We start from the raw sequence: 56,565 nt of genomic DNA on the forward strand, positions 1-56,565 counted from the left end.
GGGCGGGAGGGCTCTCCGCCGGCATCGGTCGCCGCCAGTTCGCTATGCTGCCTGACGGAAAACTTGTTTGCATCCGGGCCATGGCGCGGAGGAGAACCAAGCTACTGCCACAGTCTCGTTGGCATAGGGCAGACGCGCTGGCTTCGGAAGATGATGGCGAGGTGTGCTGGCCATCATCTTCGGCGAAGCCCGATGGCAGGCTTCACCCGATTGCGAGCATCGAGACCTCTAGTTCATCCCGCCGAGCCAGATCAAACCGTCGCACAATTTCGTGCGGCCCTCGACCTTCTCCTGGCATTCTTTTACCATCATACCGCGCGTGGCCTTCGGGGTGGCCATGAAGGCAGCCCTGAATTCTGGCATTGGCCTCAGCTCTTTCATCGTGCTGTCGGTGTAGAATGGCGCGATGTTGTCGGCCACATCGAGCGCGCCGGCAAATGCGGGAGCGCCGGCAGCGGAAAAGGCGAGTGCGGTAACGCAAATAGCTTTGACATTCATAGCGAGTTCCTTCACTGAAGTTTGAGAAGTCGTTCGGTTGAAGACGCAGAAGTGATTGCTTGATTACTTTGGGGCCGAATTGATTCCGGCCTGATCAGCATCCGGCAGAAGATAGGGTAAATATATTGCACGATGGTATCGGCGATACGTTGGTATAAGTGCCTTAGCAGACGGGGAGTCGCCGCCCTGATGCTCGTCTCCGCGATCTGACGCCATTAGCAGCGCGGTATGGTGGGCATAGCGGTGAGCTTGCTGGCGGCCGTCGCCCCCGACACGCAAATCTAAAATCTCCGGAGAACTACGTCGGCTACAAACGTACCCAAGGCTTTGTATCCCCCGGGCGGCGCAATTCGCAACAAGCCGCATCTCTATGAAGCGCCGGCACAGTTGCACCTGAACGATGGGCGTTGTCGGGTGACTGGACGATGGGAAGCGATGGCGTCTCTGTGAAAAAGGCTCATGGCCGCATCACATATCGATTCCACGCCCGCGATGCTCATCCTGTCATGGGGCCGGCATCGCCAGTAACATCCGTGAGATTCCGCGTCCTCGTCATCCGCCTTCCTCACCTGGCTCGGTGATGCACGCCTCTATCGGATGCTGCGGCTCGCTTTCTCGAGGCGGCACCGGACCGTAAGCATCTGAAAATTCGGTTTGGGCGTTCTAGCCGGCGCCGAGGTGCTTGCAACCTTGCACCCAGGGAGGAACGCTGCGTTTCGCAACATTGACGTGCCAGGGGCTCTGCCGTGATGGTATTGCCAACAAGTGGTCGAAAACATGTGACATTTGATGGCCTCGGTCAGGTGCGCATAGGCGCCTGTGACGAATTCGACCAAATTTGGATAAAACGAAAAATACAAGATCATGCCAAAATCATATGATCATACCCACTGCTTGATCCATCTAGCTGAAAGCTCGATGGAATAGATGCAGCGACCTCGATGAACTAGATTTGCGGGCTCAGAGTGGTGAGGGACCTGGGTTTTCGGGCTTCGCCGCAGCCGAGGGAGAGAGATACGTGTCACTTCTGGAAGTCCATAGAGTGTCGAAGAGTTTCGGGGCGATCCGTGCCTTGACCGATGTGAGCTTGACCGTGGAGCCGGGCGAGGTCGTTGGTCTGATGGGCGACAACGGCGCCGGCAAATCGACAATGGTCAAGCTGATCGCCGGCAATTTTCCGCCCGATGACGGCCGGGTGGTCCTCGACGACCAGGTCTGCCATTTCCAAAAGCCCATTGAAGCGCGGGCTCAGGGGATAGAGGTGGTTTACCAGGATCTTGCACTCGCTGACAATCTGACGGCCGCGCAGAACGTGTTCCTCGGGCGGGAGATCAAGAAGGGCTTCTGGCCATTCCGGATCCTCAACAAGCAGGCGATGATCGACCGATCGGCGGCGCTGTTTGCCGAACTGAAGTCGGAAACCCGTCCGCGCGATCTGGTCCGCAAGATGTCAGGCGGACAGCGCCAGGCGGTTGCGATCGCGCGGACGCGTCTCTCCAAGGCCAAACTTGTGCTGATGGACGAACCCACCGCAGCCATTTCGGTGCGCCAAGTCGTCGAGGTGCTCGGCCTGATCCAGCGCCTCAAAACCCAAGGCGTATCGGTGATGCTGATCAGCCACCGTATGCCTGACGTGTTTGCCGTATGCGACCGCATCATCGTCATGCGCCGCGGCACCAAGGTGGCGGACAAGGCAACAGCGTCAACGTCGCCGGAAGAGATCACCGGATTGATTACGGGAGCGATACGTGCAGCCTGATCTTGCCTCCGTGGTGTCTGAACCTGCCGTCACGGACCATGCCGTCTTTGACCACGTGGCCGTCGCGCGCGAGAAGACGCCGTTGCAGAAGCTGTTGGCGGCACAGTCCTTCTGGGTGGCGGTAGCGCTCTTCGCCCTGATGCTCGTCATGTCCGCACTGGAGCCGACATTTAGCACGGCGGAGAACTTCACCAACATTTCGCGCAATTTTGCCCCGATCGGCATCATGGCGCTCGGCATGACGCTGGTGCTGATCACCGGCGGGATCGACCTTTCGGTTGGCTCGGTGATGGCACTCGTCGCGATCGTAGCCGGCCTGTTCCTGACATGGCATTATCCCTGGTACGTGGCCTTTTCAATGGGGATGGCCACAGGGCTCGCCTGCGGCGCCTTCAATGGCTTCTTCGTCGCCTACGTGGGGATGCCATCCTTTGTGGTGACGCTTGGCATGCTGTCGATCGCGCGGTCGCTGGCTGTGGTATTTTCCGGCAACCAGATGCTCTACCAGTTCGGGCCGGATGCGCCCATCGTCAAGGCGATCGGCCAGGCGAAGTGGCCGCTGCATCCGCCCGCAGGCTGGGCGCCGGCCTGGCTGCCGGAGTTCTCCTCGCATTTCTGGACGATGATCGTTCTGGCGCTAGTGGTTGGATGGATTTTCAACTTCACCGCTTGGGCTCGCCATCTGTTCGCCATCGGCGGAAACGAGCACGCGGCACGGCTGACCGGCGTGCCCGTCGACCGGATCAAGTTTCAAGTCTACGTCTTTTCCGCCTTCACGGCGTCCGTCGCCGCCTTGCTGCTGCTGGGCTACAATGGCTCGGCGCTCAATGCGCTTGGAACAGGCTATGAGCTCCGGGTGATCGCTGCCACGGTGATCGGCGGAGCGAGTCTCATCGGCGGCTACGGCACAGCCTTTGGCGCGCTGATAGGCTCGGCTTTCCTGGAAGTTATCCGCAACGCCCTGCTGATGGCGGGCATCGACTCAAACTGGCAGGGCGCGTTGGTCGGCGCGTTCATCATCCTTGCGGTGCTGCTCGGCATGCAGACCAGCGGCAGGTCGCTGCGCATGCTCTGGCAGCATTGGGTGCCCATCCAGCGCCGTTAGGAAATCTGCGGAAGGAAACCCTGCAACAACGAAGTCAACGTGGTGTGTAAGACCCGTAGGTCCGGGCGGCTGGAGGTCAAATCCTCTAGGCGAGCAGGAATCCGAGTGGTTGACGAAAAAATGGTCAACGGCGCTGTCGAACACGACGACCCTCACCTATTGGCGGAGTGCAATCAGGGTCATCCCGCCGCTTCTTAGCTCGCCGACGCTAGTCAGACTGGGGCGCGATCGGGAGAGAAAAGTAGAAATCTGCGCCACGCGACCGTTTGGTGGCCGCCCAGAGGTGGCCTCCATGTTCTTCAACGATCGAGCGGCTTATCGACAGGCCTATGCCAATACTGTTCGGCTTTGTACTGAAGAAGGCTTTGAAGATCTGATCCGGCGGGACCTGCGGCAGGCCAACGCCAGTGTCGCTCACGGACACGGTGACCTGGCTATCTCCTTCCCATTGCGATCTTATGAGGAGGTCGCGCGCGCCGTCCTTTTCCCTCATCGCGTCAAATGCATTGATCATAAGATGCATCAGCACCTGCTTCAGTTGCGCGCGATCCCCTGTCACCGGACACGACTTTTCCATCGGCTCTGTACGGATCGAGACCCCATACCTTGCAGCCTCGCTACCCAAGAGCACCGCCATCTCGCGGATCACCTCATCGACGTCTACAGCTTCGCGCAATGGTGCCTTCTGGTCGAAAAGCTGCCTTATGCGGCCCACCGTTTTCGAGGCACGACTACCATCTTCCACGATCCGGTCCGCGATCGCGCGGGCCCTCTCCACATTCGGAACCTTGTCCGAAAGCCAGCGTAGGCAGGTCTCGGCATTGATCATGATCGCGCCGATCGGGTGATTGACCTCGTCCGCGAGTGAACTGGTTAGCTCTCCCATCGAACTCATCCTGCTGACGCGCCCCAATTCTGCTTGAGCGCGGCGCAGATCCTCTTCGGTTCGCTGGCGATTGGCGATTTCCCCCTGCAGTGCTTCGTTCGTTTGCAGCAACTCCGTAGCGCGTTCCCTCAAACGGCTCACAGCTACCGCAAGGCGCCGATAAAGGCGCCAGTTCTCAAGCACCAGCACTGCAAGAACGAGGCTTGCCGCCAACGCGCCATAAATCCGGCCGGCGTAGAAACCGAAATCATACCGCCCTCCGTTCAGGTACGAGCTAAGTGTGATGTCGCAGAACCAATAAACCATCACGGCCATTAGCCACAGGTTTAGAAGTGTGCGCGGCGAACGCAAGGACAACAGGATAAACGCGGCAACGACAAGCAGAATGTCGGCTAAATTGACTACCCTCTGCCATGGCGTAAATGCACCGGCATCGAGAAGCGGTGGCAAAAAGCCTGTGCTACCGGTACCCCACGTGGCCCCAAACCAGAACGCCAAGACCGCGACGATCGACCCAATCACGGCCGCAGTTATCGCGAAAAGCGGTGCCGTCGAGATCTTACGGCTGTTCGGGTGAAACAGAGCATAAATCAGCACAACGAGCGGAAAGCCACCATGCCAGAAGATACACAACCACAACGCGGTCTGCGGCCCAGCCCCTAGCAAGCCTGAAGGAGCAAATGCCCCGGGGAAGGTCAAGAGTTGGACGATGCTGATCAGTGAGGCGAAGAGGTAACCGCTGGCCAGCAGCAACAATGCTCGTGTGCGCAGAAGATGGAAGTGCCCGAAAAGGATAATGGATGTCGTGAGGTCATTGCACGTCGATATCGCGTTGTACGCCACAACGAAAGCAGGCGACTCCGGCAACGAGACGCGGACGAAAGGTACGCACGCGAGAAACACCATGGCTGAGAGACCGATTATCGCGAAACAAAGATGTCGATCGCGAGGGCCAGCTCTGATTGTCGATAGATATGGGCCGCCAACATCCGGGAGCGTATGTGTAGAAGACGCGCTCACTCCAACTCTCAGGCGGAAATTTCGCCTCATCTCCCGCCTTTCCCGATAGTCCATTGCCCAGCGTCAAACAGAGCCCCACCACTCTGCAGCCGATACCCCCAGGATCGACCCTGCCCATTGCAAACTTCTCTTCGCGGCTGCATCTTTCGTTGTCCCTTCAAGCGCCACAATTCAACTGTCGGAAAGCACTCTTAACACCAACGTATGATGGTGAATTCGGCATGGTTGAATAGAGCTACAGGATAGTGCGTACGACCCGCCGTGCCTGGAAAGGCCATTGCCTGGCGAGACAGTGGCTCACAATTGTGTGCCCGGGAGGCCACACGCTTGAACGTGTCAGCAAATTACGGAATGGCTTTGCTTGTCGCATGTTCCGGCTGTTGGCACACTGCCAAATGAACTCGTGCGTCGGGGCGCACAGTGATGCTAGTTTTGGCGATCCGATGCCGCGCGCCAATGCGGGAGTTTTAGGTGGAACTGTCTTTTCGGGCGGGCATGAGCAGAGTCAGCGAGCTCCGGGTCCTGTGGGAGGACGGTGGCCTCGCTTTTTGCAGAGGATGGTTTGACAACGTCGAGGGAGAACAAACCAGCGTGCTGGTCGCACTTCCTGCTTCTGAGCACCCGACAAAATCCGTTCTCGACCGGCTTGCCCATGAATATTCCCTGAGGGACGTGCTTGATGGCGAGCGAACTGTGCGTCCGCTGGAACTGGTGCGCGATCAGGACCGAACAATGCTTGTTTTCAAGGACCCGGGCGGCGAATCATTCGGCCCAAGCCTCGGCACTCAGATGGAAATCGCAAGATTTCTCCGAGTCGCCATTGCGATCGTTGAGGCAATCGGAAGTGTGCACAAAGCCGGTCTTATTCATAAAGACATCAAGCCCACCAACTTCTTGTTCGACTCCGCCACCGGGGCAGTCCGATTAACGGGTTTCGGGATCGCATCCCGCCTGCCACGCGAGCGCCAAGCGGCTCCTCCGGAGGTTATTGCAGGCACGCTAGCTTACATGGCACCTGAGCAGACTGGCAGGATGAATCGCTCGATCGATTCGCGCAGCGATCTCTACTCGTGCGGCGTCTCCTTCTATCAGATGCTTACAGGAAAACTGCCGTTCTCGGCGACTGAGCCGGCTGAATGGATTCATTGTCACATTGCACGCCAGCCTGTAGCACCTAGCGCGGTTTTGAATACGATACCGCCGCAGCTCTCCGCAATAGTCATGAGGCTGCTCGCAAAAACCGCCGACGAGCGCTACCAGACAGCCCTCGGCCTTTTGGCAGACCTGCGGCGGTGCGAAGCGGAATGGACGTCTACGGGCACGATCACGCCTTTCGCTTTGGGCACACGAGATATCCCCGATCGACTGATCATTCCGGAACGGTTGTACGGTCGTGAGCCGGAAACTCGTCAATTGCTCGCCGCATTCGATCGGGTGGTTGCGATGGGCACCGCCGAACTTGTTCTACTGTCCGGCTATTCCGGAATTGGCAAGTCTTCGCTTGTGAACGAACTACAGAAAGCGATGGTTCTGCGGCACGGCATGTTCACGTCCGGCAAATTCGACCAGAACAAGCGCAACATCCCATATGCAACCCTTGCCCAGGCATTTCAGAGTCTCGTTCGACCGCTGCTCGGCAAACCCAAGGTCGAACTTGACCAATGGTGTGAAGCTCTGAGTGAAGCTCTTGGTCAGAATGCTCAACTGATCTTGCAGTTGGTTCCCGACCTCAAATTCGTCATTGGCGAGCAGCCACCCGTGCCTGACCTCCCGCCCCGCGAGGCAAGGACGCGATTTCAGGCTGTCATTCAACGATTCATCGCTGTGTTCGCCAGCGACAAACACCCGCTAACATTGTTTCTGGACGATCTGCAATGGATGGACGCAGCGTCGCTCGACCTTCTTGAACACCTTGCCGCGGACTCCGGAACGCGGCACCTCCTGTTGATAGGCGCATATCGTGACAACGAAGTTGGTCCCTCCCATCCGCTTAAACGCATGCTCACCACTCTACGGAGCGCTGGCAAAGCCATCGAGGAGATCCAGCTTGCTCCGCTCGCTCGCAACGATGTCGGTCGTCTGATTGCGGATGCACTCGACTGCGACTTCGCCCGCGCCCAAACGCTGGCCCGCTTGGTTCACAAGAAGACAGGAGGTAATCCGTTTTTCGTGATTCAGTTTCTGTCCGCACTGGCCGACGACGGGTTGCTAGAGTTCGATCGCAACGCGGCGACTTGGCTTTGGAACCTCGACCAAGTTCATGCCCGCAAGTACTCTGACAACATAATAGACCTGATGGTCGAGAAGTTGAGCCGGCTGCCCGTTGATACTCAGACAGCGCTGCAACAACTTGCGTGTTTCGGCGATCGCGCTGAGACCGCAATGCTTTCAATCGCACTCGAAAAATCCGATGAGGATGTTCGCCACCATCTCTGGGACGCCATAAGGTTGGAATTGGTCGAGCACGTCAACGGCGCATACAAATTCGTCCATGACCGCATCCAGGAGGCCGCCTATTCGCTGGTATCGGTGAAGTCGCGCGCAGCTACTCACTTGCGGATTGGGAGATTACTCGTAGCCAATACGCCGGTGGAAACACGCGAACAGGCGATCTTTGATATCGTCAATCAGTTTAATCGCGGTGTCGATCTGGTGTCGTCGTCAGCGGAGCGCGAGCAATTGGCCGAATACAACCTGCTTGCTGGGCGCCGCGCCAAGGCCACGACGGCTTATGCTTCGGCGCTCGGGTATTTGACGGCAGGGGCCGCCTTGTTGCCCGCCGATTGCTGGGACCGGCTGCATGAACTCGCATTCGCTCTGGAAATTAACCGGGCGGAATGCGAGTTTCTGACCGGTCAGACGACGGCCTCCGACATGCGCTTGTCGACACTGGCGTCGAAGGCTGCGAACACGGTCGAAAGAGCAATTGTCGAGTGTTTGCGAATTGACCTCTACACGGTTCTCGACCAAACGGATCGCGTCGTGTCGGTATGTCTCGATTACCTGCTACATCTCGGGATCGAATGGTCGCCTCATCCGACCGATGAAGATGTACGACGTGAGTACGATCGAATATGGTCGCTGCTGGGGGATCGCAAGGTCGAGGATCTCATCGACTTGCCATTGATGAGCGATCCCGAGGCTCTATCCACACTCGACGTTCTGACAAAGAGCTTCCCAACAGTCACACTTATCGACGCGAACTTTCTCGCAATGGCCGTTTGTCGCGTCATCAATCTGAGCCTCGAGCGGGGACACAGCGACGCGTCATGCGTCGCTTATGTCCATTTCGGAACCGTCGGGGGACCACGCTTCGGTAACTATCAAGCGGCCTTCCAATTCGGGCAACTCGCCTACGACCTCGTTGAGCAGCGCGGCCTCACGCGGTTCCAAGCACGCACGTTTCACTGGCTGGCACAGTTCGTTTTACCGTGGGCTCGTCACCCGACAGCTTGTCGAAAGCTAACGCACCGGGCATTCGACGCAGCCATCGCTACCGGCGATCTGAGCGTCGCGGTATACAGTTTTGACATCCTGAATGCGAACCTTATAGCTGCGGGCGAACCGCTCGCGGATGCACAGGTGCAGGCCGAAGTCGGGCTTGAATTCTCCCGGAAGACGCATTTCGCACACCAAATCAGTGTGCAGGAAACGGAACTCGCCTTGGTAAAGACCCTGCGTGGCTTGACTAAAAAGTTCGGTTGTCTTGACGGCGAACACTACAGTGAAGCTTTCATGGAGCAGCAACACACACCCCATCCGGCAGTATACTGGATTCGAAAACTCCAAGCCCGCTTTTTTGCTGGAGACTATAGATCCGCCCTTGATGCCGCGATGAACGCACAGACAAAGCTGTGGACGGTGGCAGGGTTTTTCGAAGAGGCCGAGTATCACTTCTATGTTGCGCTGTCGCTTGCGGCAAGCGCGACCGCAGTTCCGGCCGGGGATGCCGTTTCGCCAACGTTGGGGCGGCCTGTGGCCTCCTCGGCGTACTCTCCACATCTACTTGAGACACTGGAGTTTCACCATCGGAAGCTCGAAGCGTGGGTGGCGAACTGCCGCGAGACCTTCGAAAATCGTGCCGCATTGATAAGCGCGGAGATTGCCCGGTTAAAAGGTTTAGACCTGGATGCTCAACGCCTATACGAGCAATCGATCCACTCGTCGCGCGCAAATGGCTTTCTTCATAACGAGGCGATCGCCTATGAACAGGCTGCGAAATTCTATGCCGACCGTGGCCTTGAGGAGATATCCGATCTCTACCTGAGGAATGCTCGCTATTGCTATCTGCGATGGGGAGCCGACGGCAAGGTTCGGCAACTCGAAGATAAGTTTCCAAAACTGGTCCAAGGAGAGTCACCTGTAAACTCTACGAGCACGATGAGAGCTGCCATCCAGCATCTTGATCTCGCTACGATCGTCAAGCTCTCCGAGGCCGTCTCAAGTGAGATCGTCCCCGAGAAGCTCATTGGCACGCTCATGCGCACTGCAATCGAGCACGCCGGCGCAGTGCGCGGTGTTCTGATTCTCCTGCGAGGAGAAGAGTCAAGAGTTGAGGCAGACGCAACGACCTCCGGCAATGAAATCGCGGTGCGAATGTCGGCGACGGACCTGGTCGGGATCGCGTTGCCTGACACAATAGTCCAATATGTCATACGCACTCGCAATAGCATCATTCTTGATGACGCATCTTCCGAGGACCAATTCTCCTTCGATCAATATGTTCTGCGCCATCGTTCGCGATCGATACTCTGTCTGCCTCTGATCAAGCAGGGCAAGCTAATCGGCGTTCTCTATTTGGAAAACAACCTGTCGCCGCGCGTTTTCACGCCGAGCCGCGTTGCCATCCTCGAATTGTTGGCCTCGCAGGCCGCGATATCTCTCGAGAATATGCAGCTGTACGTCGAAATCGAGGAACGCGAAGCCAAAATTCGACGCTTGGTCGACGCAAACATCGTGGGAATCTTCATCTGGAATTCAGAAGGCAGGATCATTGAAGCAAATGAGGCCTTCCTGCAGATGGTCGGTTATCGCAAGGCAGATCTTCGTCCGGACGGGCTATCTTGGGCGGACTTGACTTTGCGAGAATGGCACGAACACGACGAGCGCGCAGCAGAGGCCTTGCGTACGACCGGAATTGTGCACGCCTACGAGCGGGAATTCCGCACAAATAACGGCAGCCGAGTGCCGGTGCTAATAGGTGAGGCCGCCTTCGGTGGACAAAGAGACGAGGGCGTTGCCTTCGTCGTCGACCTGACCGAGCGCAAACGTGCTGAGGCAGAAGCGCGCGAAAGCGAGCGAAGACGCCGGGAGGCGCAGTACGAGCTAGAGCACGCAAATCGCGTAGCAGCTATAGGGCAATTGTCTGCCTCCATCGCGCACGAGGTCAACCAGCCAGTTGCAGCATCAATTACCAATGCAGAAACGGCTCTACGGTGGCTTGGTGCTGAAAATCCAAATCTTCAAAAAGCCCGCGAAGCACTAGGCCGCATCGCCGACGATGGCCGGCGCGCCGCAGACGTTATCGGCAGAATTCGGGCTCTCATCAAAAAAGAACCACCGAGCATGGTGGGCGTGGAGATCAACGAAACGATACGGGAGGTCATCGTTCTGACTCAGGGCGAAATGACTAAAAACGGAGTCACCTTGCTGACGCGGCTCGCAGATGGTCTGCCTCTTGTCCAAGGAGACAAGGTTCAGCTTCAGCAGGTAATTCTTAACCTGATAATCAATGCAGCTGAAGCGATGGCGAGTTCGGACGAGGAGCCGCGTGAACTGCATATCGCGACGAACAGCACGGATTCACAAAGTGTGCTCGTCCTCGTCGCCGATACAGGACCGGGTTTAGCATCAACCAATTACGAGAGGCTCTTCGACGCTTTCTATACCACAAAGCCGACCGGCTTGGGGATGGGCCTCCCAATTTGCCGCACAATTATCGAAGCACACGGGGGGCAGCTATGGGCGTCAGCAAACCTACCCAGAGGCGCAGTCTTTCAGTTCACGGTCCCACTCCTGCCTGCGGAGTAACTGCTGTTCGGCTGCTACTTTGAGATGCACGTATCCACATTGGCAGGCGTACACACGTCCAAGCTCGTATAGGTCGGATCGGCGGGGGGCGCTTTGCCGTCCTTGATCGTCTTGAGCGCGTACATTGTCTTGTAGCCCATCTCAAAAGGTCGCTGGCCGACCTGCGCTAAGGACAGGCCTTCTTTCATTTGCTCGATTTGGACCGGCAGAGTGTCGACAACCACCAGCGCGAACTCATTCCGAGCGATCCTATCTTTGTAGGGCGCAACTGCCGCACGATTAGCGTCCGGCAGCGATTCTGCAAACCCCGCCGTCGGTAAAAACGCGTCCAGGGCAGGATGCCTCGCCATCACGTCCTGGAATTGCTGGACCGACAATGGGAAGTCATCGTTTGTATAGAGTGGGCAGCCGTCGATCTCTTTCCAGCCGCCCTGGCCCGTTAATCTATCCCCCGGCGGTTGGGCGGAGACTTTGCCGGCCAGCGTGTCACGGATACCCTTCATGCGGTCGTTGTGATTGGCAGCCGCCGCGCCGCCCGATTGAATACACAGCGTTCCACCATCAGGTTTAACAGTCTTGACGATCCGAGCGACAGCGACGCCAATCTCGTAATTGTTCGTGCCGATGTAGGCTAGGCGCAGAGCCTTGTCTTCGGGAAGGACGTCAGAGTCCCAGGTAAGCACCGGAATGCCAGCATTTTTTGCGGCTTGTAGGGCGACAGCCATCGCAGCTGCATTGGCAGGCGCCACGGCAATGCCGTCCACTTTCCTAGCGATAAGGTCCTGCACAATCTGGACCTGTTCATCCCCACCGCCATGCTCGCTTGGTCCAACGTACATGCATTCAAAGGCGCCCTTGGAGTCCGCTTCCGCATTCTTGCAACCGTCCCTCGCCTGATCATAAAATGGGTTGTTCATGCTCTTGGGAACGAGCGCAAAGATTTGCTTCTGTTGAGCGAAAGCCTCTCCGGCCGCCAGCATCCAAAGGGCGGTCACTGCAATTGTTGACAGACCTGTTTTCATGGGATCACCTCATTTTCACCCGGCATTTGCCGCGTTCGAAGCCTGCGTTCTCACCAAATCACCTGCGAAGCGTTGCACGAGCAGAGGATAACTCGCGGCACTTCGAAAAAGCATGGCAACGATAATGAAAAGAACAGCCCGCTGCCCTGAGCTTGTGCAGTAGGCTGCTCATCGAGCGCCATTCCGCTCGTTGGGGGGGCATCTTTCTAACTGACACCACGCTCATCAATCTTTCCGCGCACTAAAGAACACATCGGCCCTACCGCGTTTCCCACAACGCCCGACCATCCGAAGCGATACGAAAGCCACTTTTATCGAGCAAGGCGGCCGCCACCTCCAGCGAATAATCCCACACCAGGCAGCGCGAGCGCAAGTCCGTGCCGCATCGTGAAAATCGAAAGGCATACAGCGCATTGGCGCATTTTGGCCCGGCCGATCCTCGGGCGCGATCGGACCTGGCGTAAAGCTAATTGGTCGATCCTCGCACAGCAGTTTCAATGCAGTTGACCAAGTCGCTAGTCCTGAACGGCTTTCTGAGCAAGCACACGGCCCCAACCGTGGACGCCCTCGCGGCCAGATATGCTTCCGAACGAGCTGTAATCAATATCACTGGCGTGACCAAGCCGAGCACGCCGAGGCGCTGTGCCAGATCAAACCCGCTCATACCCTGCATGTGGATATCGGTCACAATGCAGTCGAACACCTTTTCTCCAACTGAACTTAGGTAGTCTTCTGCCGAACTGTAGCCCCCACAGCGATAGCCGAGAGAAGCCAACGATTCCACGAGTGCAACTCGGAAAGACGGGTCGTCGTCGATAACTGCGATTTCAATGTCCTTGGGCACACTGCATCCTACCCGAATGAAGGCCGAAACGGGAACCCTGTTTTGCATCGGTCCGGCGCGCCTTGAAATCATACAACAGTGTTATAGAAGCGAACCACTGCACGTTGGGAACGCAGTACTAGCTTCGTCCGATCCAGCTTCCATATACGTTCCCGTCTCTAGCGAGGCCCGATCCAATAGCAAGCCGACGGAACACGGCGGCTATGTCTGTCGGCGGCTAACGTTACCAGAGGCAGCAGAGGGCACAGGGAGATGAAGGTTGCAGTCCATCAACGCCCGCTAAGCAGTCAAACGGCTTAGCCCGCTGAGCTATTGCAGAGACCGTGGCAGGCGGATCCTGTTGTCCGATACCTAAGTGTAATCAGCACCCGGTTGTGATCCGTGTTACATATTAGGCACCCTGAGGCGCATAAGCACATCAATGCGAGTCGAGACCCTGCAAAACCCGGTCGTGCACATCGTCGACGACGATATTTCTATGCGCGAAGCGTTGGTCGGTCTGTTCGATTCCGTGGGACTGCAGTCGGAAACGTATTCTACGGCGAACGACTTCCTCTCTGCGAAGCTGACTAGCCGGCCCGGCTGCATCGTACTCGACGTCAGGCTCCCGGATATGAATGGGATCGAATTTCAGAATCACCTCACCCAGATTGGGATAGGCATGCCGGTGGTAATGATGACTGGATTCGGCGACATCACGATGTCCGTAAAAGCGATGAAACTCGGTGCTGTTGACTTCCTTCCGAAGCCGTTCCGCGATCAGGACATGCTTGACGCCGTTATGGCCGCGATCGAACGCGACAAGCAAAAACGAGCCCTCGACGACAATGTGTCGCAAATCCGAAAGCGGTTTGAGACTCTCACCCGACGCGAACGGGAGGTCATGTCTCACGTGGTTGCCGGCAGGATGAACAAACAGGTGGCCGGCGATCTCGGTATCAGCGAAATCACCGTCAAAATCCATCGTGGTGCGGCAATGCACAAGATGGGCGCCCGTACTTACGCGGAGCTGGTTCGAATGGCTGACGCGCTCAATCTAGACCGCGACAAGATCGGCGGGTAGGCGCGTCGCGCGGATCCTCAGCGGAATGCTCTCAATTCGAGAAATGATCATGCCCGCTGACATCCTTTCACGCGCGGCTAGGGGGCGTTCGATGCCCAACACGGTCGATGGTGACGTTGACGTGCAGATGACGCGGGTCATCCTGCAGATCGTGATATTCGAGGCCAAGCGGGCCGATAGCTGTGACCTGCGTGACATATTCTCCTGACTTAGCCCAATGGAAATGCCAGGTGTCGCCCGGGAGAACAATTACGCTTCCTGGCGGATAAGCGTTTACCTTGTCCCCATTGAAGGTATAGCCGAGACCAATGTAAAATACACCGGACAACACGGTGTAGATACGGTCTTCCGGATGCTTGTGCGGCATTAGCTTTGTACCGCCGGACACTTTGACCCTGATGACGTAAGGGCCGGCTTGTGTAGGATGGCCGACAACAACGGCAAGACGAGCTCCGGTTGGAAACGCGGGGAACGGCTCCCACGCGATCTCTTCGGGCAGGATCACCCTGAATTCGGACTGGTCGGGTTGATGAGCCATAGGATTGAACCTTCTATCAAGGCAGTCATGCGAGCAATTTCGCGTCCAGCTTGATGTTGGCGTTGAGAGCCTTCGATTCCGGGCATTCTTCTCGGCTTCGCTGGCGAATCGAGGAACCGATTCGTCCCGGTTTGGTCCTTTGGCTTTCAAAGCCAGAGCCGAACTGCTTATCTTTAACCCCTTGCCTGCTAGTCGAGGGTGACTGCGGCTTCCGTGACAGGCTCGGCGAGCCCATCCACACCGTGATAGGGAACCGAGGCAACCGGCTGAACCAGGATCGGCTGGGACTCACGTCAACGTTTCATTTTGATATCCCACGAGCGGCATTCTCAATCAGCCGTGCTACGGGTTCGGGGTTCGATACCATCACAACGTGCGAAGCGTCCTTGATTGCGACCGTTTCGCGGGCGTGAGCCCGGTTCGCCATGTAAGCAGATGCTTTCGGCGGGATGTTCTTGTCCGCGCCGCCATAGATGAACCAGCTTGGGATGCTCTTCCAGGCAGCCTTGGCCTGCGCTTCGTTGAGGGCGGCTTCGGCGATCGGCCGCTGCGTTGCGGCCATCAGTTTGGCTTGCGTGACGGGGACGTCGGCGGCGAATTGATCGTGGAACTTGTCCTGCTGGATGTAGAGATCCTTTCCACCGCCTGACAAAGTGACAGGAGCCGCGAGTGTCGCGCCCAGCGTGCTGCCTGGAAACTTTCCTGCAAGTTGCGCAGCGGTTTCAGCCACCTCCGGCGCAAATGCGGCGACATAGACCAGCGCCTTCACATTGGCATGGCCATGGGCCGCATCGCTGATCACCGATCCGCCATAGGAATGGCCGACGAGGACCACTGGCGTTGCAATCGAGGAAAGCACGCCGGCGACATAGTCTCCGTCACTCCTGACGCCTCGCAGCGGATTGGCTGCCGCCACGACGGAAAAGCCATCCTTCTCAAGAATCTCGATGACACCGTTCCAACTCGAAGAGTCGGCGAAGGCGCCGTGAACCAGGACGATGGTGGGTTTGTCGGACTGCGCCAGGGCGCTGCCGAACGTGGCCGCAATGATTGCCAGGCTTGCGAGCAAGATTTTCATCTGAACATCCTTTCGTTGTCGGGTGGTGGTCTTCATGGCACCGAGCGCAGGGTGAGCAGCGGGTTACCACAGACTGGATTTGTGGCCACCCGGCGGTTTGATCTTCCTTCTTCTGGGAGGTTCATGGAGCTGCTTGGTTGGGTAGCTCGCCGAGGTGGAATCCGAGTCGGTTTTCGACATCTCCCGGCCTTTGGAAGCCCTTCTCGGTCAACGCCTTGATGCCGGTCTGAGCCGCGGGACGCCCCAGCGAGGCGATACACGCCTCCCATCCGGAGCCGAGCTCGACGTCGGGCGGCAAGCTGGTGTTTACCAGGCGCTTGGTTTGGGCAATGGCCCACTTGTCGAACCTGGAGATGCGAGTCGCGAGCGCACCCACGTAGGCGTCGAGCTCTGCGTCGGGGAGAGCGCGATTGATGTAGCCGTAAGCTTCGGCCTGGTCGGCGGTGATGTCGTGCGAGCTCAGCAACACCTCCATGGCGCGATTTCGGCCGATAAGGTTAGGCAGACGGGCCATCGGGCCACCGCCGGCGACCATGCCCACACCAACTTCCCACTGCGAGATGACCGTATTCGCCTTGCTGGCGAAAGCCATGTCGCAGGCGAGCAGCAGCTCGCTGCCGTTACCCGTCGCGCGGCCGCGGATGAGCGCAATTGATGCAACGGGTGCGCGGGTCAGCCGAACGAGGAAATCCGGCCATGGCGGCAAACCCGTAGGACCGGGCGGCATCGAGGTCAGATCCTCGAGGCGCGCCATGAAGTCGGAATGATTGAGGAAGAAACCGTCAACGGCGCTATCGAAAACGACCACTCTGAGATTTTCATCGGCCTCGATGCTATCTATCAGGTCCTGGAACTGACGGACCATCTCAGGCCCCATAACGTTGAGGGGAGAATTGTTGATGGCAACGCGCCAGTAGGTTGGGGACTGGCGGGTCAGGCGGATTTGCGTAGCTGTGGTCTTCGCGTCCATTTGGAGCCTCCTTTGGAGGGGTATGCGGAATGCCTCCAACGTGCCGCCAGGGCTCCGAGGACTCCAGTAGACGATGGTATCGGCGATACCATGGTATGCCCGCCGAACATGGTTCATGGATCCCCTGATTAAGTGGGGGTTCGGACGCTAGTGTGCTGTCGCAGTTGCCAGATAGCGAGAGGGCGGCTGCGACGGTCTGTTGCAGCCGTTTTGCCAGCGCGACACCGTCGCCCAATCGCAACCGGCGGCCGCTGGGCCAAGTCGGGCGAATATGTGACTCATCATCGCGATCGGCCCGTCAGGACTGGACTACGTTGATCCCTCGGACGACCGTGCGCTCACTATCAAAGAGGCCCCTGCGCCTCTACGCGGCGTTCGACAGGTGCCTGTCGGGCTTGAGGAGGGCAGGGCGCAGAACGGCCGCGCTCTGAGGCCGCAGCATTCTGGCAAGAAACTCATAGTCTGGAGCTCGTAGTGCAAATCCACCCCCGCAATCAATAAATCCCCAACTCAATGAGTTGGCGGCTTTATTGAATCTTGAAGCGTCCTGGTTTCCTACTGCGGCTTCCGCCGCAGCCGCTGAAAGTGGCTCGGAAGCCCCTTCCGAAGAGAAAGCGATCCAAATCCTGTCCATTGCCCCCGCTGTGAATGTTGGACGGCACTGAGGCCTATCTGCACGTCCGAGGGTTGGAGGCTGCCGGAAGCCGCGCTGTTTTTGGAGAAGGCCAACTGTGGGTTTAGCTTTGGCAGAACGGGCCGATGCTGTTACTTGAGGACCGCGATGATCGTTCATGTAGTAGACGGCACATACGAACTGTTTCGCCACTTCTATGGCCAACGCAGGTTCAACAACGGGCAAGACAAGCCGTTTGGCGCAGTCGTGGGCGTGCTCAACACAGTGCTGGAGATGATCGAGAATGGCGCCACACACATTGGGGTGGCTACCGACCATGTAATTGAATCGTTCAGAAATCAGCTCTGGCCCGGTTACAAGACCGGGGATGGCATCGAGCCGGCATTGCTGGCGCAGTTTCACCCCCTTGAGGAGGCGCTGGCGGCAATGGGAGTGGCGGTATGGCCGATGATCGAGCTGGAAGCCGACGACGCGCTGGCCTCCGCGGCACACAGCGCGGCAGCCGATGAGCGCGTGCAGAAGGTTTGCATCTGGACGCCGGACAAAGATCTTGCGCAGTGTGTGCGCGGTGACCATGTGGTCCAGGTAGACCGCAGGACCCAGAAAATTCGCGATGCGGCCGGCGTACGCGAGAAGTTCGGAGTTGAGCCGGCCCTGATTCCCGATTTCCTCGCGCTCGTTGGCGATACCGCCGATGGCTACCCTGGCCTCCAAGGCATCGGCCAGGTCTCGGCCGCCCGGCTGCTTGGCCGCTACGGCCCTCTTGAAAGCTTTCCGCCCGAAGCCCTCGGCAAGCGTAGAGAGCTCGCGCTTTTGTTCAAAAATCTCGCGACGCTGCGCATCGACGCTCAGCTGTTCGACAACGTCGAAGAGCTGCGCTGGCACGGCTCGACCGATGCGTTCGGGACCTACGTGTCCCAGCTAACTGATACCCGGCTCCTCAAATCAAATAGTTATAAGAGCCCGTGTACAATAACTGCACACGAAAGTTCTCCTTCTCTTCCATCTCCGTTTTTGCGATGGGGTGGCCGAGAGGCCTCCTAGACCTGCGACCGTCCGGCACAACGCTAAAGAAGACCTGCACAGCAGCGCGGTCCAGACGGACCTCGCTGCTGTGACGGCGCCGCCGGAGTGATCAGAAGAAGCCGAGTTTCTTCGGGCTGTAGCTGACCAGCATATTCTTGGTCTGCTGATAGTGGTCGAGCATCATCTTGTGGGTCTCGCGGCCAATGCCGGACTGCTTGTAACCGCCGAACGCGGCGTGCGCCGGATAGGCATGATAGCAGTTGGTCCAGACGCGGCCCGCCTGGATGGCGCGGCCGAAGCGGTAGCAGCGATTTGCGTCGCGGCTCCAGATGCCGGCGCCGAGGCCGTAGAGGGTGTCGTTGGCGATCGACAGCGCCTCTTCGTCATCCTTGAAGGTGGTGACCGAGACCACCGGTCCAAAGATTTCCTCCTGGAACACGCGCATCTTGTTGTGGCCCTTGAACACGGTCGGCTGGACGTAATAGCCGCCGGCAAGGTCGCCCGGAAGTTCGGCGCGGCCGCCGCCGGTCAGCACCTCGGCGCCTTCCTGACGGCCGATGTCGAAGTAGCTCAGGATCTTATCGAGCTGCTCCGAGGACGCCTGCGCGCCGAGCATGGTGGCCGGATCGAGCGGATCACCCTGCACAATCGCCTGCACGCGCTTCAGCGCCGTCTCCATGAAGCGGTCATAGATCGACTCGTGGATCAGTGCACGGCTCGGGCAGGTGCAGACCTCACCCTGGTTGAACGCGAACATGACGAAACCCTCGACCGCCTTGTCGAAGAAGTCGTCATCTTCCGCGAGCACATCCTGGAAGAAGATGTTGGGTGACTTGCCGCCGAGTTCGAGGGTTACCGGAATAAGGTTCTGGCCGGCATATTGCATGATCAGCCGGCCGGTACTCGTCTCACCAGTGAAGGCAATCTTGGCGATGCGCGGTGACGACGCCAGCGGCTTGCCGGCTTCAAGGCCGAAGCCGTTGACGATGTTCAAGACCCCTGGCGGCAGAAGATCGCCGATCAGATCGGCCCAGAGCAGGATCGAGGCCGGCGTCTGCTCGGCCGGCTTCAGCACGACGCAGTTGCCGGCGGCAATCGCGGGCGCCAGCTTCCAGCACGCCATCAGCAGCGGGAAGTTCCAGGGAATGATCTGGCCAACCACGCCAAGAGGCTCGTGAAAGTGATAGGCAACGGTGTCGTCGTCGATCTGGGAGAGGCTGCCCTCCTGGCTGCGCAGTGCGCCGGCGAAATAGCGGAAATGATCGACGGCGAGCGGCACGTCAGCGGCGGTCGTTTCGCGGATCGGCTTGCCATTGTCCCAAGTCTCGGCGAGGGCGAGGAGGTCCAGATTGTCCTCCATGCGGTCGGCGATGCGGTTGAGGATCAGCGCACGTTCGGCAACGCTGGTGCGGCCCCAGGCGTCCTTGGCGGCATGCGCGGCATCGAGCGCGGCTTCGACATCGGCCACGTCGGAACGAGCGACCTCGCACAACAGCTGGCCGTTCACCGGCGAATGATTGTCAAAGTACCGGCCGGCGCGAGGCTCGGCCCATTTGCCGCCGATGAAGTTGCCATAGCGCTTGGCAAAGGGGACCTTGACCGCGCGCGAAAATTCTACCTTGTTCATGTCTTCCTCCCGAAGGCGACGCCGCTGGATGCGGACGTTCCGGTTGAAAGCGTTGCGGGATGGATGCCGCAATGTCAGCCCCGTCCGGGCGCCGGACCAGGCCGACCTGTCGCAAAACTGCGACAGGTCGGGGCGCGAACATCAATGTGGGCGGCGGATGCCGAACCGGGCGAGTTTGCGATGCAGTGTGGCGCGAGAGATGCCGAGGTTTTGCGCGGCTGCGGAAACGTTGCCTTCTGACCGGGCAAGCGCGCGCTGGATCGCGGAACGCTCGGCTTCCGTCAAGTCTTCCGATGCCGCCGGCGCGTCGCCCAGGAGGTCGGCGGCGGGCAATGGCTTGGCCAGGCAATCCTGCGTGATGCCAAGCGCCAGCCGCGCTGCGCGGGTCGCCCCGACCACAAGGTCGTCGGCATCGACCGCCACCAACGCGCCCGTGCTCCTGTCGGCGACCGGTGCCAGCAGGATGCGCGCTTTCGGAAACGCCATACGGAAATTGTTGGCTTCGATACGTCGGGCGGCCTCATTGACAGCCATGGCGATGAGATTGACGAAGCCCTCTGTCAGGTCGGCCCGGCAGGACGACACGTCGAGCGCGGCGCAAAGGTTGCCTAAATGATCGTAGACTGGTGCCGTGGTGCAACTGAGCAGCGTGTTGCGGGTGAAGAAATGCTGATCACGGTGGATGGTGAGTGCGCGCTGCTCAACCAGGCACGTTCCGATGCCGTTGGTGCCCTCGCTGTGTTCACTCCACACCGAGCCGGTCCACAGGCCCCAGGAATGAAAGGTCTCGTCGTCGACCGGTGCGCCACGGCGATCGACCGGGACACCATCGCGATCAGCCAGCAACACGCAGCAGCCGACACCGCCGACGGCAAGATAGAGCCTGTCGAGACTGGACTGGGCGGCAGCGAGCAGAGGCTCGACCTTCTGCCGGGCGACGCTCAATTCGATGTCCGTCAACCGCCGGGGTGACTTCTGGCCTGCAGGATCAAGCCTGTGCAACGAGGCCGAGCGCCGCCACGAAGCGACCAGCGCCGATTTTGCAGCGGTATCCGATGCGATCGATGCTTGAACACGGCTCGCATGCAATGTGGCCATGTGCCGGTCCATCCTTCCTCCCGAAGCCTGAACGCCGATAGACTTGCCCGCTGTTTCCTCAGTCTTCCAGCGGCAAAAAATATTGTCCTCCGCGCTGCTATCTTGCTCTTGGTGCCCCGCTGTCAATTGGTCTGAAGTGCTAGAACCATCCAGGAGTCGGAGCGCAGCTCATTCGCTCATCGCATGAAGCGCATCATGCCTGACGATTTCGATGCTGCGCAGGCTGAGCAGGCGGATGACGCCCTTGTCCTTCAGCCGGGTGAAGATCCGCGATACCGTCTCGATGGTGAGGCCGAGATAATCGCCGATGTCCATGCGCGACATTGGTAGTTCCACCTGCCGCAATCCGCCCTGGCGCTCCGCTATGTCGACGAGGAACGCGGCGACGCGTTCTATGGCGCTCTGGCGACCGAGCACCAGAAGGTGTTCCTGCGCTCTGGTCAACCCCTTGAGCGCCAGGGGCAGCAACTGATGGGACATATCCGCTCCAGCCGTCAGGCGGAAGACGCGGACCCCGGTGGAATTGATCGCCTCAGCAAAGAAATGGTGCGTCGTGTCGGCCTCGAAGCCGAACGTCTCTCCGGCGAGGTGAAAGGCACTGATCTGCCGGCGCCCGTCAGCAAGCAGGCGGTAGACGCGGACGGCGCCGAACTCCACCTGGTAGAAGGCTCCGGCCTTCTCGCCCTGGGCGTAGATTTCCGCGCCTGCGGGATAGAAGCTGAGTGGTTGCAACAGTGCGGGCTCGAAAGCCTCCGGCAGGTTGGGCTGGGCAGTCCGTGACGGCAGCGAAATTCTGGAGGCGGTGTAGGCGTGCATGGCTGTTTTCCCGGTTGATCCGTGACACAGCAATCGCGCGAATCCGCGGGTCGCGAAATTCGGTTATGTCCCTACGGGAAACTACCTAGATGCCCGCCCCAGGTGGCACTGGAGCGTTGATCGCGAAGGTGCGCGCCCGGTTACGCCCTCTGCTATTTCCACTTGTCTGCGTCGATTCGGCCGTCGCCGGTCAATGGAGCGGGCGCGTCATAGCCCTCTTTGCGGTTACCTTCCGGGTGGTCTTTCTCGCGAGCAAGCAACAGCCGGACATTGCGGAATTTCGGGGTAATATCCTTCAGATCTGCCATGGCGAACTCCTTTGATGGAGTGTCATAAAGCGCCGGCAGGACTTGGCCTTGGATTGGCATCGAAGAAGGCACGAGGGTCTGTCTCAGAGGCTCGGGCTCGGCAGCAGCAGCATCGCGCAAGCACCGGCGGTCGCGGCGATCAGGGTTGCGCCGGCCAGCGGCAACCAGAACCTGACCGGGCCGGCAAATACTGCCAGCGACAGGCGGCCGACCGCGTTTGCTGCCAGCGCCGCGAGCACCGCCTGGCCCACTGTCTCGACAGGGACCGAATGCTTGACCAGGCGCAAAGCACTGAGCACCGAAACATCGACATCGAATGTGCCTGCGAGCGCCGAGCTCGCGAGCAAGCCGCGTTCGCCGAATTGAGCAGCCAACGCGGCGCTCGAGGTCGCGACAATCGCAAAGAGCACAGCGAAGAGCAGCAACGGGCCTAGTTCGAATGGATTGCGCGCGATCGCCCCGCCCTCGCGGTCTCCGCTATCCCGGGCCATGAGCAATGCTCCGAAAACAGCAAAGGAGAGTGCTGCGGCGATCGCCGGAATGCCGACCGAAACGAACACGCTCGGCTCGATGATCAGAACCACGGCGCAGACGCGTAGCAACGAAACCATCGCCGCCAGCGAAGCTGCGCCTGCAAGCGGCGATGGATTGCTTGCCGGCGCGGCGTTGCGGGCCAGCGCCACGGTTACGGCGGTTGAAGAGACGATGGCGCCGGTGAGCGAGCTGACGAGCAACCCACGCGTGGTCCCAAGTACGCGAATGGCGACATAGCCAGCGAACGATATCGACGCCATCAGCACCGTGAGGAACCAGACCTCCCACGGGTTGAAGCCACCCCACGGGTCGAGCGTCCGGTTTGGCAGCAGGGGTAAAACGATTGCGGTCATCACCGCCAGGATCAGCGCCGAACGAAGCTCGATCCAGGTCAGGCTCTTCAAGAGGCCGTGCAGGATTTCGCGACTGGCAAGGACCGCCGCCAATGCTGCTCCTCCGGCAGAAGCGGCCCGGAAGTCACCAGCGACCGCAAGCGCGCCGAGTGCGAACACGCCAAGGGCCGCTATGACTCCCGTAACGCTGAAAATCCTTGTCATGGGCAGCCTCACGCGCCTTGTACCAGGCAAAGATTGCGGCGAAGGCGACGAGGCCACCTACCAGCACGGAAACCGCGCCGAGCGCCTCGGCCAGTGCCGCGAGAATGCCACCGAGCAGGCCGGATATGCCGAAAGTTCGAATTCCGGCCGTCCGGCTGCGATCCGGCGCATCGCGCTCCCGCCAGCCGCGCTCCAATCCGACGAGCAGGCCTATTGCCAGTGCAAGTCCGAGCCGTGCGATCAGCGAATCCATGGTTTGCTACTTTCAGGCGGTGGCCATCGGCAGGTGGTCGCGAACCCATCTGACGATCTGCCCCGCTGTCATGGCGCCGGATGTGCGCGCGACCTCACGTCCGCCATGGAAGAGGATCATGGTCGGGATGCTGCGGATGCCGAGCCTGGCTGAAACGGCCTGCTCATTGTCGGAATTGAGCTTAATCAGGCGAACATCCGGCTCCAGTTCGTTCGTTGCCGCCTCATATGCCGGCGCCATCATCTTGCACGGGCCGCACCATGGTGCCCAGATATCGACGACAACGGGGATGCTGCTACGCGTGATCTGGTGATCGAAAACCCGACCGTTGACGTCTTCAGGGTGACCTGAGAACAGCCGTTTCCCGCACTTTCCGCATTTCGCGCCCCCGGCATTGCGCCCCGGCGGCAGTCGGTTAACCCCGCCGCACGTGCTGCAAACCACCAGGTTTTCCTGCGCCATGGCCCTTGATAACATCTTATCTGCGCGGGGATCTCCCTCGCCAAGTGCCTCGCACCTCCAATCTTGGCGCGACAGGCAACACGGTTAGGACAGCTCAGCCTGCTGGAGGTCCGTGCTTTGCGAAACCGAGCGAGTGGAAGAGTTCACTCGCTTGCCTTCCGACCTGACACCTGCGTGATCAGGATCCGGAAGAACACGTGCGGCGTGCTTTCCGCAACCGGAGGCACCACCGGCTTGAGGGCACCGGGCTCCCACCAATCAGAATGCTTGCTCAACACCGACCATGCATGGTCGCGCTCGAGCTTGTGGCCGATCCGGTCCGGCAGTTCCTCAAACCGCCCGTCGACAACAACACTTCTCCATCCCCGTCCTTCACCGTGTTCGTCGACCTGGACGGACACCAGCGGATTGGCACGCATCCAGTCGATCTTCTTGCCGGGCATGGAAAACGCGTAGAGATGATTGTCGGCGTGCGCATAGTGCACCGGCACCACGTAGGGCTGCCCATCCTTCGCGCATGCCAGATGACCGACACGATTGGCGGTCAGCAATTTCGTGCATTCCAGAGCGGATAATGTGCGGATCAGCATGTGTGATCTCCTGAGTCTATTGATCGTCCCACAGACTGTTGGCCCAGCCGCCGGGGATGTCATTGATCGCGATCAAGGCAGGCTTGCCGCTCGCCCGCTGCGGCATAAGCGGCAATTTCGGAAAATGATTTAAATCAAGGCGCTGCTTGCCGCTTCCCCCAATCATGGGGAGATGTGGAAGCCGATCCTCAGCGCTCCGTTTGGTCGCGAACTCGAACTCGCCGTCTTCGACGAGGACGGCGAACATGCGCTCGTATTTCCCTGTATAAAAGGCCGGCAGGGTTGGAAGCACGCAGGGACTGGCGTGCGCGTCGATATCCGCCCGACCCATTGGCGGCACTGGCTGTCGAAGACAGTGCCGACAGACGACGGCAAGTCTCTCGGGGACGCTTGCTAGGGTTTGGATTCCACGATCAACGCCATGCGCACGAGATGCGACAGGCTGCCCGCGGCCATCTTGCTCATGACATTGGCACGATGAATCTCGACGGTGCGCGGACTGATACCCAGGTCATAGGCGATCGTCTTATTCGGCAGACCCGACACGAGCCCATCCAGAACCTGGCGCTCCCGCTCCGAAAGTGAGGCCAGGCGCCCGTGGATTTCAACGGATTGCGGATGCGTTGTATTCGCCTGGTTGCGGTTGGCCAACGCGGAGCGGATCGCGTCGATCAAGACCTGGTCGTCGAACGGTTTTTCAATGAAATCGGAAGCGCCTTCCTTCATTGCCTGAACGGCCAGAGCCACATCCGCGTGGCCCGTCATGACGATCACCGGGAGCTTATGGGAGCGCATTCTGAGTTGGCGCAGGAACTCGATGCCGTCTATTCCCGGCATGCGCACGTCGGTGACGATGCAGCCGTCGAGGTCGACCTTTGCCGTCGAGAGAAAAGCTGTGGCCGATTCGTGCAGGCGTACTGCAAAATCTGCGGTCGCCAGAAGAAAACCGAGCGACTTGCGCACGTCCATGTCGTCGTCAACCACGTGCACCAGATCACTGCCGGCCATTTGTGACCTCTTCCTTCTCCACAATGCGCAAGGTGAATCGGAAGGCGGTCCCGCCGCTCGGCATCGCCTCGGCCCATATGTGACCACCGTGCGATTCCACGATGGTGCGGCAAATAGAGAGACCGACACCCATGCCTTGCTTCTTGGTGGTTACAAACGGCTGGAAGAGTTGAGCCGAGACTTCCGGCGCGAGACCCGGGCCGGTATCGATCACGCTTACCTCGGCCATCCCATCATCCCGGGCAATTGTTGTGACTTTCAATTCGCGGCGCGGCGAGTCCTGCATAGCCTCCACCGCATTGCGCATCAGGTTGAGCAAAACCTGCTGAATCTGGATGCGGTCGGTCAAGACCAGTTCGGCGACTGGGTCAAGCTTGTAGCTGACGAGGAGATTTATCTCTCTTGCACCAACCAAGGCTAGGGATGCGGCTTCTTCGATCAGCATTGGCAGTCGTTCGACTTGGCGCTCGCTTTCGCCCCTGGCTACAAAATCCCTCAGGTGACGGATCACGTCGCCTGCCCGCAAGGCCTGCTCAGCTGCCTTTTCCACGGCATCCCGAAGCATGGGCGCATTCTCGTCGCGGCTCTTCTCAAGCAGCCGACGACTGCCTTTGAGGTAATTCGTGATGGCGGTGAGCGGCTGGTTGATCTCATGAGCAAGCGTCGAGGCCATCTCGCCGAGTGCGGTGAACCGCGCCATGTGCAGCAGCTCCTGCTGCTGCTCCTGGATTCTTGCTTCTGCGCGGTGGCGTTCCGTCAAGTCGCGGCAGAAGCCGGTAAAAAAACGTCCGGTCCCCGGATGCATCTCGCCAACGGAAAGCTCCATCGGGAAAGTCGTGCCATCCTTGCGTGCCCCGGTCACGGTGCGGCCGAGCCCGATGATCCGGCGCTCTCCCGTTGTTAGGTAGCGAAGGAGATAGGCGTCATGCTCGTCGCGGTAGGGCGAGGGCATCAGCATTTTCACGTTTTGACCGATGACTTCGCCTGACTGGTAGCCGAACAGCGTTTCGGCAGCGGTGCTGAAGGATTGGATCCGGCCTTGTTCGTCGATGACGACCATTGCATCCGGCACAGTCGCCAGGATCGATCGCAAATGATCTTCGCGCAATTGAAGAGCGGCGTTTGCGAAGGAAAGCTCGCTGACGTCGGTGCCTTCGACAAAGATAGCTGTGATGCGGCCGTCATCGGCCTTGATGGGCTGATAGACGAAATCGAGAATGCGCTCTTCGGCAGGTTCGTCGCCCTTGCGAAGCGCGACTTTCACGGCCCGTCCCCTGTACGGTTCACCCGTTTCATAGACCTGGTCCAGTAGTTCGTAGAAGCCTTGGCCTTCGAGTTCGGGAAGGGCGTCGCGCACCGACTTTCCAATCACTTGCCTGTCGCCGATAAGCCGTTGGTAGGCAGTATTGGTCAGTTCGAAGACATGATTTGGCTCACTCATGAGAGCCATGAAGCTCGGAGCCTGTCCGAACATTTGCGACAAGACTGTCTTAAGCGTCATCCCGCCGGCCGACAAAATAGGCGCTTCGTCTTGGCTCACCTGAGATCCCTGGATTCGATACGCCTACAAGAGAGGCTAACTATCACTTCTCTCCGTACACGCAAAACGGATCGAGGCCGACGTTTTCGCCTCCGGATGCAATTGGCGGGTTCCTTGACGTGCATCAAGGCCTCGTGAGCTGTCGAATGCAATTCATCACGCATTCGACGGTTCCAGCGAAAGGCGCCTGCAATGTCCTACAAGTCGATTATCGTGAACCTCGCGGTAGATGCTTCCCCCATGCCCATAGTGAAGGTGGGGATCGAGCTCGCGGAACGGTTTGGCGCCCGTCTCATCGGTCTGGCGGCTGCAGATGTCCCACCATTGGTCGCGACTGGCGACGGTATGGTCTACGAAGGCGAGATCATGCAGATCCAGCGCACGGAAATCGAAAAGCGGCTTGCCGAACTGCGAGCCGAATTCGAGAGGCTGGTTCCTGCTTCGATCTTTAGCGAATGGGGGCAAGCTGTTTGCAGTCCAACCCGCTTCCTGAGCATTTCGGCTCGATCCGCCGATCTTATTGTCACCGGCAGCGAGAAAGGGGAAAATGTCTTTCGTGCAATGGACGTCGGCAGCCTGGTACTTGGTATTGGCCGGCCGGTCCTGGTCGCTGCGAGCAATGTCGAACATGTCATGGCGAAAACCGTGCTGGTTGCCTGGAAAGACACGAGGGAAGCACGGCGGGCGATAGCAGATGCGTTGCCCCTTCTGGCCAAGGCCAACGAAGTCGTCGTTGCCACAATCGATACGGACCGCGACGAGAGCATCCGCGACAGTCTCGCCGATATCGCGGTTTTTCTGGAACATCACGGCATCATGGCACGAACCGAACTGATTGCCGGCGAGGCTGACGGCGATCAGTTGCTGATATTTGCGCGGTCGATCCATGCGGACCTGATCGTCTCGGGTGCCTATGGGCACAGCCGTCTGCGGGAATGGGCGTTCGGCGGGGTCACGCGCTCGCTGATTGAGGAAAGCGGCATCAACCGCTTCATGTCGTATTGATGGGTCGACGTCTCAGCAGTCGAGTACGCGGCGGTGGGTCCAGGAACTTCACTCTACCCCTTTCGCCGCCTTGGCCTGGCGACGGCTCCGTCTGTTGATCGAGATCAAGTCGTCGGCTGCCTGCATGGCTATGAGTCTCAGAAGGCAGGAGTGACCAAGATGAGCTTTCTCGATTACCTGATTTCAGTCGACGCCAGGGTCGCGTTGATGGGTCGCATGATGCGCAAGCTTGGTGTCGACAGGCAGTTGAAAGTGGTGGCGGACCATGCAGCAGTCACCGATCGTGCGGCGAACCGCTGCCGATCCTGCGGCCATCAGGACGAGTGCTCGACTTGGCTCGATCAACACGAGCAAGCCGATGCTCCGCCAGATTATTGTCGCAACCGCGACCTGATCGCACGACTGCAGCATGCGGCCGGCCAGCGTTAGTCGTCGAGCGGCTACGCACGCAGTTCGCCTTGGGAAAATGGTGGTGGTAGCCCTTGGCTACGAGACCAGGATAACGGACAACGGCTCGGCGCAAAATAGATTGTCCTCAACGCCTTTGACGCCGGCGACGTTTTCGGCCGCGACGATGGCTGCCCGGCGCTCGCGTTCGTCGAAGATGGCGCCGCTCAGTTTTACGATCCCTTTGTCGACACTGACATTGATCAGATCATTTCCAGCCCACTTCTGCGCTGCAAGCTGCGCGACGATGCTCTGGCGTATCCCTTCGTCGTCAATGGCCGTCGGGGTCGAGGCTGGCTGCGTGTGAAGCAGCGCACGAAGAAGATCGGAGCGGGCAATCATTCCAACAATTTTGTCGCCGTCGACGATCGGGACGCGTTTGATGCAGTGATGCGACATCAACTCGACGACCTCGGCAAGCGATGCATTGGGGGATGCCGTGACAACGCTGTCGGTCATCACGTCCTCGACCCGCCGTCCGTTGGCCAGGACATATTCTTCGGCAACTCTTCCCGGGCTGACAAGAACCTCCAGCCAGCGTGGGCGCTTGCGCTGAGTGCCCAGCTCTCCGCGCCGCAGGAAATCACCCTCGCTGATAATGCCCACCAGCGCGCCGTCGCTGCGAATGACGGGAAGCCCGCTGATCTTGCTGGAGAGCATCAATCCGGCCGCTTCGACGATCGAGGCAGACGGATCTATTGCAACGACCGGTGTGGTCATTATGGCTTTGGCTTGCATGCCAACCTCCTCAAATACTTTATCCCGTTGCTTATCGAGATCGCGCACGCCGCGTCTTGATCTGAATCATTTCAGATTGCGAAAGCGCAACGAGAGCGGTCCGAACGCGATTTATGAAGAGGCTTCGCAAAACGCGGAGACCTGATCATGGAACAGCGCAGTTCGATCGACCCAGACATGGTCGTTGACGAAATCATGAGGAAATGGCCGGCAACGGTGGCTGTGGTGCTGAGATACAAGATGCTGTGCGTCGGCTGTCCGATCGGCACATTCCATACCGTGGCTGAAGCCTGCCGGGAACATCGGATCGATGAGGGCGACTTTCTGGGCGAACTCGAAGCGGCCGTTCGAGGAGAACGGTGAGGATCAGCGCTTGTCCCGGTTCTCCGCGAGAACCACAAGGCGATGCGCATCCTTGACCGTGACTTTCTGGCGTCCGCTGACAATTATTCCATCGTCTTCCCACCGGCTCAGCAGCCGGCTGACCGTGTGCAGCGTCGTCCCGGTCATCTCGGCGATGTCCTGTCTCGAGATCGGAAAGTCGATTTCGACGCCGCTATCGGTCTTTCGGCCGGTCTGGTTTGCCAATCGCAGCAGCGCATGCGCAACCCGCTGCTCCACCTGTTCCGTCGACATCTCCACCACGCGCGTCTGGGTCTCCTGCAGCCTGCTTCCAACCGTCCTGTAGGTGGTTGCTCCAAACACCGGGAACCGACGCGCCAACTCCGGCCAAAGAGCGTTGGGCCAGGCCAGCACCACGCAATCCACCGCCGCGACAGCACTGGCGGGGTAGGCCGTCCGGCCAAGTGCCGCGGCGACGCCAAAGATCTCGCCTTCGCTGATGTATCTGGCGATGACCTGCTGTCCATCCGGCGTGGTGCGGACCACCCGGATGTGACCGGCGATCAACACGAAGAAGGAATGGGCCTCGGCCTCCTGCTCGAAGATCGTTGCGTCCTTGGCATAGCGTGACGATCGAGCGCTTGTGAGAATCTCGCTTTGCTCTTCAGGCGCCAGCCCTTGGAAGAGCGGCAGCCGCGATATCAGCGATCGGTCCAGCGCAACCAAGCGAATTTCCTCACAGCCCTTCCGCACCAATCTGCGGGACACCTTTCTTACCCTGAGTTTGCGCCAGCGCAAATTGTCGCCGGCCGCATCAGGCTAAATGGCATGGAACGGCGCAATGCCGCGAAGCCGAAACAAAGGACAAATCGATGAAACTCTCCATCCTCGCCGCCGCAATCTCCATCCTCGCGCTCGCCGGCGGTGCAAGCGCGGAAGAGCATGTGGTGCAGATGCTCAACAAGGGTGAAAAAGGCGCCATGGTTTTCCAGCCGGCCTTCGTCAAGGCAGCCCCTGGCGACACCGTCAAGTTCGTGCCGACCGACAAGAGCCATGACGCGGAGTCGGTCAAGGGCATGCTTCCGGACGGCGCTGAAGCTTTCAAGGGAAAACCCAACGAGGAGATCACTGTCACACTGACCCAGGAAGGTGTGTACGGCGTCAAATGCGCGCCTCACTACGGCATGGGCATGGTCGCCCTGATCGTTGTCGGAAAGCCGGTCAACCTCGACGCAGCCAAGACGGTCAAACATGCAGGGAAGGCAAAGACGGTGTTCGAGGACCTGTTCAGCCAGGTCCCGGCCAACTGACCGGCAATCGATACAGCCATGCCTGCCGCATGAAGGGCAGGCGAGGGCCGGACGGACCGAGGGCGGCGGTTCATCCGGCCCTGTTCATTTTGGAGACGCAAATCATGGGGATTCCACGCCTGCGGGCTTATACCGGGCCCGCATTTCTTTCCTACGGATTCAGGCCCTTCTTCTTCCTCGGGTCGCTGTATGCCGCGCTCTCCATTCTGCTTTGGCTGCCGATGTATGCCGGCGGGCTCGATGCCCACAGTGCGTTCGTTGCCGTCGACTGGCACATTCACGAGATGCTGTTCGGCTATCTGCCGGCGATCGTTACCGGGTTCCTGCTGACCGCCATCCCGAACTGGACCGGCCGGCTGCCCGTGCAAGGCTTGCCGCTGCTGGCGCTGGTGGTCCTGTGGCTTGCCGGGCGCGCGGCTGTTTTCTTCTCGGCGGATATTGGCTGGGAGGCGGCGGCCATGATCGACGGCTTCTTTCTGCTTGCTGTCGCTGCCGCGGCGGCCCGCGAGATCGTCGCGGGACGCAACTGGCGCAATCTCAAGGTGCTGTTGCCGCTTGCCATTCTGGCGTGCGCCAACGGCGCGTTCCATATCGAGGCGCACCTTCAAGGCACATCCGACATCAGCCGCAGGCTCGGTATGGCTGCGGCGATCGTGCTCATCTCGCTGATCGGTGGGCGCATCATTCCGAGTTTCACGCGCAACTGGCTCGTCCGCGAAAATCCTGGCAGGCTGCCTGCGCCGTCCGACCGTTTTGACACCGCATCGATAGCCATCTCAGCCATCGCGCTGGGAGCATGGACGTTCGTCCCCGACAACAGCATCTCAGGCATGCTTATGGCCGTCGCCGCTATCTGCCAGGCGTGGCGTCTGTCGCGCTGGGCTGGCGAGCGCACACTGCGGGATCCGCTGGTACTCATCCTCCATCTTGCATATGCCTTTGTGCCTCTAGGTCTTGCCTTTGTTTCGGCGTCGATCTTCTTTCCTGCCGCCGTGCCAGTCGCTGCAGGGCTCCATACGCTCGGAACGGGTGCGGTCGGTGCCATGACGCTTGCCGTGATGACCCGCGCAACGCTCGGGCACACCGGGCGAGAACTCAAGGCTGGCAGAGGCACCTCTTTTATCTTCGTGGCCGTCCTGCTCGCGGGAGCATTGAGAATCCTGGCCGCCTTCGTGTCCTCAGGCGCGGTGATCGATATGGCCGGCGCCGCATGGATGGCGGCATTCGCCGGCTTCCTCCTGATCCACGGAGCCGCGTTGACGACACCCAAGGCACGGTGAGGCGAGGGAAGGGCGGTGGGCTCGCGACGGTCGAGAAGACGTGGCCCGTCACTCCTGGTTTTCAGATGATGCCAAGCCGGCCAAGGATCCGGCTTGCCCATCCCGGATGGTCCCGGACCAGCCTGAAGCCCAGATTGTCGGGAGGCGTGCCAACGGCACAGCCTCCGCTTTTTCCGTCGCTGACGAAGTTCGACATGTAGGCTCGGTGAAGCCCTTCAAGGACGTGGACGCCGCAATTGTCGACCGAGCTCGCAACACCGCTTCCATTCGCGGCCAACGTGGTGCGGACATAGCAGGTCGAAGTCCACTCCCAGACGTTGCCGGAAAAGTCGGCGAGGCCCAGGGAATTGATACCAAACGAGCCACGGCTCCTCGGCATCGGGTCCGGTTTGCGATTGAGGTCCACCTCGGCCTTGTAGCTGGTGAGCCAACGTCTGGCGGGGTTGCTGGCGTCGTTTTCGACACCCTCGAATTCCCCTGCGAACCGCTCCGCAGCGGCAAAGGCCCACTCTTCGTCGGATGGCAGCCGCCATTGGTCGCCGGTCACTTGCGAATACCACCGGGCGTAGGCATTCGCATCGAGATAGCTTACCCCGGTGACGGGAGCATTGCTCGGGATCGCGCGCGTCTCCTGTGCCGGCTGACAGGCGCCAGCCAACACGCAGTCCGCATAGTCGGCCGCACCAACCTGGTAGGCCATGATTTCGAGAGGTCTGTCGAGTTGCCGCTCGAGGCGGGGATTGCCTTGCGGGCGTCCCTCTTTCAGGAACTCGCCCGGAGTCGGATAGGTGATCGAACCGGAAAGCAAGACAACCGTCATAGCGACGGGGTGGGGTTGTCGATCCCCGAAGACCGCCTGTAGCGAGAGCCCTACCGGAACAGCAGCGGCTGCCAGGGCGACCGGCAGAACCTTCAGGATGAAAAGAGACATGGCTTTTGTCCATGCCCGGACAGCGTCGTTATCCGGGCAAATTGGAATGCCGTCAGTTGGTGGCTATGGGTTTGGGCGCCTCGACCTGCGTCATCAGGTCGTCATCCCACTCGCCTTCGACCATGAAGTGAGCGGTCGCTCCGAGTTCCACAGCCTCAATCAGATTGTGACTGACGTAGGCGTAGACACCTGGCTGCAGGAACGTATAGAGCGCCGAGCCCGCCGAGCCGCCTCGGATGAACCAGGTTTCCAGGTCCTTGGCCGGCGGGTTGGAGAATTTGCCCTGTTCCCAGACATAGTCGCCATGACCGCCGATCAGATGCGGCCGCGTATCGCGATTGGCCTGCGAATGGACGATAAGCACGGTTTCACCGACCTTGGACTTCATGGCGTTGTCGCCGGTCAGGGATCCAGCCTTGCCATTGAACACCACATGGGTCGGGATCAGTCCACGCATGACCTTGACGACGTCATCGTAGCCGTCGCCGGCGGATTCGTAGCCCTTGAAGTTGCCCTTCTCGTCGCGCGGAATGTAGAAGTCGCTCTCGCCGATGTAGAAGATCTTGTCGTACTTGACCGGTTCGCCCTTGTCGTTCCTCAAGCCGTCACGCGGCAGCACCATGATGGCGCCATTCATGCCGGAGACGACATGCCAGGGGATCATCGCGCCGCCAGGAGCGCAGTGATAGACAAACGTTCCGGTCCGCGTCGCCTTGAAGCGCAGGGTCACCTGTTCACCAGGATTGATCAGCGTGAGCTCGCCGCCACCCAAGGCGCCGGTCGCGGCGTGAAAGTCGATGTTGTGGGCAAGCGAATTGGTATCGGGATTGATGAGCGTCAGTTCGAGGTAGTCGTCCTGATGCACGACCATCAGCGGGCCGGGGATCGATCCATTGTAGGTCATTGCATTGAGCTTTGTGCCATTGGCATCGATGACGACAGACTTTTCCTCGATCATCATCGTGAATTCGACGATCTTCGGACCGCCCTTGGCGATCTGGTCATGCGGATGCACGAAAGGCGGTGCCACGAGCGTGATCTTCTCGCGAGGTAGCCCGCTAATCTCTGCCTTTGTAACCGTGGCCGACAATGCGGGCAGTGCCGCAACGGCGGCAGCGCCAAGTGCTGCTCCAAAGAGGGCTTCGCGTCGCGTGATCATGTCAGTCTCCTGTCTTTCTACCGTTGCAGATGAGTAGAAGCTATCTGACCTGACGCAGCGTTTCTTTGCGCTGGCGCAAATTGATAGACGTTAATCGCAGAAACAACAGCCCTTGAAATGCGGCTATTGCGCGCGAATTGAGATGCAGCAGTTTCGTGTCGCAGTTTTCTGCAAGCCTGCGAAGTCACCGGTGGCTTTCTGAAGATCAGCGACCGCTTTTGTTTTTCAAATCGATCGCAATTCGCGCGGCGGCCCCGTCGCGATCTTCGTGCTGGTCACTCTTTCAGAGCTCAAACAAAGCAATCCAGGCCAAGCGCACCAAGAAAGGTTGGTGGTTCCAATGAGGAGATGTCTGTCAGATCGGCTTTTTTAAGACAGGCGGGACGTTATCACAGAGGGCGCATTCGGCGCGGATGGCACGCCAAGCATGACGAGCGCAATATGCCGAAGGAAAGTTGCCAACGGCCTCATGTCGAAGATGTGGGAGGAAAGGAGAACCCAATGGACTCTGCTTTGCGGCCCCCGCTTTTTTGCAGCTACGAAACCATCATCACCGAGAACGGATCTGTACGGAGGTGGAGGCCGTCCTTGACTTGCCCAATGCCGGCAACGTTCTCCGCCGCAACGATCGCTGCCTTGCGTTGACGCTCGTCGACAATCGCCCCTGTGAGTTCGACCACGCCGTCGCTGACCCTCACACCAATCAACTCACCACCGTTCCACGATTGCCGTTGCAGTTCGGCAAGTATGGCCTTACGGATCTGCTCGTCATCGGGCAGCGTGGTGCCCGGTTTCGGCAAAGTGCGGATCAGGACGCGTAGCAAATCAGTTCGCGTGATGATGCCGACGACCCTGTTCCGGTCGACAATCGGCACATTGTTGATGCGGTGTTGCATCATCAAGTTTACAATATCAGCAATCGAGGCGCCTGGAGGCGCCGAAATGACGTTTGTAACCATCACCTGATGGACAATCCGTCCGTTCGATCGCGCATAGCCATCGGCGATTGTGCCAGGGCCAAGGTCAAACTCCAGCCAGCGAGGACGCGTCCGCTGCGTCCCCAGTTCCTCTCGGCGCAAGAAGTCGCTTTTGCTTACAATGCCAACAAGGGCACCGTCGCTGCCCGTTACCGGGAGGCAGCTTATTTTGTTTGAGAGCATGAGCTCGACTGCTTCGGCAATCGTCGCGTTCGCATCCGTCGTGATGACCGGCTTCGTCATTATGGCTTCGGCTTGCATGCTCACCTCCTGATTTTTTGTCAGACGATGATAGGACATCGCCACACACGGCACCTTGATCTGAGTCACTTGGAACGAGGGGCATTCTCCGCGCCGTCGTCGCGTTCGATGAGAATGCGCTCCGCCGCGCCGTCGAGATCCTCGTACTGGCCGCTTCTCAACGCCCACAGGAAGCCGGACAGGCCGAGTGCGCCAAGGAAAAGCGCGACGGGTATGAGGTAGGTGAGAGTGGTCATGACGATCCGACCAGTTCGTTGGCGTTGGATAGTCTTTCGCGGCGAATATTCCTGGCCGGTGAAATTGGCTCTGACGAGCGCAGCCGCAGCGCATTGCCAATGACAAGCAGTGACGAGGCGGACATGGCGATCGCCGCTATCAAAGGCGTGGCGTGTCCGAGGATGGCGATCGGTACCGCGACCGCATTGTAGACGATCGCGATGACGACGTTCTGCCGGATCAAGCGTCCTGCCTGGCGCGAGACGTCCAGCGCCAGTGGGACCGCCAGGAGGCTTTCGCGCAGAAAAACGAAGTCGGCTGCATTGCGGCCAATGTCGGCGGCTGTGGCGGGCGCGATCGAGACATGCGCAGCCCTCAGCGCCGGCGTGTCGTTGAGCCCGTCGCCAACCATCAGAACCTTGTGCCCGTCTCTCGCCAGACTCTCGATGCGTTCGACCTTGCCGGACGGCAGCAGGCAGGGAACGAAGTCATCGACACCCAGAACGTCCGCAACCTCCGAGCAGGCTTTGGCGGTGTCGCCCGACAGCATTTCCACGCACAGACCAGCATTATGCAGCTGGTCGATGGCTGTTCTGGCGCCGACGCGCAGCGCATCCTCGAAAACGAAGGATGCGACAATCATCCCGTTTTCCGTCAGGACTGTTCCGCCGTAGCCATGTTTGCCTTCACCGCCAGTTCGGGCCTTCCAGCCAGCCCATCCGCGTCGGCCCAGCCGCCAGATGCTTCCAGCGGCGGTAGCTTCGATCCCGAATCCCGGGTGCTCGGTGACTTTATCGAATTTGTTCTGGCTGCTGCTGGCGGCAAAGCCGGAAATGGCCTTTGAATATGGATGGCGCGAATGCGCGGCCAGGCCGGCTGCGATTTCCAGCATGGCGGGATCGATCGACGACGCGTTGACGAGCCGCGGCTGGCCAAGCGTGAGCGTGCCGGTCTTGTCGAACACCGCCGTGTCGATTGTCGCCAGGCGCTCCATGGCCGAGCCATCCTTGACCATGATGCCGTTCTCGAACAGGCGCCGTGCGGCGACCACCTGCACGATCGGCACGGCGAGGCCGAGCGCGCAGGGGCATGTGATAATGAGAACAGCGATGGCGATCGTCATCGCCCGGTGCCAGTCGCCCGTCGCCGCCATCCAGCCCAGGAATGTCACGAAGGCGGTGAGATGAACCACCGGGGCGTAAAGCGCTGAAACTCGGTCAGCGATGCGGCGATAGTGCGCGCGACCGCCCTCGGCGGCTTCCATCAGTCGAACCATTTCGGCGAGGAACGAATCCTTTGCGGCTGCGGTCGCCTCGATCGTCAGCGGGCCGGTGAGATTGAGCACGCCGGCCTGCACGGCTGCGCCCGGCGCCACGTTTTTCGGCACGCTTTCGCCTGAGGCCAGCGAGCAGTCGAGATCAGACGCTCCGTGGATGATCTTGCCATCCACGGGGATCCTTTCACCGGCCGCGATCAGCAGCTGCATGCCTGGTTCGATCTCGCCAACCGGCAGATAGTCGCGCGCGCCGTCGCCGCGCAGCACCATGGCGCCACGCGCGGCGAGCTGCGACAGGCCTTTCACCGCGGTGCGGGCACGTTCGCGCATCACGTGATCCAGCGTGCGGCCGATCAAAAGGAAGAACAGCAGTGATACCGACGCGTCGAAATAGGCGTGATCGCCATGGTTGATCGTCTCGTAGAGGCTCATCGCGTAAGCGAGCGACACCCCAACCGCGATCGGCACGTCCATGTTCATGCGGCCGTGGCGCAGTGCCTTCCAGGCCGAGCGGAAGAAGATGCCGCCGGCGAAGGCGAGCGCCGGGATGGCAATCAGCGCCGAGACCCAGTGAAACAGGTCGCGGGTGGCCCCTTCGGCGCCGGACCAGACCGAGACCGAAAGCAGCATGATGTTGCCTGCGGCAAAGCCGGCGACAGCAACGGCGCGGATCAGCTCGGCAAGCGTCTTGTCTTTTTCATCGATCTCGGCGGCGAACAGATGCGCCTCGTATCCCAGTCGTCCCAGCGCAGCGACGAAAGGCGGCACCTTGTCTCCACGCCACCGGATCGCGACCCGCTTCGTCGACAGGTTGACACGCGCGCCTTCGACATTGTCGAGTTTCGCCAGCGCCGTCTCGATCGTCCGGATGCAGGCTGCGCAATGAACCATCGGCACTGACAGATCGGTCTGACGAAGATCGTCGCCAAGCGAGCGGCTCGCGAGCCTGATTTCCTGGCTGGATGGCAGCACCGATGCCGCGCTGCCCAGGTCCAGCGCCATTTCGGCGCCCGGTGCACAACAGCTCATTGCAGCGCTCCATGGGAGATCATGATCCGGCTGACGTCGCGATACGGTTTATCCAGACCGGCATCGGCGTCGATCTCGACGATCCAGACGCCGTCCTTGGGCATATGCTGCGCGGCGAATTCCTGGCCGGAGCCGAGCGCGAGCGTGACAGACTCGTCCTCTTTCTCGTAAGCCGGATGACGAAACAGCATTTTGACACCGTGCAGGGGAACCGGCTTGCCAGCGGCATCGGTGAGGCTGTAGCGGACTTCACCCCATGCGATGGTCAGCTTGCCGGTCCAGCCAAGGGCTGCCTGTGCCCGTCCTTCCGTGGCCTTCTTGTTGAATTGCTGGCTCGCCACATAGGTGTTTTCGACGACGAGGCCAGTCCAGCTTGTGCTGGCGAGCGTCGCCATGGTCAGATTGACCGCGATGACCACGCCGAAAAAGGCGAGGATGATGGCCAGCATGTGCCTGCCGGTAAATTCACGAGGCTTTTGTACATTGGCAGTCATCTGGGGGCCTCCGGCGCGTTGAAGGTGGCGGTGTACTCGTTCGACTCGAAGCTGGCTCTGTCCTCGACGCGGAACTTGAAAGTCTGCGCCGGCGCGCGGATCTGGTCCGCCGGCTGGCGCACGAAGACCTTCAGCATTTTCAGGCGGTCGGGTTCCACCGGAATGGCGAAAGAGCGGCCTGCCGGGATGTCGTCGCCGACGACGACCATGTCAGCGCCTTCAAGGCCCTGCATGGTGACGACGAGCGTCCGCGGCTCGGGGATCATGTTGAGCAGCTTGACGGTATAGCCATTGCGGATGGAGCCGTCGGACAGCGTGACGAACTGAGGATTGCGATCATGCAATACGTTCAGTTCGAGCCGATCGCGCGTCAGCAGCGAAAAGAGCAGGCCCAGGCCGATCAGCGACCAGATGCCCATGTAGACGTAGGTGCGTGGCCGAAAGATCTTGCGGATGTGAAAATGCGCTAACTTGTCGGAGAACAGGCCATCAGCGGTCCTGACCAGCGGCGGGTTGACTGAACTGGAGCCGCCCGCGGTTGCCAGCATCATATTGGTGTTGTAGTCGGAGAGCGTCGCGTAGGAGATCAGCCCGCGCTCCTTGCCGAGCTTGTCCATGACGCCGTCACAGGCGTCGATGCAGAGCGCGCAGGTGATGCATTCGAGCTGCTGGCCATCGCGAATGTCGATCCCCATCGGGCAGACCGCGACGCAGGCATTGCAGTCGACGCAGTCGCCGACGGACTGCCCTGCAGCTTGCACCTTCTTCGCATGACGCGAACGCGGTTCGCCGCGCCAGTCATTGTAGGTGACGGTGAGCGAACTTTCGTCGAGCATGGCCGCCTGGATGCGTGGCCATGGGCACATATAAGTGCAGACCTGCTCGCGCATCAGCCCGCCGAACGTGTAGGTGGTCGCCGTCAGGACGGCGACGGTGATGTAGGCGACGGCCGCCGCAGTGCCGGTGAAGAGCTCGCCGAGCAGTGTCGGTGCATCGGCAAAGTAGAAGATCCAGGCGCCGCCAGTCGCCGCGCCTATGACCAGCCAGATGGTGTGCTTGGACACGCGCAGCATGAGCTTGCGCGCGGTCCAGGGACCTGCATCGAGCGTCATGCGGGCGTTGCGGTCGCCCTCTATCGCACGCTCGACGACAAGGAACAGATCGACCCACACCGTCTGAGGGCATGCATAGCCGCACCAGGCACGGCCGACAGTCGAGGTGATCAGGAAAAGTCCAACGCCGGCCATGACCAGGAGACCAGCCACGTAAAAGAATTCCTGCGGCCATATTTCTATGAAGAAGAAGTAGAAGCGCCGATTGGCGACATCGAGCAGCACGGCCTGGTCGGGCGCAAACGGACCACGGTCCCATCGCAGCCATGGAGTCAGATAGTAGATGCCAAGCGTGATCGCCATCACCAGCCATTTGAAGCGTCGAAAGTTGCCCGAGGCGCGTTTTGGAAAGATCTTCTTGCGCGCAGCATAAAGGGGCTGACGGATCTTGGCGGAATTGACCGCCTCGGCTTCCAGCCGTTCTACCTGCGTCTTGTCCAGCAACGACTTTTCTCCGCTCTACACGCAGACGGTGATTTGACTGCGTCAGGCAACAATGCCGCCGGGTGGACCTGCCCGCGTTGATGCAGGTCAATCTGCGCGCTCCGGAAAAGAGTCGAGGCCCGGCAGGGCCGGGCCTCGTCGCCTGGAAGGTGAAGGGTTGAGAATAGGTCCCCGCTTCCTATTCTCCACCGCCAAGCGAATGGATGTAGACCGCCAGTTCCTTGACCTTGGTTTCGCCAAGACGCGCTCCCCAGGCTGGCATGACGCCCTGCTTGGGTGCTCGAACCTGGTCGGCGATCGCCGTCTCGCCGGAGCCGTAGAGCCAGATAGCGTCGGTGAGGTCGGGTCCGCCGAGCTCTCGGTTGCCTTTCGCGTTGTCGCCATGACAGGCAACGCAGTTGTCGGCAAAGACCTTGGCGCCGGATTGGATCAGACTTGCATCGTGGACCTTGCCTGACAGGCTGGCGACGTAGGCGCTGACCTGTGCAATCTGGTCAGCGGTGATGATGTCGCCAAAGGCCGGCATTTCCGACAGCCGCGTTTCCGCATCAGTCGCAAAGCGGATGCCATGCGTGATCGTCTGCTGGATCTGCTCGGCCGTGCCGCCCCATAGCCAGTCGTCGTCATTGAGGTTGGGAAAGCCAGCTGACCCCTGGGCGCCAGAGCCGTGGCACTGCGTGCAGTTGACCTTGAACGCGGCGCCGCCAGCGGCGACCGCGAATTCGCGCAAGGCATCGTCCGCGGCGATCTCCGAGACCGTCTTCGACTCTACGGCCGCGACATACTTGCCCTTCGACACTTCTGCCGCCGCCAACTCGTTCTTGACGTCCTTGCGGCTCGAATAGCCGAGCACACCGGTTGTCGCGGAGTGCAGCAGCGGCCATGCCGGATAGGCGATCATGTAGCCGATCGCCCAAACGATGGTGACGTAGAAGGTTATGACCCACCAGCGCGGAAGCGGATTGTTCAGCTCCCGGATGCCGTCCCACTCATGGCCAGTGGTTGAGACGCCAGAGATTTCGTCGATGTGCTCGTCGCTCATGATCACTCGTCCTCAAGGGGAATCCGGGCAGCTTCGTCGGCCAGCTTGCGGCTGCCAGGGCGCAGCGCGAAGGCAACCGCGCCGACAAAGAAGAGCGCCATGGCGACCAGACCCCAGCTGTCAGCAAACTCCCGCATCAAATTGTATTCCATGAATAAAGCTCCTCAGCGGTAACCGGCGGCCTCGTCGTAGTTCTTGAAATCCACCAAGGTCCCGAGCATCTGCAGATACGCAACGAGGGCATCCATTTCAGTCACCTGTTGCGGATTGCCGTCGAAGTCTCCGACCTTGGCTTTGGGATAGCGTTTCTCAAGGCCGGAGGTGTCGGCATTGGGGTCGGCCTGCGTCGCCAGATCGGCATTGGCATTGGCGACCATGTCATCCGAATAGGGGACGCCGACGCGCGCGTTTGCAACCAGGTGTGTCGAGAAGTTCTTCACCTCGATGGGCGCGTCCTTCAGGAAGGCATAGCTCGGCATGACCGATTCCGGCACGACCGAGCGCGGGTCGGCAAGATGCGCGACGTGCCAGGCATTCGAATAGCGGTCGCCAACCCTGGCGAGGTCCGGTCCAGTGCGCTTCGATCCCCACTGGAAAGGATGATCGTACATCGACTCGGCCGCCAGACTGTAGTGACCGTAGCGTTCGACTTCGTCGCGGAACGGTCTGATCATCTGGCTATGGCAGAGGTAGCAGCCCTCGCGCACATAGATGTTGCGCCCGACAAGTTCGAGCGGCGAATAGGGGCGCATGCCTTCCACCGTCTCGATCGTGTTGTCGAGATAGAAGAGCGGCGCGATCTCGACGATGCCGCCGACGGTCACCACAAGAAGAGAGCCAACGAGAAGGAGCGTGGCGTTCTTCTCGATGATTGCGTGTCTGTCCATCAAGCCCATTATCTGGCTCCTTATTCGGCAGGCTGAAGGGCGGGAACGGAGCCGGGCATCGGCTGCTCCTCGCGCTGATATCCGAGGATGGTCATGGTGATGTTCCAGGCCATGATCAGGGCGCCCGAGAGGTACATGGCGCCACCGACGGCGCGCATGACGTAGTAGGGGTGCATGGCTGCGACCGTTTCGGCGAAGGAGTAGACCAGGAAGCCCTGCTCGTCGTACTCACGCCACATCAGGCCCTGCATGATGCCGGACACCCACATGACCGCGGCGTAGACAACGATACCAAGTGTCGCCAGCCAGAAGTGCCAGGTGACCAGCCGCAGCGAGTAGAGCCGTTGCCGGTTCCAGAGCTTCGGCACCATGTAGTAGATCGCGCCGAACGAGATCATGCCGACCCAGCCGAGCGCGCCGGAATGGACGTGACCAATGGTCCAGTCGGTATAGTGGGATAGCGAGTTGACGGCCTTGATCGACATCATCGGTCCTTCAAAGGTCGACATGCCGTAAAAGGCGATCGCCATCACCATCATACGGATGATGGGGTCGGTGCGAAGCTTGTCCCACGCGCCGGACAGCGTCATCAGGCCGTTGATCATGCCGCCCCATGATGGCATCCACAGCATGATCGAGAACACCATGCCGAGCGTCTGCGCCCAATCGGGCAGGGCGGTGTAGTGCAGGTGGTGCGGCCCGGCCCAGATGTAGAGGAAGATGATCGCCCAGAAATGGATGATCGACAGCCGATAGGAATAGACCGGCCGGTTTGCCTGCTTGGGCACGAAGTAATACATCATGCCGAGGAAACCGGCAGTCAGGAAGAAGCCGACGGCGTTGTGTCCATACCACCATTGCGTCAAGGCGTCCTGGACCCCGGAAAAGGCGGAATAACTCTTGGAGCCCAGGAACGAGGCCGGCATCGACAGGTTGTTGATCACATGCAGCATCGCGATGGTCACGATGAAGGAGAGGTAAAACCAGTTGGCGACGTAGATGTGCGGTTCCTTGCGCTTGAAGATCGTGCCGAGGAACAGGATGAGATAGGCGACCCAGACGATGGTCAGCCAGATGTCGACATACCATTCGGGTTCGGCGTATTCGCGGCTCTCGGTGATGCCGAGCAGGTAGCCGGTCGCCGCCATGACGATGAAGAGCTGGTAGCCCCAGAACACAAACCAGGCGAGATCGCCACCGAAGAGCCGGGCGCGACAGGTTCGCTGTACGACATACAATGATGTGCACAAGAGCGCGTTGCCGCCGAAGGCGAAGACGACGCCTGAGGTATGCAGCGGCCGCAAGCGGCCGAAATTGAACCAGGGCTGGATGTTCAGATCGGGGTAGGCAAGCTGCAGCGCGATGACGACGCCGACCAGCATGCCGACGACACCCCAGAACATGGTGGCGATGGCGCCGTAGCGGATTGGACCATCCATGTATGCGGATGGGTCAATCGGAGCGGTCACCTCGAAATTCGTGTTGCGGATGAGGATGGCGACAAAACCAAGCAACACAAAAAACAGCACCCACATATGCTGCCGGAAAGGCTCGTCGACACCGAAGCCGGCCGCGACAAGGGCTGCAAATGTGAACAGGCCCAAAGCGAAGATTTGTGTACCAAACTTCATGACATGTCCCCGACGTCGATTCCGATGCGCGGACGCCAATCCGCGTGACACCAATTCAGCAGTCGGCCCATCGCCGCCTTGATCCATGTCAAAGCCACATCCTTTTGGATTGGGCAGCGTTGGTCGCACAAACGATCAGGAGGCTGTCGTTGAACAGGTTGAAGGAGCTGGGATCGTTGCTGAACGAAACAGGCCGTGAAAATACGGCAGCTCGATCTGGCCGGGAGGCGGTTACGGCGGCGGTGATGAAACGTGCCCATCTGGAAAAGCTGCAGCTCTGCGCCGCGCTGGAAAAAATCGCAGACACGCTGCCCCGAGTCGATCCTTTGGCATGCCTGACTTTGGCGAACGCAATCGTTCCGCTTCTGCGCGACAGCCACGAATACGAAGAATCGGTTATCTTCCCTGCCTACGAGACCGCCCTGGCCAACAATCGTGATTCAGCCCGGCGATTGCGCGCCGAGCATGTCGAGGATGAATGCTTTGCCGCCGAGGTGACCGAGATTCTGCTGGCCATCGGCCATGGCAAGACCATCGACAATGCCGAAGCGGTTGGCTTCATGCTGCGCGGCTTCTTCGAAAGCCTGCGCCGGCATATCGCCTTCGAGCGCGAGCACGTCTTGCCGATGATTGGATCCGACTATTGATCCTAAGCGCCGGAGCGGCGCTGTAGCCGGTTCAGGTTATCGACTGTGACATGCCGATTGTTCTCAATCCGGATCACGCCATCTGATCGCAACCTGGTCAACTGGCGGCTAACTGTCTCGATCGTCAGACCGAGAAAATCGGCGATGTCGGCGCGGGTCAATGGCAGGTCGAAACTTGTCGACTGGGCGGAGGGGTCGAGCGCGGGGTCGATGTTCCTGGCGATCATGAGAAGAAAGCTCGCCACCTTTTCCGAAGCACTCTTGCGGCCCAGCGTCACCATCCAGTCGCGGGCATCATCGAGTTCGTTCAGCGTCTGCTTGAACAGGCGATGCTCCAGTCCCGGCGACTCTTTCATCATCCGTTCAATAGCGGCCTTGGGGAATGAGCACAAGGAGACTGCGGTTGCAGCCTCGGCGTTGATGGCGCTTTCCACCTTGAAGGGCCTGCCCAAAAAATCGGGAGCAAATTGAAGCCCGACAATCTGCTGGCGCCCATCCGAAAGGCTCTTTGTGAGCTTGACCACGCCGGAAAGCACATTCGAGTAACTGTCGACTGTCTCGGCGTCGCCAATCAATTCCACGCCGGGCTCAACCGTATGTTTCGATGAAGTTCTGGCGAGACCCACCAGTTGTTCAGGGCCGAGAGCGCCGCAAACGCCATGGTGGCGCGCCTCGCACGATTGGCAAAGCACGGGAATGCCGGCGCTGTGTACATCCTGACGCACTGTCATCGTGGTCTTCCGCGGGTCCAAAGTCCTGTCACGATATAGCATCGACCCAAGCAAAAGCGCTTGCGGCAGTTTGTCCGCAGCCGATGGGCATTGACCGAAATCAAGGCGCTACTGCCTCTTGTGAGCAACATCGCGCGACACAGCCCGGAGCAGATTAGGACATGCGCCCAGATTTAGTTGCCCGACTTGGCGAGAACGTGCCGCGTTACACGAGTTACCCCACGGCGCCGCATTTTCATCCGGGTGTCGATGCTGCTGTGTGTCGTGGTTGGCTGCAGGCGCTTGGCGAGGATGACGAGATCTCGCTCTATCTGCATATCCCTTATTGCGACAAGCTTTGCTGGTTCTGCGCCTGCCATACGAAGCAGACACGCCACTACGAGCCGGTGACCCAATATCTGCACTCGCTGCATGACGAGATCGCGACCGTTGCCTGTCTTGTCGCAGGCAAGGGCCGCTTGCGTGCCGTTCATTTCGGTGGTGGTTCGCCAACCATGCTCAAACCGCAGGATATCGTTGCACTATCGGAAGTCTTGCGCGATGGATTCACATTTCTTCCCGACGCCAGGATCAGCGTTGAAATCGAACCCAACGACATGGACGAAGCCCGGCTCGACGCACTCGCCGAAATCGGCATGACGAGAGCGAGCCTCGGCGTCCAGGATTTCGATCCCAAGGTCCAGAAGGCCATCAATCGCGAGCAGACCTTCTTGCAAACGAAAGCTGTCGTTGACGGCGTTCGTTCGCGCGGCGTCGAATCGGTCAACTTGGACCTGCTCTATGGCTTGCCGCACCAGACCCGGGAGAGCGTTTCCTCGACGGTCGCACAAGCGTTGACCCTGGAGCCGGATCGGATCGCCCTTTTTGGCTACGCGCATGTGCCGTGGTTCAAAAAACATCAGACAATGATCGACGAGGCCTGGTTGCCAGGTCCGGAAGAGCGGTTTGCCCAATCGCAACTGGCAGCGCGCGCCATCCTTAACCAGGGATACGAAGCAATCGGGCTCGACCATTTCGCCAAACCGGACGATGCGCTGGCGGTTGCCGCGCGTTCGGGAACTTTGCATCGGAACTTTCAGGGCTACACCGAAGATCGCTGCGAGACTTTGATTGGCCTTGGCCCTTCATCCATCAGCCAGTTTCGCCAGGGCTACGTCCAGAACATGCCTTCGACCGCTGAATATGGCCGCATGGTGGGTGAGGGTGGGTTGGCTTCGGTCCGCGGGATTGCCTTTTCCAACGACGACCGCGCTCGCGGGTGGATCATCGAGCGGCTGATGTGCGACTTCGCCTTTTCGGCGATCGACCTAGTTGAGCGCTTCGGCGAAGCCGGCCAAAAGCTTCTCAGCAAGGCAAGCTCGACCGCGCTTCTTGACCCCGCACGCATGCTTGAATTGAACGGCGACCACTTCGTCGTGCCGGTGGAAAGCCGCCCCTTTGTCAGGAGCGTCGCCGCGAAGTTCGACAAATATTTCGAAACCGGCAAGGCCAGGCATTCAGTAGCGGTCTGAACATTGGCCCGGTCAGAAATGCTCGCCGGCCTTGAACGGGCCGATACGAGTGCCTGCCGCGATCAGGTAGGCGGTCGACCAGCCGATTAGCAAGAACCCGTTTACGCCCTCCAGCGCCGCCAGCACACGCCACGCATGGGCAGGCACGATGTCGCCATAGCCGACGGTCGAAAAGGTAATGGTCGAAAAGTACAGTGCGGTTTCGAAGTCGGCGAAGATATCAAGCAACCTATATAGGCCGGCCCAGAGCCAGACCTCTACGGTCATGACCGCAAAGAGGCCCATCACCACGCTGATCATCGCCACGATGCGGCTGCGGCGCCCGTGCATGCGAAACCGCGCGACCAGATACCCCATCGCGTGTGTGACGGCGATCAGACCAAATGTGTGGACGAGAACCGTCAGACTTATGACGACAGTGCCGATGAGTAGATTGAGGATCATGCGCGGAACGTAGCCGCCAAGAGCCCTTCGTCCTTGTGCGAGATCAATCTCAATCCCGACGGAGGTCTGAAAGCGCGGAAGCTCTGGCCAAAAACCGACACTCTGCTCTTTAGACTGAATCTCAGATTTCAGCCATTTCAGCCTTGAGGCAGCGTGCCCAAAGTTTGAAGGTCTGTAATATTGGCCGTACTAATTTGGAAAAAACCACCCAAAAAAGTACGGCGACAATTTCGCTAAGTGTTTGAAATGCATGGTGATCCCGACAGGAATCGAACCTGTGACCTACAGATTAGGAATCTGCCGCTCTATCCTACTGAGCTACGGGACCACGCGGCCAGACACATAGCCGCTTCGGATCGTTTCGCCAAGAGGCCGGCCGAAGGCAATCCGGCCGGCTTTGCGCTGCCGCCGTCAGGCGGCCAGCGCGGTTTCCGCCAGTTTCACCCAGTAACTCATGCCGTGCGGGATGACCTCGTCGTTGAAATCGTAGGCAGGGTTGTGGAGACCGGCGGTGTCGCCATTGCCGATGAAGATGAAGGCGCCGGGGCGGGCTTCGAGCATGTAGGAAAAATCCTCGCCACCCATCACCGGCTGGATGCCGCGGTGGACATGGGCGTCGCCGGCGACACTCATCGCGACATCACCGGCAAACACCGTCTCTTCCGCGTGGTTGAAGGTCACGGGGTAATTTGCCTGGTAGTCGACCTCGATCTTTGCCCCGAATGCGGTCGCCAGCCCGTCGCATATGCTGCGGATGCGCTCTTCGGACTTCTTGGCGATCTCCTTGCGCAGGGTGCGCACGGTGCCGGCGATTTCAGCGGTTTCGGGGATGATGTTGTAGGCGTCACCGGCGTGGAACTTGGTCACCGACACCACCACGGCCTCGACCGGATCGGTGCTGCGCGAGGCGATCGTCTGCAAGGCGCCGACCAGTTGGCTGGTGATGACGATCGGGTCGATCGTGCCGTGCGGCATCGCCGCGTGGCCGCCCTTGCCGCGCACGGTGATGGTGAACTCGGCGGTCGCCGCCATGATCGGGCCCGGGCGAATGGCGAACTGCCCGACAGGCAGGCCCGGCATGTTGTGCATGCCGAACACCCTGGAGATGTCGAAACGCTCCATCATGCCGTCCTTGACCATCTCGTTGCCGCCGCCGCCGCCCTCTTCGGCCGGCTGGAAGATCACCGCCACGGAACCGGTGAAGTTGCGCGTCTCGGCGAGGTATTTGGCCGCGCCCAGCAGCATTGCCGTGTGGCCGTCATGGCCGCAGGCGTGCATCTTGCCGGGGATGGTCGAGGCGTAGGACTTGCCTGTGATCTCGTTGAGCGGCAGCGCGTCCATGTCGGCGCGCAGGCCGATGGTGGGGCCTTCGCCCTGCCGGCCGCGGATGATGCCGACGACGCCGGTCTTGCCGAGGCCGGTGACCACATCGTCACAGCCGAAGGCTTTCAGCTTCTCGGTGACGAAGGCAGCGGTCTTGAAGACGTCGAAGTTCAGTTCTGGCGTCTGGTGCAGATGCTGGCGCCAGCCGGCAACTTCGTCCTGCATTTCGGCGGCACGGTTCAGGATTGGCATGATGGTTCCATCTCGCTGTTGGGACAGGCGGGTGTCGTCCGCTGCCTTGCAATTGTGATCGCCAGGCACTTTGCCATCTTGGCGTCACATAGGGTAAATAGCACCGCAACGATGCGGTCCGGTTTTTGAGGGTCGGACCAATCATGCTGGCGATCGCGTAACGAAATCTTACGGAGCCAGGGGCGACTACGGCAAGAGGCGATTTCGGATTTGATCATGCGGTACAGGCATTTCCTCAAACTATTCTCGGTTGGCACAATCGCGCTGTCGGTCGTGGCCGGGCCGGCGCTGGCCAATCCGGTGGTCGTATTCGATCTCGGCAGCGGCAAGATCCTGCAGCATCAGGACGCGTTCAAGCGCTGGTATCCGGCATCGCTGAGCAAGCTGATGACCGCTTATGTCACCTTTCGGGCGATCGCCGCCGGCGAGGTTCAGCTTGATTCGCCGATCAAGGTGACCAAACACTCCGCCGCCGAGCCGCCAAGCAAGATGGGCTTCAAGCCGGGCTCGGTGATGCGGCTCGACAACGCGCTGAAGATGATGCTGGTCAAATCGGCCAACGACATCGCCATGGCGGTGGGCGAAAATGTCGGAGGTTCGCAGGCGGCCTTTGCCGACCGGATGAACGCCGAAGCGACCCGGCTCGGCATGAACGGCACGCATTTCGTCAATCCGAACGGGCTCTATTCGCCGGATCAGTACACGACGGCGCGCGACCTCGCCGTGCTGGTGATGGCGATCCGCCGCGAATTTCCGCAATATGCGCCGTGGTTCTCGATCGAAGGCCTTGCCGTCGGCAAGAAGGCTATCCCCAACTACAATCTCTTGATTGGCCGTTATCCCGGCGCCGATGGCATGAAGACCGGCTTTGTCTGCCCTTCCGGCTTCAACATGATCGGTTCGGCGACCCGCAACGGGCGCACGCTGGTCGCGGTGGTGCTTGGCGAGAAATCGGCGGTCACACGTGCCGAGACCGCGGCAAAACTGCTCGATCAGGGTTTTGACGCGCCTGCCGCCGGCTCGGCCACCGTCACCACGCTGGCGCCCTATGGCGACACGGTCTCGCCCAACGACATGAAGGACGAGGTCTGCAAGAAGAAGACGCCGCAGGAGCAGTCGGAGGCGCCGCCGGTCGTCGCCAAGGACGTGCCGAAATCGCCCTATCAGGAAAAGCTCGACCATGTGCCAACGCTGGTTGCCGTCGGCCTTGGCGGCGCCACCGGTCCGGCGCCGAAGGCCATCCTCGACCGGGGCGGTCAGGAATATGCCGATGTGCCGATCCCGAGCTGGCGGCCCGACAGGCCGGCACCGGCCGGCGCAGGCCCGAAGATTGCCGGCTCCGCCGCGCAGGGCGACCAGCCGGCCAAGGTTGCGAACTAGCCAATGGGCAGCGGCTTCCCGATCCCCGTCTCGGTGCTGACCGGCTTCCTCGGCGCCGGCAAGACGACGCTGCTCAACCGGCTGCTCAAGGATCCGGCGCTGGCCGACACGGCGGTGATCATCAACGAGTTCGGCGAGGTGGCGATCGACCATTTGCTGGTCGAGCAGTCTTCCGACGGCATCATCCAGCTTTCGGACGGCTGCCTGTGCTGCACGGTGCGCGGCGAACTGGTCGATACGCTGGCCGACCTGGTCGACCGGCTGCAGACCGGCCGCATCGCCCGTCTGGCCCGCGTCATCGTCGAGACCACCGGCCTTGCCGACCCGGCGCCGGTGCTGCAGTCGATCATGGCCCATCCGGCGCTGATCCAGGCCTTCCGGCTCGACGGCGTCATCACGCTGGTCGATGCCGTCAACGGCAACGCCACGCTCGACGCCCATGTCGAGGCGGTCAAGCAGGCTGCCGTCGCCGATCGCATCGTGCTCAGCAAAGCCGATCTGGTCGTCGATCCCAATGAGTTGGAAATGCTTCGGGCGCGCCTGCGGCAGATCAATCCGGGCGCCGAACTGCTCGATGCCGGCGACACGGGGACAGGCGTGGCGGCGCTGTTTGATTGCGGCCTCTACAACCCGGCAACCAAATCCGCCGATGTGCGGCGCTGGCTGGGCGAGGAAGCCGATCATGATCATCACCATCATGATCATGATCACCATGATGGGCATGATCACGAACATGGCCATGACCACGGTCATCGCCACGATTCGCGGGTGCGTTCCTATTCGCTGGTGCATGACGGCCCGGTGCCGTTTTCGGCGATCGAGATGTTCCTCGACCTGCTGCGCTCGACACATGGCGAGCGCCTGCTGCGCATGAAGGGCGTCATCGAGCTCAGGGAAGACCCGTCGCGGCCTTTGGTGATCCATGGCGTGCAGAAGATCCTGCATCCGCCGGTGCAATTGCCGTCCTGGCCAGATGGCCAGCGCGGCACGCGGCTGGTGCTGATCACGCTCGATATGCCCGAAGATTATATCCGCAGGCTGTTCGCCGCCTTCACCAACCGGCCGTCGATCGACACGCCCGATCGCGCCGCGCTGGAAAACAACCCGCTGGCGATTGCCGGGCGGTAGCTCCCACGATTACGGCGCGCCGCGCTCGACCAGGAATCGATGGCCGCCGGAGACCGCCGCCGTTTCAATCAACTGGTGGCCGCTCTCCGAACAGAATGCCGGAATGTCGATGACGGCCAGCGGGTCGGTGGTCTCCAGCCAGAGCCGGCTGCCCGGTTGCATCCCCGCCAGGCGCTTCTTGGCCTTGAGCACGGGCAAGGGGCAGTTCAGCCCCTTGAGGTCATAAATAGCGGCGCGATCATCCACGGGCGAAATCAACCGCCGAACATGCCGAGCAGCTTGTTCTTCAGCTTCGTCACGCGGCTCTCGTCGGCACTCGCCGCCTGCGTCTCAGCCATCGGTGCCGCTTCCGAAGGGGCCGCGATGGTCGCGGTGGCGACGGGGGCTTCCTTGGCGGCCTTTTCGGCCTCCTTTTCGGCCAGAGCCTGAGCCTTGGCGGCTTCCTTGGCTTGCTTGGCCGCCTCTATGGCAGCGAGCCTCTGCTCCTCGGCCTTCTGCTTGGCCGCCTTTTCGGCATCGAGGGCCGCCATCTTGCGGCCAGCGGGCGAATCGATGCGACCCATGCGTGCCGTCTCGGTGACCGAGCCGTCATTGTTGAGCGACGGCGGATCGATCGGCACGCGTTCGCCGCGTGCGCGGCGCTTGGACCAGTCGGAGACGATGCTGGCTTCCTTGATACCGGCAATGGTCGGCTTGGGCGCCGGCACGCTGGCCTTGACCGCGCCGCTGAACGCAGCGTCGTAGGTGCTCATGTAGGAGTTGTAGGCACTCTTCAGCGAATCAGGCTGCGTCGTCGCCGGGCAGGCGCCGGCCGGATCGAATGTCTGACCGTCGGCGGCAACCTGGTTGAAGACATAACGCTTCTCGCAGACATCGACCTTCGGCGGCACCTTGGTGATCTCGAAATTGTCGTAGCCGACCTTCAGCATCTTCCAGAAGTCGTAATTCGGGTCGTTGCGGTAGCGCGCCATGTTGGCGGCGGTCATGCGGAACGGAAACGCCTGGATCTGGAACTCGGTCTGGCCGCCCTGGAAGGCGTCGCGGCCAAAGGCATAGATCTGCTCGATCTGCGCATCGGTCATCGAATAGCAGCCCGAAGACGAACAGGCGCCGTGCACCATCAAATTGGAGCCGGTACGGCCATTGGCGCGGTCATAGGCGTTGGGATAGCCGATGTTGAAGGACAAATGGTAGTTCGAGCGCGGATTCATCTGCGCCGGGCGCACCGTGTAGAAGCCTTCCGGCGCCTGGCGGTCGCCTTCGGTGTATTTCGGCCCGAGCTTGCCCGACCATTTGCAGATGTCGTAGCTGGCGACCATGTCGTAGCGGCCGTTGGTCTTGGCCTTCCAGATCTCGAGCTTGCCTTCTTCCTTGAAGATGCGGGCCATCACCGACGAGGTGCGGACCATGCCCTTGGCTCTCATGTCGGCGAGGATCTTGTCGGGCAGCGGCTTGTTGGCCTCCGGGGCAAAATCCTTCATCGACGAATTGTTGCAGCCGGCAACGCCGAGGGCAGCGATCAGGATTCCGGTGCGGGCAAGCTTGACAAACATGGCTACGGATATCGTCTTTTCTCTGGCGCCAGGACGCTTCCTGCCCCGGCTGCTACACTGCGCATCGACGGACCCTAAGCCCGTTAACCCTAATAAATTCCTTACCGCAAGTGCCGACGCATCCCCCTGCGGCAGTCTCATTGAGCCGAATGCAGCGGCATTTTTGTGGCAAAAATGCTCCGCCCCGCCACATTGTTGCGGCCAAGGCTGCCTGTGGTCAGAGACTGCGGCCCATGGCCAGGTATTTTTCGCGGCGCTGCTCGCGGAAATCGGTGTTGGCGCCGGCAAAATCCTTCATCGTCCTGGCGATGAGGTCTCCGGTCGCGGCGATCACCGTTTCGGCGCCGCGATGCGCACCGCCGAGCGGCTCGGGGATGATGGCGTCGATGATCTTTAATTCAAAAAGATCCTGCGCGGTGATCTTCATGTTGGTCGCCGCGTCCTTCGATCGCGTTGTGTCGCGCCACAGGATCGAGGCGGCCCCTTCCGGCGAAATCACCGAATAGATGGCGTGTTCGAGCATGTAGACGCGGTTGGCGGTGGCGATGGCAATGGCGCCGCCCGAACCGCCTTCGCCGATGACCACCGAGATCGACGGCACTTTCAGGCCGAGACAGGTCGAGGTTGAACGGGCGATAGCCTCCGCCTGGCCGCGCTCCTCGGCGTTGACACCGGGATAGGCGCCGGCCGTGTCGACCAGCGTCAGCAGCGGGATCTTGAAGCGGTCGGCCAGTTCCATCAGCCGTACCGCCTTGCGGTAGCCCTCCGGGCGAACCGATCCGAAATTGTGTTTCAGGCGGCTGGCTGTGTCGGAACCTTTTTCCTGGCCGATGATGGCAATGGGTTCGCCGCGGAAACGGGCGAAACCGCCGACGATCGCCTGGTCCTCACCGAAATTGCGGTCGCCGGCCAGCGGCGTGAAATCGGTGAACAGGCCCTTGATATAGTCGACGCAATGCGGCCTGTCTGGATGGCGAGCCACCTGCACCTTCTGCCACGGCGTCAGCGCCTTGTAGGCGTCGCGCAGCGCGTCGCGGGAGCGCTTCTCAAGACGGCTGATCTCGTCGCCGACATCGACCGCCTCGCCATTCTCGGCAAGCTTCTTCAGCTCGAGGATCTTGCCCTCGAGGTCCTGCACCGGCTTTTCGAAATCGAGGTAATTATACATGCGTGAGCGGACCGATACGTCGGAAGGCAGTGGCTGACGGAACCCTTGAATCCAAGGCTCCGGGCGGTGAAATGTCGTCCTCACATAGCGATATGAGGCCTAGTCGGCAAGCGGATGATGATCGTTGACCAGCCGCACCAGCCGCTCTTCCAGCACATGGGTGTAAATCTGTGTCGTCGATATGTCGGCATGGCCAAGCAATTGCTGCACGGCCCGGAGATCGGCGCCGTTCTGCAGGAGATGGCTGGCGAAAGCATGGCGCAGCACGTGCGGCGAGATCTTCGCCGAGGCGATGCCGGCCCTTGCCGCCAGCCCTTTCAGGTCACGCGCGAAGACCTGGCGCGAGAGATAGCCGCTGTCGGAGGCGGCCGGAAACAGGAACGGACTGTCGGCAAAGGCGGGCACCCTGGCGCGGGCGGCAAGCCAGGTCTTCATCGCCGTGCGTGCCTTGGCCGAGAGTGGCACCATGCGCTCCTTGTCGCCCTTGCCGCGCACCATGAAGAAACGGTCGTCGCGCTGCGCCACCGTCACCGGCAGGCCGACCAGCTCGGAAACGCGCAGGCCGGTGGCGTAAAGCACCTCGACCAGCGCATGCAGGCGCAGTGACGCCAGACTGTCCCCATCGTCCGACGAGGCATCGCCGGCCTCAAGCGCCGCACGGTCGATCAGCCGGCCGGTGTCCGCCTCGCTCATCGTCTTGGGCAGCGGGCGGCCCTTTCTTGGACTGTCCAGCGTGCCGGTCGGGTCATCGCCGCGCAGGCCTTCGGCGTAGAGGAATTTGAAGAACTGGCGGATCGCCGACAGTTTGCGCGCCTGCGACGTGGCGGCAAAGCCGCGGGCGGCAATGTCGTCGAGATAGGTGCGGATATCGGCGGCGGCGGCACCAGCCAGCCCGCCATCGATCGCGCCAGAAGCGTCCTCGAGGTCGCGGCGGTAGGAGGAAAGCGTATTTTCAGCCGCGCCCCGCTCGGCGCTCAGCATTTCCAGAAAGGCTTCGATGCGGGCGGCGCTGTTCATTCAACTTTTCTTCGGGTTCAGCTTTTCTTGGGGTTCAGCTTTTCCGGAGGGATGCGCACGCTCATTTCGCCCTTCTTTGGCTCGACGAACATCACCAGTGCGAACATCGCACCATAGGCAATACCTGCCAGAATCGCTGTTACCACGACAAAGCGAAACAGTGTCGGCATCAATTTTCGCCCGTCTTCTTGTTCTGCGTTTCCAAACCCTGTCCCCTTATGGGACGCCAATCCGGCCAATTCAAGGAAGAAGCGGAGGCCTGTTAGCAACTTCTGATGCAGACCCTGCTGGTCCATGTCGGGTTCAAGGCGCTTGCCACGCTTGACGCAAACGGGCTTTTCATGTCGATACGCCGGCAAAGAGGGCCTTCGAAACATCCGATGAACGCGTTGCCAGCAAATCCTCCAGACGAGACCTACGCCGCGTTGCTTGGCCGGCTGGGCAGCCGTTCCGTCGTCTTCGTCGGATTGATGGGTGCCGGCAAGACGGCGATCGGCCGCAAGGTGGCGACGATGCTGGCGCTGCCCTTCATCGACAGCGACCAAGAGATCGAAAGCGTCTCGCGCATGACCGTTCCGGAGCTGTTCGAGCGCTATGGCGAGACCGAATTCCGGGCGCTGGAGCAGCGCGTCATCCTGCGCGTGCTGGAAAACGGCCCGCAGGTGCTGTCGACCGGCGGCGGCGCCTTCATGAATGCGCAGACGCGCGAGGCGATTGCAGCGCAGGGCGTGTCGGTATGGCTGAAGGCCGAGCTCGATCTTCTGATGGACCGCGTCTCCAAGAAACAGAACCGGCCGCTCCTGAAAAGCGACGACCCCCGCGCCGTGCTGGAGCGGCTGATGGGCGAGCGCTATCCGGTCTACGCGACATCCGACGTCACAGTGCCGACCCGCGATGATCGCAAGGAAGTCATCGCGACCGAAGTGGTGGACGCGCTGTGCCGGCATTTCGGCATCGATGAGGCGGCTGCGACGGGCGAGGTGGAATCGTGAGCATCGAGGCACCCGTCGTCGTCGAAGTCGGCCTTGGCGATCGGACCTATGACATTCTGATCGGCTCGGGATTGTTGTCCCGCGCGGGCGCCGAGATATCGGGTCGCCTGCCGGGCACACGCGCCGCGGTCGTCACCGACGCCAATGTCGCGGCAGCGCATCTCGATGCGCTCAAGGCCGGGCTCGACACGGGTGGCATCCAGCCCGCCATCATCACGCTGCCGCCCGGCGAGAAGACCAAGAGTTTTGCCCATCTCGAGGAAGTGGTCGACGGTGTTCTGGCTGCGAAACTGGAGCGCGGCGACATCGTCATCGCCTTCGGTGGCGGCGTTATTGGCGACCTTGCGGGCTTTGCCGCCGGCATCGTGCGGCGCGGCATGAATTTCGTGCAGATCCCGACCTCGCTGCTGGCGCAGGTCGATTCCTCGGTCGGCGGCAAGACCGGCATCAACAGCCCACGCGGCAAGAACCTCGTCGGCGTCTTCCATCAGCCGAAACTGGTGCTGGCCGACACCGGAGTGCTCGACACGCTGCCGATCCGCGAATTCCGCGCCGGCTATGCCGAACTCGCC

At 60.3% G+C, this 56,565-nt stretch carries 53 protein-coding genes, 1 tRNA gene and 2 pseudogenes (1 of these 56 only partly in view); 17 read left to right on the plus strand and 39 right to left on the minus strand.

The features are described 5' to 3' along the window. Window positions 1-228 precede the first annotated feature (228 nt). Entirely contained in the window at window positions 229-513 is a 285-nt protein-coding gene (locus tag AC0L24_RS21465; RefSeq protein WP_473564133.1) for a hypothetical protein, read from the minus strand. Between the two features lie 380 nt (window positions 514-893). On the opposite strand from AC0L24_RS21465, the pseudogene AC0L24_RS21470 reads away from it, so the two are divergent. The 3 genes and pseudogenes from AC0L24_RS21470 to AC0L24_RS21480 all read left to right on the plus strand — a co-directional run. Continuing rightward, a pseudogene (locus tag AC0L24_RS21470) lies at window positions 894-1,079 on the plus strand (hypothetical protein); the annotation flags it as partial. A 437-nt stretch (window positions 1,080-1,516) separates the two neighbouring features. Beyond that, complete coding sequence (locus AC0L24_RS21475) at window positions 1,517-2,257, plus strand: ATP-binding cassette domain-containing protein (RefSeq protein ID WP_127809145.1); 741 nt, start codon at window positions 1,517-1,519, stop codon at window positions 2,255-2,257. Next, window positions 2,247-3,362, plus strand: a complete 1,116-nt coding sequence (locus AC0L24_RS21480; RefSeq protein ID WP_473564134.1) for an ABC transporter permease — start codon at window positions 2,247-2,249, stop codon at window positions 3,360-3,362. Before AC0L24_RS21475 ends, AC0L24_RS21480 begins: the two co-directional genes overlap by 11 nt. A 208-nt stretch (window positions 3,363-3,570) precedes the next feature. On the opposite strand, the gene AC0L24_RS21485 is transcribed toward AC0L24_RS21480, so the two are convergent. Beyond that, a complete protein-coding gene (locus tag AC0L24_RS21485; protein ID WP_473564135.1) occupies window positions 3,571-5,154 on the minus strand; it encodes an MASE4 domain-containing protein in 1,584 nt (527 codons plus the stop codon). A 585-nt stretch (window positions 5,155-5,739) separates the two neighbouring features. Here AC0L24_RS21485 and AC0L24_RS21490 point away from each other — a divergent pair. Beyond that, window positions 5,740-11,298, plus strand: a complete 5,559-nt coding sequence (locus tag AC0L24_RS21490) for an AAA family ATPase (RefSeq protein WP_473564136.1) — start codon at window positions 5,740-5,742, stop codon at window positions 11,296-11,298. A gap of 14 nt (window positions 11,299-11,312) precedes the next feature. Here AC0L24_RS21490 and AC0L24_RS21495 read toward each other — a convergent pair whose 3' ends face one another. Together AC0L24_RS21495 and AC0L24_RS21500 are read right to left on the minus strand one after the other, a co-directional pair. Further along, window positions 11,313-12,320 (minus strand): substrate-binding domain-containing protein, encoded by a 1,008-nt coding sequence (locus AC0L24_RS21495; protein ID WP_127809147.1) that lies wholly within the window; start codon window positions 12,318-12,320, stop codon window positions 11,313-11,315. 466 nt (window positions 12,321-12,786) lie between these two features. Next, window positions 12,787-13,164 (minus strand): response regulator transcription factor, encoded by a 378-nt coding sequence (locus AC0L24_RS21500; protein WP_210214663.1) that lies wholly within the window; start codon window positions 13,162-13,164, stop codon window positions 12,787-12,789. Between the two features lie 421 nt (window positions 13,165-13,585). Between AC0L24_RS21500 and AC0L24_RS21505 the strand changes: the two genes are divergently transcribed. Then, on the plus strand, window positions 13,586-14,227 hold the full coding sequence (locus AC0L24_RS21505) for a response regulator transcription factor (RefSeq protein ID WP_473564137.1): 642 nt from the start codon (window positions 13,586-13,588) through the stop codon (window positions 14,225-14,227). A gap of 67 nt (window positions 14,228-14,294) precedes the next feature. Here the strand turns inward: AC0L24_RS21505 and AC0L24_RS21510 are convergent, their stop codons facing one another. From AC0L24_RS21510 to AC0L24_RS21520, 3 genes are all read right to left on the minus strand, one after another. Beyond that, on the minus strand, window positions 14,295-14,765 hold the full coding sequence (locus tag AC0L24_RS21510) for a cupin domain-containing protein (protein WP_127809150.1): 471 nt from the start codon (window positions 14,763-14,765) through the stop codon (window positions 14,295-14,297). Window positions 14,766-15,066: 301 nt separating this feature from the next. Further along, on the minus strand, window positions 15,067-15,843 hold the full coding sequence (locus AC0L24_RS21515) for an alpha/beta fold hydrolase (RefSeq protein ID WP_127809151.1): 777 nt from the start codon (window positions 15,841-15,843) through the stop codon (window positions 15,067-15,069). Between the two features lie 121 nt (window positions 15,844-15,964). Further along, the gene (locus tag AC0L24_RS21520; RefSeq protein ID WP_127809152.1) at window positions 15,965-16,813 is read right to left on the minus strand and encodes an enoyl-CoA hydratase/isomerase family protein; all 849 of its coding nucleotides are present in this window, start codon (window positions 16,811-16,813) and stop codon (window positions 15,965-15,967) included. Window positions 16,814-17,594: 781 nt separating this feature from the next. Between AC0L24_RS21520 and AC0L24_RS21525 the strand changes: the two genes are divergently transcribed. Next, window positions 17,595-18,491 (plus strand): 5'-3' exonuclease, encoded by an 897-nt coding sequence (locus AC0L24_RS21525; RefSeq protein WP_127809153.1) that lies wholly within the window; start codon window positions 17,595-17,597, stop codon window positions 18,489-18,491. Between the two features lie 91 nt (window positions 18,492-18,582). On the opposite strand, the gene adh is transcribed toward AC0L24_RS21525, so the two are convergent. The 10 genes and pseudogenes from adh to AC0L24_RS21575 form a co-directional block, all read right to left on the minus strand. After that, complete coding sequence (adh, locus tag AC0L24_RS21530; RefSeq protein WP_473564138.1) at window positions 18,583-20,100, minus strand: aldehyde dehydrogenase; 1,518 nt, start codon at window positions 20,098-20,100, stop codon at window positions 18,583-18,585. 141 nt (window positions 20,101-20,241) lie between these two features. Beyond that, a complete protein-coding gene (locus AC0L24_RS21535) occupies window positions 20,242-21,198 on the minus strand; it encodes a helix-turn-helix domain-containing protein (protein ID WP_473564139.1) in 957 nt (318 codons plus the stop codon). Window positions 21,199-21,366: 168 nt separating this feature from the next. Beyond that, window positions 21,367-22,014, minus strand: a complete 648-nt coding sequence (locus tag AC0L24_RS21540; protein WP_127809156.1) for a helix-turn-helix domain-containing protein — start codon at window positions 22,012-22,014, stop codon at window positions 21,367-21,369. 152 nt (window positions 22,015-22,166) lie between these two features. Next, complete coding sequence (locus tag AC0L24_RS21545) at window positions 22,167-22,322, minus strand: hypothetical protein (protein ID WP_164873688.1); 156 nt, start codon at window positions 22,320-22,322, stop codon at window positions 22,167-22,169. 83 nt (window positions 22,323-22,405) lie between these two features. Then, window positions 22,406-23,666: pseudogene (locus AC0L24_RS21550) on the minus strand (MgtC/SapB family protein). A 12-nt stretch (window positions 23,667-23,678) separates the two neighbouring features. Further along, on the minus strand, window positions 23,679-24,128 hold the full coding sequence (gene trxC / locus AC0L24_RS21555; protein ID WP_127397237.1) for a thioredoxin TrxC: 450 nt from the start codon (window positions 24,126-24,128) through the stop codon (window positions 23,679-23,681). 143 nt (window positions 24,129-24,271) lie between these two features. Continuing rightward, entirely contained in the window at window positions 24,272-24,718 is a 447-nt protein-coding gene (locus AC0L24_RS21560; RefSeq protein ID WP_127397235.1) for a pyridoxamine 5'-phosphate oxidase family protein, read from the minus strand. A gap of 16 nt (window positions 24,719-24,734) precedes the next feature. Next, window positions 24,735-24,965, minus strand: coding sequence for a hypothetical protein (locus AC0L24_RS21565; RefSeq protein WP_164873785.1), 231 nt, complete (start codon window positions 24,963-24,965; stop codon window positions 24,735-24,737). A gap of 146 nt (window positions 24,966-25,111) precedes the next feature. Then, entirely contained in the window at window positions 25,112-25,726 is a 615-nt protein-coding gene (fixJ, locus tag AC0L24_RS21570; protein ID WP_127809158.1) for a response regulator FixJ, read from the minus strand. Next, window positions 25,713-27,227: a PAS domain-containing sensor histidine kinase gene (locus AC0L24_RS21575; protein WP_245481896.1), complete on the minus strand. Its 1,515-nt coding sequence runs from the start codon at window positions 27,225-27,227 to the stop codon at window positions 25,713-25,715. The genes fixJ and AC0L24_RS21575 overlap by 14 nt, the downstream gene beginning before the upstream one ends. A 231-nt stretch (window positions 27,228-27,458) precedes the next feature. Here AC0L24_RS21575 and AC0L24_RS21580 point away from each other — a divergent pair, with 231 nt between their 5' ends. Beyond that, the gene (locus tag AC0L24_RS21580) at window positions 27,459-28,271 is read left to right on the plus strand and encodes a universal stress protein (protein WP_127809160.1); all 813 of its coding nucleotides are present in this window, start codon (window positions 27,459-27,461) and stop codon (window positions 28,269-28,271) included. 159 nt (window positions 28,272-28,430) lie between these two features. Then, the gene (locus AC0L24_RS21585; protein ID WP_127809161.1) at window positions 28,431-28,700 is read left to right on the plus strand and encodes a DUF6455 family protein; all 270 of its coding nucleotides are present in this window, start codon (window positions 28,431-28,433) and stop codon (window positions 28,698-28,700) included. Between the two features lie 57 nt (window positions 28,701-28,757). Here AC0L24_RS21585 and AC0L24_RS21590 read toward each other — a convergent pair whose 3' ends face one another. Beyond that, window positions 28,758-29,456 carry a CBS domain-containing protein gene (locus AC0L24_RS21590; RefSeq protein ID WP_127809162.1) on the minus strand — a complete coding sequence of 233 codons (699 nt, stop codon included), beginning with the start codon at window positions 29,454-29,456 and terminating at the stop codon, window positions 28,758-28,760. A 147-nt stretch (window positions 29,457-29,603) separates the two neighbouring features. On the opposite strand from AC0L24_RS21590, the gene AC0L24_RS21595 reads away from it, so the two are divergent. Further along, window positions 29,604-29,819 carry a DUF1858 domain-containing protein gene (locus tag AC0L24_RS21595; RefSeq protein WP_127398770.1) on the plus strand — a complete coding sequence of 72 codons (216 nt, stop codon included), beginning with the start codon at window positions 29,604-29,606 and terminating at the stop codon, window positions 29,817-29,819. Between the two features lie 3 nt (window positions 29,820-29,822). On the opposite strand, the gene AC0L24_RS21600 is transcribed toward AC0L24_RS21595, so the two are convergent. After that, window positions 29,823-30,524, minus strand: coding sequence for a Crp/Fnr family transcriptional regulator (locus AC0L24_RS21600; RefSeq protein WP_127809163.1), 702 nt, complete (start codon window positions 30,522-30,524; stop codon window positions 29,823-29,825). Window positions 30,525-30,670: 146 nt separating this feature from the next. On the opposite strand from AC0L24_RS21600, the gene AC0L24_RS21605 reads away from it, so the two are divergent. Beyond that, on the plus strand, window positions 30,671-31,108 hold the full coding sequence (locus AC0L24_RS21605) for a pseudoazurin (RefSeq protein WP_127809164.1): 438 nt from the start codon (window positions 30,671-30,673) through the stop codon (window positions 31,106-31,108). A 104-nt stretch (window positions 31,109-31,212) separates the two neighbouring features. Beyond that, the gene (locus AC0L24_RS21610) at window positions 31,213-32,388 is read left to right on the plus strand and encodes an NnrS family protein (RefSeq protein ID WP_127809165.1); all 1,176 of its coding nucleotides are present in this window, start codon (window positions 31,213-31,215) and stop codon (window positions 32,386-32,388) included. Window positions 32,389-32,449: 61 nt separating this feature from the next. Here AC0L24_RS21610 and AC0L24_RS21615 read toward each other — a convergent pair whose 3' ends face one another. The 11 genes from AC0L24_RS21615 to ccoN all read right to left on the minus strand — a co-directional run bounded on the left by AC0L24_RS21615 (window position 32,450) and on the right by ccoN (window position 43,847). Beyond that, complete coding sequence (locus AC0L24_RS21615; protein WP_127809166.1) at window positions 32,450-33,319, minus strand: SUMF1/EgtB/PvdO family nonheme iron enzyme; 870 nt, start codon at window positions 33,317-33,319, stop codon at window positions 32,450-32,452. Window positions 33,320-33,371: 52 nt separating this feature from the next. Continuing rightward, window positions 33,372-34,478 (minus strand): copper-containing nitrite reductase, encoded by a 1,107-nt coding sequence (gene nirK, locus AC0L24_RS21620; RefSeq protein ID WP_473564140.1) that lies wholly within the window; start codon window positions 34,476-34,478, stop codon window positions 33,372-33,374. Window positions 34,479-35,014: 536 nt separating this feature from the next. Further along, window positions 35,015-35,716, minus strand: a complete 702-nt coding sequence (locus AC0L24_RS21625) for a CBS domain-containing protein (protein WP_127809168.1) — start codon at window positions 35,714-35,716, stop codon at window positions 35,015-35,017. A gap of 65 nt (window positions 35,717-35,781) precedes the next feature. After that, window positions 35,782-35,952, minus strand: coding sequence for a cbb3-type cytochrome oxidase assembly protein CcoS (ccoS, locus tag AC0L24_RS21630; protein ID WP_127809169.1), 171 nt, complete (start codon window positions 35,950-35,952; stop codon window positions 35,782-35,784). After that, complete coding sequence (locus AC0L24_RS21635; RefSeq protein ID WP_127809170.1) at window positions 35,949-38,237, minus strand: cation-translocating P-type ATPase; 2,289 nt, start codon at window positions 38,235-38,237, stop codon at window positions 35,949-35,951. Before AC0L24_RS21635 ends, ccoS begins: the two co-directional genes overlap by 4 nt. After that, window positions 38,234-38,731, minus strand: a complete 498-nt coding sequence (locus AC0L24_RS21640) for a FixH family protein (protein WP_473564141.1) — start codon at window positions 38,729-38,731, stop codon at window positions 38,234-38,236. Before AC0L24_RS21640 ends, AC0L24_RS21635 begins: the two co-directional genes overlap by 4 nt. After that, window positions 38,728-40,287 (minus strand): cytochrome c oxidase accessory protein CcoG, encoded by a 1,560-nt coding sequence (gene ccoG, locus AC0L24_RS21645; RefSeq protein ID WP_292681812.1) that lies wholly within the window; start codon window positions 40,285-40,287, stop codon window positions 38,728-38,730. Before ccoG ends, AC0L24_RS21640 begins: the two co-directional genes overlap by 4 nt. 178 nt (window positions 40,288-40,465) lie before the next feature. Continuing rightward, the gene (ccoP, locus tag AC0L24_RS21650) at window positions 40,466-41,329 is read right to left on the minus strand and encodes a cytochrome-c oxidase, cbb3-type subunit III (protein WP_127809171.1); all 864 of its coding nucleotides are present in this window, start codon (window positions 41,327-41,329) and stop codon (window positions 40,466-40,468) included. 2 nt (window positions 41,330-41,331) lie between these two features. Continuing rightward, entirely contained in the window at window positions 41,332-41,481 is a 150-nt protein-coding gene (locus AC0L24_RS21655; RefSeq protein ID WP_027035450.1) for a CcoQ/FixQ family Cbb3-type cytochrome c oxidase assembly chaperone, read from the minus strand. A gap of 12 nt (window positions 41,482-41,493) precedes the next feature. Continuing rightward, window positions 41,494-42,225, minus strand: coding sequence for a cytochrome-c oxidase, cbb3-type subunit II (gene ccoO / locus AC0L24_RS21660; RefSeq protein ID WP_127809172.1), 732 nt, complete (start codon window positions 42,223-42,225; stop codon window positions 41,494-41,496). Between the two features lie 11 nt (window positions 42,226-42,236). Further along, window positions 42,237-43,847 carry a cytochrome-c oxidase, cbb3-type subunit I gene (gene ccoN, locus AC0L24_RS21665; protein ID WP_127809173.1) on the minus strand — a complete coding sequence of 537 codons (1,611 nt, stop codon included), beginning with the start codon at window positions 43,845-43,847 and terminating at the stop codon, window positions 42,237-42,239. 245 nt (window positions 43,848-44,092) lie between these two features. On the opposite strand from ccoN, the gene AC0L24_RS21670 reads away from it, so the two are divergent. Next, window positions 44,093-44,494, plus strand: a complete 402-nt coding sequence (locus tag AC0L24_RS21670; RefSeq protein WP_127811337.1) for a hemerythrin domain-containing protein — start codon at window positions 44,093-44,095, stop codon at window positions 44,492-44,494. Window positions 44,495-44,496: 2 nt separating this feature from the next. On the opposite strand, the gene AC0L24_RS21675 is transcribed toward AC0L24_RS21670, so the two are convergent. Further along, window positions 44,497-45,225 (minus strand): Crp/Fnr family transcriptional regulator, encoded by a 729-nt coding sequence (locus tag AC0L24_RS21675; protein WP_127809174.1) that lies wholly within the window; start codon window positions 45,223-45,225, stop codon window positions 44,497-44,499. A 161-nt stretch (window positions 45,226-45,386) separates the two neighbouring features. On the opposite strand from AC0L24_RS21675, the gene hemN reads away from it, so the two are divergent. After that, a complete protein-coding gene (gene hemN, locus AC0L24_RS21680) occupies window positions 45,387-46,736 on the plus strand; it encodes an oxygen-independent coproporphyrinogen III oxidase (protein WP_127396559.1) in 1,350 nt (449 codons plus the stop codon). A gap of 12 nt (window positions 46,737-46,748) precedes the next feature. Here hemN and AC0L24_RS21685 read toward each other — a convergent pair whose 3' ends face one another. From AC0L24_RS21685 to AC0L24_RS21695, 3 genes are all read right to left on the minus strand, one after another. Then, the gene (locus AC0L24_RS21685) at window positions 46,749-47,180 is read right to left on the minus strand and encodes a potassium channel family protein (RefSeq protein WP_127396560.1); all 432 of its coding nucleotides are present in this window, start codon (window positions 47,178-47,180) and stop codon (window positions 46,749-46,751) included. Between the two features lie 251 nt (window positions 47,181-47,431). Then, a tRNA-Arg gene (locus AC0L24_RS21690) sits at window positions 47,432-47,508 on the minus strand. Between the two features lie 83 nt (window positions 47,509-47,591). Further along, window positions 47,592-48,755, minus strand: a complete 1,164-nt coding sequence (locus AC0L24_RS21695; protein WP_127329985.1) for a M20 aminoacylase family protein — start codon at window positions 48,753-48,755, stop codon at window positions 47,592-47,594. A 216-nt stretch (window positions 48,756-48,971) separates the two neighbouring features. On the opposite strand from AC0L24_RS21695, the gene AC0L24_RS21700 reads away from it, so the two are divergent. After that, on the plus strand, window positions 48,972-50,135 hold the full coding sequence (locus AC0L24_RS21700; RefSeq protein ID WP_127266676.1) for a D-alanyl-D-alanine carboxypeptidase family protein: 1,164 nt from the start codon (window positions 48,972-48,974) through the stop codon (window positions 50,133-50,135). A gap of 3 nt (window positions 50,136-50,138) precedes the next feature. After that, on the plus strand, window positions 50,139-51,263 hold the full coding sequence (locus AC0L24_RS21705) for a CobW family GTP-binding protein (protein WP_473564142.1): 1,125 nt from the start codon (window positions 50,139-50,141) through the stop codon (window positions 51,261-51,263). Between the two features lie 9 nt (window positions 51,264-51,272). On the opposite strand, the gene AC0L24_RS21710 is transcribed toward AC0L24_RS21705, so the two are convergent. The 5 genes from AC0L24_RS21710 to AC0L24_RS21730 all read right to left on the minus strand — a co-directional run bounded on the left by AC0L24_RS21710 (window position 51,273) and on the right by AC0L24_RS21730 (window position 55,171). Further along, window positions 51,273-51,509 carry a sulfurtransferase TusA family protein gene (locus AC0L24_RS21710; RefSeq protein ID WP_164761850.1) on the minus strand — a complete coding sequence of 79 codons (237 nt, stop codon included), beginning with the start codon at window positions 51,507-51,509 and terminating at the stop codon, window positions 51,273-51,275. 8 nt (window positions 51,510-51,517) lie between these two features. Then, the gene (locus AC0L24_RS21715; RefSeq protein ID WP_128288227.1) at window positions 51,518-52,816 is read right to left on the minus strand and encodes a L,D-transpeptidase family protein; all 1,299 of its coding nucleotides are present in this window, start codon (window positions 52,814-52,816) and stop codon (window positions 51,518-51,520) included. 217 nt (window positions 52,817-53,033) lie between these two features. Then, on the minus strand, window positions 53,034-53,984 hold the full coding sequence (locus AC0L24_RS21720) for an acetyl-CoA carboxylase carboxyltransferase subunit alpha (protein ID WP_027038080.1): 951 nt from the start codon (window positions 53,982-53,984) through the stop codon (window positions 53,034-53,036). 99 nt (window positions 53,985-54,083) lie between these two features. Continuing rightward, the gene (locus AC0L24_RS21725) at window positions 54,084-55,001 is read right to left on the minus strand and encodes a site-specific tyrosine recombinase XerD (RefSeq protein WP_473564143.1); all 918 of its coding nucleotides are present in this window, start codon (window positions 54,999-55,001) and stop codon (window positions 54,084-54,086) included. Between the two features lie 17 nt (window positions 55,002-55,018). Further along, the gene (locus AC0L24_RS21730; protein WP_127266685.1) at window positions 55,019-55,171 is read right to left on the minus strand and encodes a histidine kinase; all 153 of its coding nucleotides are present in this window, start codon (window positions 55,169-55,171) and stop codon (window positions 55,019-55,021) included. 210 nt (window positions 55,172-55,381) lie between these two features. Between AC0L24_RS21730 and AC0L24_RS21735 the strand changes: the two genes are divergently transcribed. Further along, on the plus strand, window positions 55,382-55,993 hold the full coding sequence (locus AC0L24_RS21735) for a shikimate kinase (RefSeq protein WP_127809177.1): 612 nt from the start codon (window positions 55,382-55,384) through the stop codon (window positions 55,991-55,993). Then, a protein-coding gene (gene aroB, locus AC0L24_RS21740) for a 3-dehydroquinate synthase (RefSeq protein WP_127809178.1) crosses the window boundary here: on the plus strand, window positions 55,990-56,565 show its 5' portion. The gene runs 567 nt beyond the window's last position; the window shows 576 of its 1,143 coding nt (coding positions 1-576); the start codon lies at window positions 55,990-55,992; the stop codon falls past the right edge of the window. The genes AC0L24_RS21735 and aroB overlap by 4 nt, the downstream gene beginning before the upstream one ends.

Source organism: Mesorhizobium sp. WSM4809, assembly GCF_055811655.1.

Coding starts and splice junctions, on each gene's coding strand:
- AC0L24_RS21685 (WP_127396560.1), bottom strand. CDS start 47,180: ATGATCCTCAATCTACTCATCGGCACTGTCGTCATAAGTCTGACGGTT.
- AC0L24_RS21580 (WP_127809160.1), top strand. CDS start 27,459: ATGTCCTACAAGTCGATTATCGTGAACCTCGCGGTAGATGCTTCCCCC.
- trxC (WP_127397237.1), bottom strand. CDS start 24,128: ATGGCGCAGGAAAACCTGGTGGTTTGCAGCACGTGCGGCGGGGTTAAC.
- AC0L24_RS21545 (WP_164873688.1), bottom strand. CDS start 22,322: ATGGCAGATCTGAAGGATATTACCCCGAAATTCCGCAATGTCCGGCTG.
- ccoS (WP_127809169.1), bottom strand. CDS start 35,952: ATGACCACTCTCACCTACCTCATACCCGTCGCGCTTTTCCTTGGCGCA.
- nirK (WP_473564140.1), bottom strand. CDS start 34,478: ATGATCACGCGACGCGAAGCCCTCTTTGGAGCAGCACTTGGCGCTGCC.
- AC0L24_RS21670 (WP_127811337.1), top strand. CDS start 44,093: ATGAAACGTGCCCATCTGGAAAAGCTGCAGCTCTGCGCCGCGCTGGAA.
- AC0L24_RS21615 (WP_127809166.1), bottom strand. CDS start 33,319: ATGTCTCTTTTCATCCTGAAGGTTCTGCCGGTCGCCCTGGCAGCCGCT.
- AC0L24_RS21700 (WP_127266676.1), top strand. CDS start 48,972: ATGCGGTACAGGCATTTCCTCAAACTATTCTCGGTTGGCACAATCGCG.
- AC0L24_RS21675 (WP_127809174.1), bottom strand. CDS start 45,225: ATGACAGTGCGTCAGGATGTACACAGCGCCGGCATTCCCGTGCTTTGC.
- AC0L24_RS21540 (WP_127809156.1), bottom strand. CDS start 22,014: ATGCACGCCTACACCGCCTCCAGAATTTCGCTGCCGTCACGGACTGCC.
- AC0L24_RS21730 (WP_127266685.1), bottom strand. CDS start 55,171: ATGCCGACACTGTTTCGCTTTGTCGTGGTAACAGCGATTCTGGCAGGT.
- AC0L24_RS21495 (WP_127809147.1), bottom strand. CDS start 12,320: ATGAAAACAGGTCTGTCAACAATTGCAGTGACCGCCCTTTGGATGCTG.
- ccoO (WP_127809172.1), bottom strand. CDS start 42,225: ATGGGCTTGATGGACAGACACGCAATCATCGAGAAGAACGCCACGCTC.
- AC0L24_RS21535 (WP_473564139.1), bottom strand. CDS start 21,198: ATGGCCACATTGCATGCGAGCCGTGTTCAAGCATCGATCGCATCGGAT.
- AC0L24_RS21595 (WP_127398770.1), top strand. CDS start 29,604: ATGGAACAGCGCAGTTCGATCGACCCAGACATGGTCGTTGACGAAATC.
- AC0L24_RS21585 (WP_127809161.1), top strand. CDS start 28,431: ATGAGCTTTCTCGATTACCTGATTTCAGTCGACGCCAGGGTCGCGTTG.
- ccoN (WP_127809173.1), bottom strand. CDS start 43,847: ATGAAGTTTGGTACACAAATCTTCGCTTTGGGCCTGTTCACATTTGCA.
- AC0L24_RS21640 (WP_473564141.1), bottom strand. CDS start 38,731: ATGACTGCCAATGTACAAAAGCCTCGTGAATTTACCGGCAGGCACATG.
- ccoP (WP_127809171.1), bottom strand. CDS start 41,329: ATGAGCGACGAGCACATCGACGAAATCTCTGGCGTCTCAACCACTGGC.
- AC0L24_RS21590 (WP_127809162.1), bottom strand. CDS start 29,456: ATGCAAGCCAAAGCCATAATGACCACACCGGTCGTTGCAATAGATCCG.
- AC0L24_RS21510 (WP_127809150.1), bottom strand. CDS start 14,765: ATGGCTCATCAACCCGACCAGTCCGAATTCAGGGTGATCCTGCCCGAA.
- adh (WP_473564138.1), bottom strand. CDS start 20,100: ATGAACAAGGTAGAATTTTCGCGCGCGGTCAAGGTCCCCTTTGCCAAG.
- AC0L24_RS21720 (WP_027038080.1), bottom strand. CDS start 53,984: ATGTATAATTACCTCGATTTCGAAAAGCCGGTGCAGGACCTCGAGGGC.
- AC0L24_RS21715 (WP_128288227.1), bottom strand. CDS start 52,816: ATGTTTGTCAAGCTTGCCCGCACCGGAATCCTGATCGCTGCCCTCGGC.
- AC0L24_RS21485 (WP_473564135.1), bottom strand. CDS start 5,154: ATGGTGTTTCTCGCGTGCGTACCTTTCGTCCGCGTCTCGTTGCCGGAG.
- hemN (WP_127396559.1), top strand. CDS start 45,387: ATGCGCCCAGATTTAGTTGCCCGACTTGGCGAGAACGTGCCGCGTTAC.
- AC0L24_RS21525 (WP_127809153.1), top strand. CDS start 17,595: ATGATCGTTCATGTAGTAGACGGCACATACGAACTGTTTCGCCACTTC.
- AC0L24_RS21705 (WP_473564142.1), top strand. CDS start 50,139: ATGGGCAGCGGCTTCCCGATCCCCGTCTCGGTGCTGACCGGCTTCCTC.
- AC0L24_RS21655 (WP_027035450.1), bottom strand. CDS start 41,481: ATGGAATACAATTTGATGCGGGAGTTTGCTGACAGCTGGGGTCTGGTC.
- AC0L24_RS21565 (WP_164873785.1), bottom strand. CDS start 24,965: ATGTTCGCCGTCCTCGTCGAAGACGGCGAGTTCGAGTTCGCGACCAAA.
- AC0L24_RS21735 (WP_127809177.1), top strand. CDS start 55,382: ATGAACGCGTTGCCAGCAAATCCTCCAGACGAGACCTACGCCGCGTTG.
- AC0L24_RS21625 (WP_127809168.1), bottom strand. CDS start 35,716: ATGCAAGCCGAAGCCATAATGACGAAGCCGGTCATCACGACGGATGCG.
- fixJ (WP_127809158.1), bottom strand. CDS start 25,726: ATGGCCGGCAGTGATCTGGTGCACGTGGTTGACGACGACATGGACGTG.
- AC0L24_RS21605 (WP_127809164.1), top strand. CDS start 30,671: ATGAAACTCTCCATCCTCGCCGCCGCAATCTCCATCCTCGCGCTCGCC.
- AC0L24_RS21515 (WP_127809151.1), bottom strand. CDS start 15,843: ATGAAAATCTTGCTCGCAAGCCTGGCAATCATTGCGGCCACGTTCGGC.
- AC0L24_RS21610 (WP_127809165.1), top strand. CDS start 31,213: ATGGGGATTCCACGCCTGCGGGCTTATACCGGGCCCGCATTTCTTTCC.
- AC0L24_RS21505 (WP_473564137.1), top strand. CDS start 13,586: ATGCGAGTCGAGACCCTGCAAAACCCGGTCGTGCACATCGTCGACGAC.
- AC0L24_RS21575 (WP_245481896.1), bottom strand. CDS start 27,227: ATGACGCTTAAGACAGTCTTGTCGCAAATGTTCGGACAGGCTCCGAGC.
- AC0L24_RS21635 (WP_127809170.1), bottom strand. CDS start 38,237: ATGAGCTGTTGTGCACCGGGCGCCGAAATGGCGCTGGACCTGGGCAGC.
- AC0L24_RS21725 (WP_473564143.1), bottom strand. CDS start 55,001: ATGAACAGCGCCGCCCGCATCGAAGCCTTTCTGGAAATGCTGAGCGCC.
- AC0L24_RS21560 (WP_127397235.1), bottom strand. CDS start 24,718: ATGCTGATCCGCACATTATCCGCTCTGGAATGCACGAAATTGCTGACC.
- AC0L24_RS21695 (WP_127329985.1), bottom strand. CDS start 48,755: ATGCCAATCCTGAACCGTGCCGCCGAAATGCAGGACGAAGTTGCCGGC.
- AC0L24_RS21520 (WP_127809152.1), bottom strand. CDS start 16,813: ATGGACGCGAAGACCACAGCTACGCAAATCCGCCTGACCCGCCAGTCC.